Origin of the sequence: Streptomyces sp. NPDC059398 (assembly GCF_042751845.1) — a bacterium.
Lineage (GTDB): Bacteria > Actinomycetota > Actinomycetes > Streptomycetales > Streptomycetaceae > Streptomyces.
Genome location: NZ_JBHYWP010000039.1, coordinates 1 through 54,669 on the forward strand (window position 1 = coordinate 1; position 54,669 = coordinate 54,669).

The following is a 54,669-nucleotide window of genomic DNA, read 5'->3' on the forward strand; positions in this document are numbered from 1 at the left end:
GTTGCGGGTGGACGCGTCCGTCGTGAACGCCAGGATCGGCTGCGTCGCGCGGTAGCGGGACAGCCCTCACGTCGCGTGCTGGACGGTGGCTACGCGTCGCCGCCCGCAGCGCCCGGGTCGGCCGACGCCACATCGAGCAGCTGGTAGCGGTCGATGGCCTGCTTCAGGGCCGAGCGGTCCACCTTGCCCTGCTTGGCCAGCTCGGTCAGGACCGTGACCACGATCGACTGGGCGTCGATGTGGAAGAAGCGGCGCGCCGCACCCCGGGTGTCCGCGAAGCCGAAGCCGTCGGCGCCCAGTGACTGGTACGGGCCCGGGACCCAGCGCGCGATCTGGTCCGGCACCGAACGCATCCAGTCCGACACGGCCACGAACGGGCCGTCCGAGCCGGCGAGCTTCCGCGTGACGTAGGGGACGAGCTGCTCCTCCTCGGGGTGGAGCAGATTGTGCCGCTCCACCTCCACGGCCTCGCGGCGCAGTTCGTTCCAGGAGGTCGCGGACCAGACGTCCGCCTTCACGTCCCACTCGTCGGCGAGGATCTGCTGGGCCTCGACCGCCCACGGGACGGCCACACCGGACGCCATGATCTGGGCCGGGATGCTGCCCCGCTCGGCGGGCCTGACGCGGTGGATGCCCTGGAGGATGCCCTCGACGTCGACACCGTCGGGCTCCGCCGGGTGCTGGATCGGCTCGTTGTAGACGGTGAGGTAGTAGAAGACGTCCTCGCCGGCCCTGCCGTCGGCCGTCTCGCCGTACATCCGGCGCAGACCGTCCTGGACGATGTACGCGATCTCGTAGCCGTACGCCGGGTCGTAGGCCACACACGCCGGGTTGGTCGAGGCGAGCAGCTGCGAGTGGCCGTCGGCGTGCTGGAGCCCCTCACCCGTCAGCGTGGTCCGCCCGGCGGTCGCGCCGAGCACGAAGCCGCGCGCCAGCTGGTCGCCCATCTGCCAGAACTGGTCACCGGTGCGCTGGAACCCGAACATCGAGTAGAAGACATAGACCGGGATCAGCGGCTCGCCGTGCGTGGCGTAGGCCGAACCGGCCGCGATCAGCGACGCCGTACAGCCGGCCTCGGAGATCCCGTCGTGCAGCATCTGCCCGGTCGGTGACTCCTTGTACGCGAGCAGCAGTTCGCGGTCGACCGACTCGTACTGCTGACCGAGCGGGTTGTAGATCTTCGCACTCGGGAAGAACGCGTCCATGCCGAAGGTGCGGTACTCGTCGGGGGCGATCAGCACGAAGCGCTTGCCGATCTCCTTGTCCCGCATGAGGTCCTTCAGGACCCGGACGAACGCCATGGTGGTGGCGATCGACTGGTGGCCCGAGCCCTTCTTCGCGACGGCGTACGCCTTGTCGTCCGGCAGCGGCAGCGGCTTGGCGCGCACCACCCTGGTCGGTACGTAACCGCCGCAGGACTTGCGGTGGTCGTGCATGTACTGGATCTCTTCGGAGTCCCGGCCCGGGTGGTAGTAGGGCGGGTTGCCGTCCTCCAGCTCCTTGTCCGCGATCGGCAGGTGCAGCCGGTCCCGGAAGCGCTTGAGGTCGTCGGCGGTGAGCTTCTTCATCTGGTGGGTCGCGTTGCGGCCCTCGAAGTTCGGGCCCAGCGTCCAGCCCTTGATGGTCTGGGCGAGGATCACCGTCGGCTGGCCCTTGTGCTCCTTGGCCGCCGTGTAGGCCGCGAAGACCTTCCGGTGGTCGTGGCCGCCGCGCCCGAGGTGCAGGATCTGCTCGTCGGACATGTCATCGACCATCTTGCGCAGCCGCTGGTCGCTGCCGAAGAAGTGCTCGCGGATATAGGCGCCGCTCTCGGTGGCGTACGTCTGGAACTGGCCGTCCGGCGTGGTGTTCATCTTGTTGACCAGGGTGCCGTCGCGGTCCTGGGCCAGCAGCGGGTCCCAGCTCCGGTCCCAGACCAGCTTGATGACGTTCCAGCCGGCGCCGCGGAACTGCGACTCCAGCTCCTGGATGATCTTGCCGTTGCCGCGTACCGGGCCGTCGAGGCGCTGGAGGTTGCAGTTGACGACGAAGGTCAGGTTGTCCAGGCCCTCACGGGCGGCGAGGGAGAGCTGGCCGAGCGACTCGGGCTCGTCCATCTCGCCGTCGCCGAGGTAGGCCCAGACGTGCGACTGGGAGGTGTCCGCGATCCCGCGCGCCTCCATGTAGCGGTTCATCCGCGCCTGGTAGATCGCGCCGAGCGGGCCGAGGCCCATCGACACGGTCGGAAACTCCCAGAAGTCCGGCATCAGCCGCGGGTGCGGGTAGCTGGGCAGCCCGTAGGGCGCCTTCGACTTCTCCTGGCGGAACCCGTCGAGCTGCTGCTCGGTGAGGCGGTCGAGCAGGAAGGCGCGGGCGTAGATACCGGGGGACGCGTGCCCCTGGAAGAACACCTGGTCGCCGCCGAGACCGTCGTCCTTGCCGCGGAAGAAGTGGTTGAAGCCCACGTCGTAGAGCGAGGCGGACGAGGCGAAAGTGGCGATGTGACCGCCCACCCCGATGCCCGGGCGCTGGGCCCGCGAGACCATGACGGCCGCGTTCCAGCGGGTGGCGTTCAGGACCTTGCGCTCGATCTCCTCGTTGCCGGGGAAGAACGGCTCGTCCTTGGTGGCGATCGTGTTCACGTAGTCCGTGCTGCGCATCTCGGGCACGGCCACGCGCTTCGCGCGGGCGCGCTCGATGAGGCGGAGCATCAGATAACGCGCACGCTCACGGCCGCGTTCGTCGACGGCGGCGTCGAGGGAGTCGAGCCATTCCTGGGTCTCTTCGGGATCGAAGTCCGGGACCTGGCTCGGCAGGCCGCCAATAATGATCGGGGTGCGATCGGATCCGGAAACCACGCTGTTCCTTCGCTGTTCGGTCCTGCCGTATCGGGACGTACGCCGCCACCATGGTGTACCGCCCGGACGCTGACGTCATCTCTACCGAGGGGTAACCGCAGGAGAGGCGGGCGGCGGACCGGAGGGCGACCGGGGTGACCGCCGCCCGGCGGGACGGCTCGTCCGGAGGCCGCTGCCGGCTCCGGCGAAATCGCAACCTTACGCCCGACCCGCTCAGACATTCCCAAAGGGATCCGGGGCACAATTGAAGTATCCGAAGCCGCGGAACCCCGCAAATACGGATGAACAGTGTGGGATGAATCACCAGAGCCCGTCAGAAGCTGTCTGAGGTTGGGATGAGGTGCCAGGAAACGTCACCGTTTCGGCTGTCTCGACCGCTGGGTACTTGCGCGATCCGTCCCGCCCGTGTGGACTACGGCCAACGCCCCGCGCACGCGCGTGGCTGGTGCATTTCCAAAAACGATCAGGAGGCAAACCGTGAGCGCGACCGCGGACCACGCGGAGGAGCGGACCAATCAGGCGGCACGCCTGGGGTTCGAGCCCGGACAAGTGGTCCAGGAGATCGGCTATGACGACGACGTCGAGCAGGAACTCCGTGAGGGTATTGAGAGTGTCATCGGCCAGGAACTCGTCGACGAGGACTACGACGACGTGGCTGACGCCGTCGTGTTGTGGTTCCGCGACGAGGACGGCGACCTTACGGACGCGCTGGTGGACGCCATCGGTCTGGTCGACGACGGCGGCGCGGTCTGGCTGCTGACCCCCAAGACCGGCCGTGACGGTTACGTCGAGCCGAGCGACATCAACGAGGCGTCCCAGACAGCCGGTCTGGCCCAGACCAAGAGCATCAACGCCGGCAAGGACTGGACGGGAAGCCGTCTGATCACCCCGAAGGTGGCAAGGTCCGGCAAGCGCTGAGTCGCCACAAGCCCCGAGAAGCCCCCGTCGGCCGTCCTGCCTGCGGGGGCTTCCCCCTGTCCGGGGAAGGAGCGGACCGAAGGGGGGCTTCTCTCCTCTCCCGGACACCGTTCGGTCCGCTCTCCCGGACACCGTTCCGTCCGCCCGGGACCGGCCGCCCCCGGGGGCCCGGGGCGCGAGGCCATAGGGTGGGTGTCAGTCGAATGGCCCCACCGAAGGGAAGCGTTTTCATGGCGATCGAGGTCGGCACCGAGGCCCCGGATTTCGAGCTGAAGGACAACCACGGCCGGACCGTCCGCCTCTCGGACTTCCGCGGCGAGAAGAACGTGGTGCTGCTCTTCTACCCCTTCGCCTTCACCGGCGTGTGCACCGGCGAGCTCTGCGCTCTCCGTGACGAGCTGCCGACGTTCGTCAACGACGACGTACAGCTGCTCGCCGTCTCCAACGACTCCATCCACACGCTGCGTGTCTTCGCCGAGCAGGAGGGCCTTGAGTACCCGCTGCTCTCGGACTTCTGGCCGCACGGCGCGGCCTCGCGGGCGTACGGCGTCTTCGACGAGGAGAAGGGGTGCGCGGTGCGCGGGACCTTCATCATCGACAAGGAGGGCGTCGTCCGCTGGACCGTCGTCAACGGTCTGCCCGACGCTCGTGACCTGAACGAGTACGCCAAGGCGCTCGACACCCTCTGACCCGGCCGGGCAAGAGCCTGCCGTGTCCGGGAACCCGTCACTAGGATCGGTTCGTTGATCCGGTGCCACGTAAAAACGGGGGCAAGGGCCCTCCTCGGCCCCTCGAAACCAATTGGGAGGACTCGTGGGAGTCAGCCTCAGCAAGGGCGGCAACGTCTCGCTGACCAAGGCCGCACCCAATCTGACGGCAGTCGTCGTCGGTCTCGGATGGGATGCACGCACCACCACAGGGGGTGACTTCGACCTCGACGCCAGCGCCCTGCTGACCAACGAAGAGGGCAAGGTCGCCACCGACTCGAACTTCGTCTTCTTCAACAACCTCAAGAGCCCCGACGGCTCGGTCGAGCACACCGGTGACAACCTCACCGGTGAGGGCGAGGGCGACGACGAGATCATCAAGGTCAACCTCTCCGGCGTCCCCGCCGACGTCGCGAAGATCGTGTTCCCGGTCTCGATCTACGAGGCCGAGAGCCGCCAGCAGAGCTTCGGCCAGGTCCGCAACGCGTACATCCGCGTGGTGAACGAGGCGGACAACTCCGAGCTGGCGCGGTACGACCTCAGTGAGGACGCGTCGACGGAGACCGCCATGGTCTTCGGCGAGCTCTACCGCAACGGCACGGAGTGGAAGTTCCGCGCCATCGGCCAGGGGTACGCCTCCGGGCTGCGTGGTATCGCGCAGGACTTCGGCGTCAACGTCTGAGCAGAAGCCACACCGTCCGGGGGGGGGCGCCCCCGGGGGCGCGCGGGGGGGCGGGGGCGGGCGCCCCCGGCGCGCGGCGCCCGGGGGCGGCGGCCCCCCCCCCCCCGCGCGCCCGCCCGCCCCCGCCGCGCCCCCCCCCGCCGGCCGCCCCCGGCGGCCCGTGCCGGGTCCTGCCCGGCCGGTCTCCGTGCACCGGGCTTCCCGGGCCCCCACGGACCGGGCCGTCCGCCCGGGTCCACGGCCTGGGGCCAAGAAGAGCCGCGAAGGGCCCACGGAGACCGACCGGACGGGACCGGGTCAACCGTTCACACCTCGGGGAGGATCAGCATCATGGGCGTCACGCTCGCCAAGGGAGGCAATGTCTCCCTCTCGAAGGCCGCACCCAACCTCACACAAGTGCTGGTCGGGCTCGGCTGGGACGCACGCTCCACCACCGGAGCGGACTTCGACCTCGACGCCAGCGCACTGCTGTGCCAGTCGGGGCGGGTGCTCGGCGACGAGTACTTCGTCTTCTACAACCAGCTCACCAGCCCGGACGGCTCCGTGGAGCACACCGGGGACAATCTGACCGGCGAGGGTGAGGGGGACGACGAGTCGATCATCGTCGACCTCACCAAGGTGCCCGCCCACTGCGACAAGATCGTCTTCCCGGTCTCGATCCACGAGGCGGACAGCCGCGGCCAGACCTTCGGACAGGTGGCCAACGCCTTCATCCGGGTGGTGAACCAGGCGGACGGCCAGGAGCTGGCGCGGTACGACCTGAGTGAGGACGCGTCGACGGAGACCGCGATGATCTTCGGCGAGCTCTACCGGTACGGCGGGGAATGGAAGTTCCGCGCCGTGGGGCAGGGGTACGCGTCGGGGCTGCGGGGCATCGCTCTAGACTTCGGGGTCAACGTTTCCTAAAGCATTCTTCCCGCATGGCTCAAGTCCGGTCGATCCACCGGGTTTCGTGTGGGGGTTCCAGGGTTCGGATTCCGGTCCGCACCCCGGGGAGCATGCAGGGCTGGGACAGGACCCGGGCCGCGCACGGCGCGGGGGAACCCGTACACACACGATGGGGTAGCCAGTGCTTCTGAAAACCTTCGGGTGGTCATTCGTGATCACCGTGGTCGGTCTCGCCGTGGCGGTGATCTACGACGGATGGACCGCCCTGGGCATTGTGGCGATCCTGGGCGTCCTGGAGATCTCGCTCTCCTTCGACAACGCGGTGATCAACGCCGGAATCCTGAAGAAGATGAATGCCTTCTGGCAGAAGATCTTCCTCACGGTCGGTGTGCTCATCGCCGTCTTCGGTATGCGGCTGGTCTTCCCCGTCGTGATCGTCGCCATCAGCGCCAAGATCAATCCGATCGAAGCGGTGAAGCTGGCCTTCAACGAGAAGGACCACTACCAGCAGCTGGTCACCGACGCGCATCCGTCGATCGCCGCCTTCGGCGGCATGTTCCTGATGATGATCTTCCTCGACTTCATCTTCGAGGACCGGGACATCCAGTGGCTGCGGTGGATCGAGCGCCCGCTGGCCAAGCTCGGCAAGGTCGACATGCTCTCGGTCTGCATCGCGCTCGCCGTGCTGCTGATCTCCTCCTTCACCTTCGCCACCCACGCCCACCAGCACGGGGGCGCACACGCGGACAAGGCGCAGACGGTCCTCATCTCCGGTATCGCCGGGCTCATCACCTACCTCGTGGTGGGCGGGCTCTCCGGGTACTTCGAGAACCGTCTGGAGGAGGACGAGGAGCGCGAGCAGGAGGCCGAGGAAGAGGCCCGGAAGTCCGGTTCGAGCGTCCCGGCCGTCATGATGGCCGGCAAGGCCGCGTTCTTCATGTTCCTCTACCTGGAAGTCCTCGACGCCTCCTTCTCCTTCGACGGGGTCATCGGCGCCTTCGCCATCACCAACGACATCGTGCTGATGGCGCTCGGCCTCGGCATCGGCGCCATGTACGTCAGGTCGCTCACCGTCTACCTGGTCCGCCAGGGCACCCTGGACGACTACGTCTACCTGGAGCACGGCGCGCACTACGCGATCGGCGCGCTCTCGGTGATCCTGCTGGTCACCATCCAGTACGAGATCAACGAGGTCATCACCGGTCTCGTCGGGGTCGTGCTGATCGCCTGGTCCTTCCTGTCGTCGGTCCGCAGGAACAAGCGGATCGCCGCGGAGGGCGGGGACAGCTCGGGCGACCGGACGGAAGTCCCGTCCGGGGTGTGACCCGTACCGGATTGCGGAACGCTCTGAACGGGGCGGTCAGGAAGCGGAAGCCTCCTGACCGCCCTGTGCGCGTGCGGGCAGGGCGCGCGGGGGAAGAAATCCGGGGAAGAAGTCCCGGGAAGAACCGGGGAAGAGTCGCCGAGCATGCTGGGGGTGGGACATGGCCTTCTGGGACAGTCTCCGACGGAACAATTCGCCGCACTTCGATTCGGGGAGCGCCGCTTCCAACGCGATCGAGCTGACCAAGCGCCACCCGATGGTCTCCCTGACCAAACAGGGCGCGACCACCGGTAACCTCCGGGTCAACCTGTCCTGGCGGATGCGGTCGTCGGACTTCGGCGGCAGCACCCGCCAGCGCGGCAGCCTGCTGCGCCATCCGTCCAAGATGTTCCAGCCGGACGTCGTCCAGGCCCACACCCAGGGCGTCGTCAACGTCGACCTCGACCTGGGCTGCCTCTATGAGCTGGAGGACGGCACCAAGGGCGTGGTGCAGCCCCTGGGCAACTTCCTCGGCAGTCTCAACGAGTCGCCGTACGTACAGCTCAGCGGTGACGACCGGTTCGGCTCGCCGTCCGGTGAGACGCTCTACGTCAACATGGACCACCGCGACGACATCAAACGGCTGCTGGTCTTCGTCTACATCTACGATCAGACCCCCGCCTTCGACCGTACCCACGCCGTGGTGACCCTCTACCCGAGCAACGGCCCGCGCATCGAGATCCAGCTCGACGAGCGCCATCCGCAGGCCCGGTCCTGCGCGGTCTTCGCCATCGACAAGGTCAAGGGCGACATGGTGGTGCGCCGCGAGGTGAAGTTCGTCTACGGCTTCCAGGCCGAGCTGGACCGGCTGTACGGCTGGGGGCTCCAGTGGGGCCGGGGTTACAAGACCAAGATCTGAGGCCGGCACGCGGCTGGGCGGCGCGGCCCCAGGTTCAGGAGCCCGCTGATCCGCCCCGGTCGTCCCCCGTCCGCCCGGGTGTCAGCGGGGCAGGAACTGCGGGCCCATCGGCGGCAGCCGGAAGTAGGGATCGGGCGCAGGCGCCGCGGCTGCGGCCGGCTGCGGATATCCGTAGCCGGGAGGGGACTGCTGTGCCGGGACCGCCTGTGGGTAGCCGTAGCCGGGCGGCGGGGACTGCGGGGGCGGCGGATAGCCGGCCGGGACCGTGGGGCCGGTCGCGCCCGGGGGGCTCTGCTGTGCGGGCAGCTCAGGTTCGGCCGGGGCCGCCGGGGGCTCGGCCGCTCCGTCCGGCTCGGCCGTCTCGTCGACCGAGATGCCGTACGCGGTGGCGAGCCCGACCAGACCGGTCGGATAGCCCTGCCCCACCGCCCGGAACTTCCAGCGATCCCCGCGGCGGTACAGCTCGCCGCAGATCATCGCCGTCTCCTCGCCGGTCTCCGGCTGTACGTCGAAGACGGCCAGGGCCGGTGCGCCCTCGCCGGCCGGGGCCGCCGCGTCGTACAGCAGGATCTGCAGATCCCGTACGGAGCGGAAGGACGCGCCGTCGGAGGACGCGGCCAGTACCACCTGTTCCACCGAGGGGTCCAGGGCCGTCAGGTCCGCCTCGACGGTGTCGGTGAGCGCCCCGCCGTCACGTTTCTTCGACAGCCGCCGCACCAGGCCCGACGGGTGGCGCGGCTGGTTGTAGAAGACGAAGTCCTCGTCGGAGCGCACCCGCCCGCCGTGGCCCAGTACCAGGGCCGACGCGTCGATGTCGGGGACGTCGGGGCCCGGGGTCCAGCGCAGGACGGCCCGTACCGCCCTGGCGTCCAGCGGGACGTTCGAACCCTTCATCATCGCGTGCGTCATGCCGGTCATCCTGCCTTCCCCGGACAGCCGCGGACAACGTGGGGGCGCTTTGTGGCGAGTCCGGTGCAACCCGGAGAAACGGACGGGGCGACCGGTGCGGGACGTCCCGGATTTCCTCCCCGTTGGAACTAGCGCCATGCGTCCATACGTACTATTACCGGCCACGCGTCATCGGGACGGCACGGCAACTACGCAGGGCACCTGCCCACGGCGCCTGCGCAGGGCAATCATGTACGGCAACTACGGGGGAACCTTATGCATCATTTCGGGCATATCTCGCCCCTTGTCCGGTCGGGGCTCTTCCATCAGCAGCCGGCCGAGTTCACCTCCGGGTCTCCGGCGCCCCTGCTCGCCGCCGCCCTCGGCGCCACGCTCTACAGCCCGGCCACCCGGCCCCGGCTCGCCGACGACGTCCTGAAGCAGGCGGCGCGCGGGGTGGTCTCCATGGTGCTGTGCCTGGAGGACTCGATCGACGACGCCGATGTCGCCGACGGCGAGGCCAATCTGGTCCGCCAGTTCGCCGAGCTGGACGCCGGGTGCGCCACACCTTCCGGGGAGCCCGACGGCGTACCGCTGCTCTTCATCCGGGTCCGTGAGCCGGACCAGATACCCGACCTGGTCCGCAGACTGGGCCCCACGGTACGTCTGCTGTCCGGATTCGTACTGCCGAAGTTCACCGAGGAGCGCGGCACGGCCTTCCTGGAGGCGCTCGCCAGGGGGGAGGCCCTGAGCGGCCGCCGGCTCTTCGCCATGCCGGTGCTCGAATCGCCCGAGCTGCTGCATCTGGAGACCCGTGCGGACAGCCTCGCCGGGATCGCCCGCACCGTCGACAAGTACCGCGACCGGGTCCTCGCGCTCCGGCTGGGTGTCACCGACTTCTGCTCGGCGTACGGACTGCGCAGGACACCCGACATGACCGCGTACGACGTCCAGATCGTCGCCGCCGTCATCGCCGACGTGGTGAACGTGCTGGGCCGCTCGGACGGCACGGGCTTCACGATCACCGGCCCGGTCTGGGAGTACTTCCGCGTCCAGGAACGGATGTTCAAGCCCCAGCTGCGCCGCAGCCCCTTCATGGAGGGCAGCGCCGACCAGCTCCGCACCACCCTGATCGAGCACGACCTGGACGGACTGCTGCGCGAGATCGGCCTCGACCGCGCCAACGGACTGCTCGGCAAGACCTGCATCCACCCCTCCCATGTGATGCCGGTGCACGCCCTCTCGGTCGTCAGCCACGAGGAGTTCAGCGACGCCCGCGACATCGTGCGGCCCGACCGGGACGGCGGCGGGGTGCTGCGCTCCGCGTACACGAACAAGATGAACGAGGTGAAACCGCACCGGGCCTGGGCCGAGCGGACCCTCCTGCGGGCCGAGGTCTTCGGTGTGGCCAGAGAAGACGTCGGCTTCGTCGAACTGCTCACGGCCGGGCTCTCCGGCTGATGCGAACGGGAAGAGAGACGGGCGACGTGGGCGAAGCGGTCCGGTCGGGAACAGCGGTCTGGTCGGGAACATGGGTCGCGGACCGGCTCGGTGTGCGGCTCTCCGGGGACGACGGACTCCGGGACATGCTGGGCCTCGCCCTGCGGCGCAATCCGAAACGGGCTCATCTGCTGGTGTCGAACGTGCTGGGCAAGCATGTCCCGCAGCGCCCTTCGACGGTGTACGGCCAGGGCCACGGGCTCGGCCTCGCGGTACGGCGCCTGCTCGGCGACGACGCGGCGAGCCGGGCGGTCGTACTCGGCTATGCGGAGACCGCGACGGGTCTGGGCCACTCGGTCGCGGACGGGCTGGTCCTCGCCCCGTATCTGCACTCCACCCGGCGCGAGGTCGCCGGGGTGGCGCGTGCGGGCGGCTTCGAGGAGTCGCACTCGCACGCCACCTCGCATCTGCTGCTGCCCGAGGACCCGGAGCTGCTGGCGGGTGACGGCCCGCTCGTCCTCGTCGACGACGAGTTCTCGACCGGTAACACGGTGCTCAACACCATCCGTGATCTGCACGAGCGGTATCCGCGCCAGTGGTACGTGGTCGTCGCGCTGGTCGACATGCGCTCGGCCGCCGACCGGGACCGGCTCACGGACTTCGCCCGGGAGATCGGCGCCCGGGTCGATCTGCTGACCGCGGTACGGGGTGAGGTGGAACTGCCCGACGGCGTACTGGAGAAGGGGCGCCGCCTGGTCGAGCGGTACGAGGACCACGGGGCGCGCGAGGGCCGGCGGGACGGCAGACCCAGTGGCGCGGTGTCCGCCGGAGATTCCGGAGAGAGCCTCCGCGGCCAGGTCGTCCGGGTGGACCTCGGATGGCCCGCCGGGCTGCCGGACGGTGGTCGGCACGGCTTCACGCCCGGCCACCGGACGGCCCTGGAGTCCGCGCTGCCGGGGATGGCGGCGCGGCTCGCGGAGGTCCTGCCGGAGCCGTACCTGGAGTCGAAGCCGGAGCCGGGCCCTGCGGTTCCGTCCGTCACGGGCGCCCCGCGGGTCCTGGTGCTCGGGTTCGAGGAGCTGATGTACGCCCCGCTCCGTCTCGGCCTCGCGCTGGAGCGGGCCGGGCACGACATACGGTCGTCGACCACCACCCGCTCACCCGTATTCGCCCTGGACGATCCCGGCTACGCGATACGGACCGGACTGGTCTTCCCCGCGCACGACAACCCCGGCGACGGACCGGGCAGCCGCTACGCGTACAACGTGGCGGGCGGCGGATTCGACGCGGTGGTCCTGGTGGTCGACTCGGCCGCCGACACCCCGGAACTGCACGCCCCCGGCGGGCTTCTGGCGCAACTCGCCACCCACGTACCGCAGGTGCTGCTCGCGGTCGTCCCGTCGTACGTCCCGTCGTACGTTCCCGAGAACCGTCGTAGCCTTCGCGACCCCCACGAACGTCTCGCCCCCCGTATCTCCCGCAACCCTCGCGCTCCACACGACTCCGGAAACCGTCCCGCCCCCGAACAGCAGGAAGCAGCCTCCGCCATGCCCGAGCCGTTGCGCGGCCCCGCCTTCTCCTCCTACGCCGCCGAAGACGTCGGCTGGCTGCTCCAGGACCTCTCCGGTGTGGAGCTGGAGGCGCCCACCGAGGAGCGCGAGGAAGCGATCCAGACCGGCGGCGCCCACTACGCCGAGTCGCTGCCGGTCGAGTACCAGCCGAGCGAGCAGTACCAGGAGCTGTTCAGGGCGGCGCTCGAAACCTCGGCCCCGCGTATCGCGCAGGCCGTCGGCACGGTCGCCGAGACCGTGCTCGCCGAGCGGTCGGCCCGGCCGGTCCTGGTCTCCCTCGCCCGCGCCGGCACGCCCGTCGGGGTGCTGATGCGCCGCTGGGCCCAGCACCGTCACGGCCTCGACCTGCCGCACTACGCGGTCTCCATCGTGCGCGGCCGGGGCATCGACGCCAACGCGCTGCGCTGGCTGGCCGCGCACCACGACCCGGCCGATGTCGTCTTCGTCGACGGGTGGACAGGCAAGGGGGCCATCACCCGCGAACTGGCCGATGCGCTGGCGGAGTTCCCCGGTTTCGACCCGGAGATCGCGGTCCTCGCCGACCCGGGCGGCTGTGTCCGCACGTACGGCACCCGGGAGGACTTCCTCATCCCGTCCGCCTGCCTCAACTCCACGGTGTCCGGCTTGATTTCCCGTACGGTCCTCCGCGCCGACCTGGTCGGGCCCGGGGACTTCCACGGCGGGAAGTTCTACCGCGAACTGGCGGGATCCGATGTGTCGTCCGACTTCGTCGACGCCGTCGCCGCCCGCTTCGACGAGGTGTCGGGCGCGGTCGACGCAGCCGTCAAGGAGCAGCTGGCGGCGGACCGTTCACCGACCTGGGAGGGGTGGGCCGCGGTCGAGCGGATCAGCGAGGAGTACGGCATCCACGACGTCAACCTCGTCAAGCCCGGCGTCGGCGAGACCACCCGTGTGCTGCTGCGCCGGGTCCCCTGGAAGATCCTGGCCAGGAGCGGTGCGGGCGCCGAGCTCGACCACGTACGGCTCCTGGCGGAGCAGCGCGGTGTCCCGGTCGAGGAGGTGGACGGCCTGCCGTACAGCTGTGTCGGACTGATCCACCCGCGCTTCACCCGTGGCGCGACCGGCGCCGACGGCACCGCGGCGGTGACCGGGTGAGCCAGGCAGCGCCCGTACTCGTCGCCAGCGATCTCGACCGCACCCTCATCTACTCGGCGCCCGCGCTCGACCTGACCATGCCGGACGCGGACGCGCCGCGGCTGCTCTGCGTCGAGGTCTACCGGGGAAGCCCGCTCTCGTACGTGACGGAGACCGCGGCGGGGCTGCTCGGCGCGCTCGCGGAGCGGAACCTCTTCGTACCGACGACGACCAGGACGCGCGAGCAGTACCACCGGATCCGGCTGCCCTGCCCGCCGCCGCGGTACGCGATCTGTGCCAACGGCGGCCATCTGCTGGTCGACGGGGTGTCCGACCCGGACTGGCGCTCCGGTGTGGACCGGCGGCTGGCGGCCGAGTGCGCCACGCTGTCCGAGGTGCGCGCCCATCTGGTGGGCGCCGCCGATCCGGCCTGGCTGCTCAAGGAACGGGTGGCCGAGGACCTCTTCGCCTATCTGGTCGTCGAGCGGGCCCTGCTGCCCGAGGGCTGGGTGGATGAGCTGTCCGCCTGGGCCGGCGCGCGCGGCTGGACGGTCTCGCTCCAGGGCCGCAAGCTGTACGCGGTGCCGGAGCCGCTCACCAAGAGCGCGGCGGTGCGCGAGGTGATCCGCCGCACCGGCGCCGAACTCACCCTGGCCGCAGGCGATTCCCTCCTGGACGCGGACCTGCTGCTCGCCGCCGACCGGGGCTGGCGCCCGGCCCACGGTGAACTGGCGGACGCGGGCTGGAGCGCCCCGCATGTCGCGGTGACGGCCGGGCGCGGGGTGGCGGCGGGCGAGGAGATCCTGCGGGAGTTCACCCGCGCCGCGCCGAGGTAGCGGCGGGGGGCGGCGCGGGCCTGCCGGGGTTGCTACCCGCAGCAGCCTCCGCCGCAGCAGCCGCCACCTCCGCCGCCTGCGCTGTTTCCGGCGGACGGCGCCCCGGTGGCGGAGCCTCCGACGGCCACCGTGGACAGCAGCTTGACGGTGTCCTCATGACCTTCGGGGCAGGTGGCGGGCGCCGATGACTCGGCCATCGGACGGCTGATCTCGAATGTGTCGCCACAGGAGCGGCAGCGGTACTCGTAACGGGGCATGCGCCCAAGATTAGAGGCGCGGGGTGCCCCGGCGCACCACCTCAGCGCACCACTGTGCCCGGCGCCGCTCCGAGCAGGCCCAGCTCGGCGCGGGTCGGAGCGCCTTCCCAGTCCCCGGACGCGGCCACCGCGAACGCCCCAGTAGTCACCGCCCGGTCGAGCCGCTCCGCCGTGTCCGAGCCGTCGAGCAGCGCAGAGAGATACCCGGCGACGAACGCGTCGCCCGCGCCGACCGGGTCCACGGCCGGCACCGTACGCGCGGGGGCGTGCAGCTCGCCCTGGAGGGTGTACGCCGTGGCGCCCGCCGCACCGAGCTTGACCACGACCTCACCCGCCCCGGCCTCAAGCAGCGCCTCGGCCCGCAGGGCGGGGTCGTCGGGAGAGCCCGCGGGCAGACAGAGCGGCAGCTCGTCGTCGGAGGCGATCAGTACGTCGGCGCGCGGCGCCCAGTCCCGCATCACCGCCGCCGCCTCCTCCGTACTCCACAGCCGGGCACGGAAGTTGACGTCGAGGCTGATCAGTACGTCGTTCTCGGCGGCCAGTTCCATGGCACGCTCCGCGGCGGACCTGGCGCTGGGGGAGAGGGCGGGGGTGATGCCCGTCAGATGCAGCACGCGAGGGGCGGTTCCGGTTCCGCCGCGGGTGGCATGGGCGGCGGATCCGGCCCCCACACGGGTGGCGGGGGTGGCGGTTCCGGCCTCCACAGGGGTGGCGGGGGCGGCGCTTCCGGCCTCCAGGAACGCCGTGAAGGCCCGCTCGACGTCGTCGGCCGCGATCCGTGAACCGGCCGACCCCGCCCGGTAGTAGTGCACCCGGGTCACGCCAGGCAGCCGCGGTTCGAAGAGGAGCAGCCCGGTCGGCGCGGTGCCGTCGCGCACGGCGCCCGTGACGTCGACGCCCTCGGCCCGCAGGGTCCGCAGCACCAACTCCCCGGCCTCGTCGGCGCCGACCGCGCCCGCCCAGTCCACCGGGTGTCCCAGCCGGGCCAGCCCGATGGCCACGTTCGACTCGGCCCCGGCGACCGAAACGGCCATCGTGCCGCCGAGCTTCAACTGCCCGTCTCCACGCAGCGCGACCATGGTCTCGCCGAAGGTGAACACACTCATGACCTACCGGCCGTGGCCGCCGTCGTGCCCGTGGCCGTGCCCGCCGCCCGGCCGGCCCCCGCCGTCTCCACGACTGCCAGGAACTCGGAGGCCCGCTTCCGCAGCGCGTCCTGGTCCCCGCCGTCCGCCGCGTCCCCGATCAGCGGCGACCCCACACCCACGGCGACCGCACCCAGTGCCAGGTACTCGGCGGCCGCCGCCGCGTCCACCCCGCCCACCGGTACGAACGGAACATCCGGGAAGGGAGCCCGCAGCGCCTTCAGATAGGAGGGGCCTCCCATCGAGGCCGGGAAGAGCTTCAGCGCGGTGGCGCCCGCCGCCACACCGGCGATGACCTCGGTCGGCGTGATGACTCCGGACAGGACGGGGAGCCCCAGGCGTACGGACTCGTCCACCCCTGCCCCGAGCCCCGGCGTCACGATGAGATCGGCTCCGGCGTCCGCGGCCCGCCGTGCGTCGTCGGCGGTGAGCACCGTACCCGCGCCCAGCCAGGCACCGTCGCCGAGTGCGGCCCGCGCCCGGCGGATGACGCCGAGCGCGTCCGCGCTGCTGAGCGACACCTCGACCAGGGGTATCCCGCTCTCGACGAGCGTCATGACCGATCTGAAGGACGCTTCGGGGTCAGAGCCGCGGACGATGGCGACCAGCCGCTCACTGCGGAGGCGTGCGGTGAAGTCCGTGCGGTCCATGCTGTTCTCTTCCTGTGCTCCGGTGATTTCTGAGCCTGCCGGGGGATCCGCCGGACACGTCCGCCGGGCAGGAGGCCGGGCCGGAGGATTCGGGCTGCCCCGAGAGGGTTCGGCTTCTGCGCAGCTCAGCGCTCAGCGTCCTGCCCCGCGCTCCTCGCGGATCTGCTCGACCACATGCGTCGCGGTCTTCCGTACCTCCTCGGTCTCGGTGAGGAAGTGCCAGTAGTCGGGGTGGCGCCCCTCCAGCCCCGACACCGCCCGGTCGAGCCGCTCCACCGCCTGGTCCAGGGGGCGGGCGTGCCGGGGGTCCGGTGTGTTGCGGCCGGCCATCGCCAGCCGCTGGGCGTCCCGGATCGCGAACCTGGTCCGCTCGATCTCCTGCTGCGGGTCCTTCGCCACGGCGTTGAGGCGTTCGAGCCGCGCACCGGCCGCCGAGACCGCCTCGTCGGTGTTGTCGAGCAGCGTCCTGACCGTGGTGAGGAGGGACGTCACATCGGGCCAGCGCTGCTCCTCACGCGCCTTGGCCGCCTCCTTGAGCTTCTCCTCCGCCTGCCGTACGGACACGGCGGCCTGCTCGGGCACCTGCTGGAGGTCCTGCCAGCACGGCGCGGTGAAGCGGCGGCGCAGCTCACTGAGGACCGGGGCGACCGTCCCGGCCCGGGTGGTGAGCGCCTGGGCGCGGGTACGCAGCGAGACCAGGCGCCGGTCGATCTCGGCGGCCCGCTCCGGCAGCCGCGCGGCCTCGGCCCCCACGGCCTCGGCGTCCCGCATCACCTTGTCCGCCCGGTCCAGCGTGCCCTGCACCCCGTGCTGGGCCGCGCCCTGGTTGAGCTTGGTCAGCTCGGGCCCGAGCTGCGCGAGACGGGTGGCGAGATCGTCGGCCTTCAGCCCGGAGTCCCGTACCGCGTCGAGCGCGTTGCTCGCGGAGAGCAGCGCCTGCCGGGCCCGCTCCACGGCGGGCGCGAGCCGGGCGAGCTGAGTCTCGGCCTTGCCGAGCAGCGGCCCGAGCCCCTGCCCGAACCGGTCGAGCTCGCCCTTCACCCGGACAAGATCGTCCTTGGCCCGCGTCAGCTCCGTACGCGCCTGGGCCAGCGCCGAGCCCTCCAGACCGTCCCGGTCCAGGTCATGGGCGTCGACCGCGGTGATGTACGAGGTGCTGACCTCGTCGATCCGCTGCCCCAGCGAGGCGAAGCCGGAGAGCGCCCTGCGGGCCTCGGGCGAATCGTCCACCGCGGAGATCGTCTCGATCGAGATCCGCAGATCACGCTGAGCGGTGTCCAGGTCGTAGAAGGCGGCGGCCGCCGCGTCCTTCGCGGCCTGCGCCTCGGCCCGCTGGCTCTCGCCGCGCCCGCCGAACCAGCGCCTGGTGCCGCCGCCCGCGAAAGTCCCGGCCAGACCGGCCAGCAACGGCACCGGGAGCGCCATGAGCGTCAGGACATCCCGGACGGCACTCGCTCGCGCATACGGCTGTCCGTGTCTTGCCGTCACATCCCTCTCCCGTGCTGGTCCGCCCTGCCCTGGCCATTCTCCCACCAGGCAGGGACGAACACACGGGCCGGTCAGTCCCCGCTGCGAACAGTGATCCTTCCGTTGTCACTGCGGGCGGTGACCGAGTGGTGACTGGCGTCGTCCGTGGGCACACCGACCTGGGTGCTCCCGTTGCGCGCCTGGGTCCTGACCTTGTACGCGAGCCCCGCCTTCCGGGGCAGCGTGATCTCGACCGACCCGTTGTTGCTGACACCCTCCACCCGGTCGGGAACCGAGGCGAGCGCCAGCCGGATCCCGCCGTTGCTGGAGTCCGCCGCGACCTGCCCGGACGAGATGCCGGTGGCGTTGATGCTCCCGTTGCTGCTGTTCAGGTCGAGGGCTCCGCTGGAGTCCCGGACGGTCACCTTGCCGTTGGACGAGCGGAGCTTCAGCGCGGTGTCGAACCCGGTGGCGGTCACGGACCCGTTGCTGTCGCTCAGCACCACGGAGACCCCGCGCGGCACCTCGATCCGGTGCCGTGACTCGCAGTTGCTGATGACGGCGCTGCACTTCACCTTCAGGGTGAGCGTGTCGTCCCGCATCGACCAGGAGGCGTGGGGTCCGCTCCCCATGAAGACCCATCCGCCGACGTGCCGTGTGACCTGCACGGACTTCACATCGGCCGGCACCAGCTCGATGGCCGAGTCGTCGGTCCGGACGGTCAGCGTCTTCCCGCTGAGCGCGAAGTCCTTGTGCTCGGCGGGGGCGTCCGAAGCATCCGAGCCGCACCCGGTGAGGGCGATGGAGACAAGAACGGCCCCGCCGGCCGCGACCAGCGTACGAGTACGGAGTGCCACGTAGATCATTCCCCCAGATCGAACCGAACCTGCCGAAGGCCCCCAACGGTACGGACGCCTCCCGTCCCGGCACGATCCAGCGGCCCACCGGACCGGGGGTGGGGTTATCCCCAGGGCGCGGGGCCGGGCGCGGGCCGGGCGCAGGCGTCGGTGGCGCGCGCGGGGGCGCGTGCCCCGGGGTGTTCCATGGCCCGTACAACAGGTTTGCGAGCGGGGGGTCAGGGCCATGTACCCTGTTGCTTCATCCACGGGTGCGTAGCTCAGGGGTAGAGCGCTGCTCTTACAAAGCAGATGTCGGCGGTTCGAAACCGTCCGCGCCCACCAGCCAGAACGCCCCCGCAGCGAGTCGCTGCGGGGGCGTTGACGGTAGTAGCTGACGGCGGTTCATTCCTGACGGCACACCCGGGGCTCGGGTCTGAGGACCAGTGGACGCCGAGAGATGTGGTATCGGTCCGGTGAACCTAGGTCAGAGGGATGCAGTTTCCCCTACTCTGAATGCGATATCTGCACGTCGCGGTGTTGATCGGTGGGGGAATATGAGCGATCAGAGAGACTGGTTCACCTGGACGCCGGCGGTCGCCACGGAAGCGGCATGCCGATTTTATTCACAGCATACGCGGGATGTGCAGTATGCCGCGTCTGCGAGCCTGATCCTTGAGCACTACGAGAAGCTTGTGCGTGGCATTGGATCTACCTTTTCGCATGTTGCCCCGGATGGGGACCCGGAGAAGATTTTTCCGGAATTCTATTCCAATGTGAGAGGCATGAAAAAGACCGTCGAAAAACTTGCTCCGGTTTCTGCTGAATTCGGAGTTACGCGGTCTGTGGAGAATTTTCTCGTATACGTTTCTGATGTGATTTCAGAGGTTCTCATAGTCTGTCCTAGCCTCCTGAAATCCCAGGAGCAGGTGACGTTGGAAGACGTACTCCAGCACGGAACAATCACTGAATTTGTGTCGTGGGCTGCCGAAAAGCGTGTTGCCCAACTATCCTTCCAGGGTCTGGATGATATTGCACAGTACGTCACCAAGCGCCTAGGGCTGAACTTGCATCAGGATGAGGATGACTGGGTCAGCCTGAAGAAGGGTATTCAGTTGCGTAATCTGATCGTTCATAGGCGGAGTCGTGTGGATGAGCGATTTATTCGATTGACCGGAGAGAAGGGGCTAGTTAGAGGTAGTTCCTATCCGACGACTATGCCTGACTATGTCCGCACTGCCCGAAGCGCAATGAAGATTGTCAGCGAATTCGATGCAAAAGTGGCTCAAAAATTCCCGGTCGAGCGGCGATCGACAGTGGATGAAGATTGGTATAGCGAAGGTCGCTGGGGGCCAGATGGTCGTAAAGCTAAGTCTGGGCCGAGTAGCTCTTCCGTGTAATCCATCCGCTGTGAACGAGGCATCGCCGCCTGTGTTTCGCGCTTGCAGGCGGCGATGCCTACATTCAGGAAGTTGGGTGCCGTCGCCGTAGGAGGCGATCCATGTGACCCATTGCTTCCCGCCGGTTGTCGTCGGACACGTGGGTGTAGATGTTCATCGTGACAGCAATTTGCGAGTGCCCGAGAATTTCCATCACGACCCGCGCTGGCACGCCAGCGGCGGACAGGAGCGTGGCGCACCCGGGCCGTGCGTCGTGCAGGCGAACGCGGCGCAGCCCGGCGTCCTCCGTAATGCGTTCGAATGACCGGCTGAGGTTTCTCGGCTCGATCGGTCGCCCGGTTTTGGTCGTGAACACGTAATCGCTGTTATGCCAGGCATGCCCTGCGGTGAGGCGCTGCTCGCTCTGACGAAGACGCTGCCAGCGCAGCGGCGCCACGCACATGAGCGGTACGGGGATGGCTCGCGTGCTGCGGTTCTTCGTGGAGTCTGCGTACAGCTCCTTCTGTACCCGCTGGATTTGGTTTCGCACAGTGAGCGTGCGGCGCTCCAAGTCGATGTCTGACCAGCGAAGCCCAAGGACTTCTCCTCGCCGCAGCCCCAGAGCCACGGCCAGCATGAACGCTGTATACAGCGGATCCTTCCTCGCGGCCTCCAGGAAGGCCGCCGTCTCCTCCAGGTCCCGTGGCTTCAGCTCCCGCGACGCCACACGTGGGGCAGGAACGAGCTTTGGAGCCGATTTGCGGGATCAGGTAGCGGCGTACGTGGGTCTCGTACTTGGCGTACGTCGTCTTCTTGTTGTCGTCCCTGACGAACTCCTCCAGCCAATAGGGCAGCCATTCGGAGAGCCTGGCCGAACGGGTGGGCGTCGGGACGCCTTGCCGGTCGCGCAGGACTAGGGCCTGTCCGGCGGATCATGTGACTGTCGGGCTGGCTCGTCGTTGTGCTCGGCATGGGGCGGGGTGATCTGACGAATGCGGAGTGGGTGCGGCTGGAGCCGCATCTGCCGTCCGCCGGGCGACGCGGCGGTCGTTGGAGCGATCACCGAAAGGTGGTCAACGGGATCCTCTTTCGCGTGCGGACCGGCATGCCGTGGCGGGATCTTCCCGAGCGTTTCGGCAGCTGGAAGACCGTTTACGAACGGCACCGCCGCTGGTCGGCAGACGGCACCTGGGACCGGATCCTGCGTGCCATCCAGGCTGACGCCGACCTGGCTGGCCGGCTCGACTGGACCATGGTCAGCGTCGACTCCACCTCCTGCCGAGCCCATCAGCACGCGGCCGGGGCCCGCAAGAAGGCACCACACGTCCCGAAAAAAGATCGATGCCCCGAAACCACCGACCCGACGAAAGGCTCGGACGGTCCCGGGGCGGCCTGACCTGCAAAATCCACCTCGCCGATGGGGGAGGTTGCCGCCCGCTGGCCTTCCTGGTGACACCGGGCCAGTGGGGTGACGCACCGCAGATGATCGAGGTCCTGAAACGGATCCGGGTCCACCGCCCTCAGGGCGGTCACCCGCGAACCCGGCCGGACCACGTCGGTGGCGACAAGGCATACAGCTCGCGGCGCAACCGCCGCTACCTGCGCAGACGCCAGATCAAGCACACGATTCCCGAGCCGAAGGACCAGCGAGCCAATCGCAAGCGCCGCGGCAGCAAGCGCGGTCGGCCCACCGGCTTCGACAGCGAGATCTACAAGCGCCGCAACGAAGTCGAACGGACGATCAACCGGCTCAAGAACCACCGGGCCGTCGCCACTCGTTACGACAAACGCGCCTACGTCTTCCACGGCACCGTCGCCACCGCGGCGATCCGGCTCTGGCTCAGGGGCTGAGTAGACCTGCTGTCTCAGTCCCCGAGGAACCACAGGTAGAGGTGGTGTCCGTCGAGAACCGTCTGGCCCAGGTCCAGAAGCTCACGCGCGAACTCCTCCGTGACCACGCCGGGAGGCAGACCCGGCACTTCGGCCAGCAGGGTGGCCACCTGGCGACTGTTGAAAACAGTGTCTGCATAGGGCAACAGGTGCCCCAGCATCGGAAACACCGACTCGTCGAGACCCGCCAGCTCCGGCCCCCAGACCACACCGTGCTTGGCGCGAGCCTCGATCGTGCCGACCTCGCTGCGGACCTGGAGATTAATCATGCTTCGAGCCTACGGCTCCAAGATCCGCCGGAGCACCTAACACCCCGCTACGTATCTCCCGATCCGGCGACCAGCGGGCGAACGGCCTCTTCGCTCGGTTGGACTCCAGTTCTACGAGCTTCCTCCGGATCGCATCTCCCGGCCGATTCCCCACCAAGTCCTCTTGCAGCACAGCTACCTACCCCCCCTCGGTTTGGGAGTCCACCGCACCACGCCCCCGCAGAGGTGCCAAGACACCGATTCCGGCTACCGAGAGCTGTTACAGGTTTCTCTACCTCATCAAGGCACCCGGCTGCGCTCCGCTCCGCCGGGCGCGCTTCCCGGCTCTGGCTGCGCCCGCGCTCCTACCTTCGGCCCGCTCGGCGCTGCCGCCGCCGACGCGCGCCCGCTGTGTAGGCCCGAGGGGCATGAGACGAGAACCAAGCCCGCGGCTTCAAGACGATGCCTCCGGCGGGGGCGCTCAGACTCTGGGATGGGGGGGGGGGGGCTCCGTTCGCGAGTGCCGGCCGGAGCGTGGCGAGCGTCGTGGGACGCCCACCCCGACCACCTTCGACCCAGGCATAGCCGAGCAGTCGAGTCCCAGGGCGTCAAGGTCGTTCGTACGGTGGTGCGCTCCACCTTGACGCCCTGAACCACGCCCGCTCCACGGTGTGTGGGTCGAAGGCGGACGGGATGGGGGCCGGAGTGAGTGGTACGTTCACGGGAGGGACTCCGCAGCCTATTCGGCATATAGGATCCATCTATAGCTTCCAAACCCGGTCCAGCGCGTCGGTCGCCAGAAAACGCGATCTTTCCTCGATCTGGGCATCAGACGGGAAGGCGTCGGAGTTCGCTTCCCACGCTTCGAGCTCCGTATCGAAAAATGCCCTTCCCTTCCTAAGCGCCTCAGCCTTAGAAGACAATGGTGCATCCCCAAGGGCACTGTTTAGACGGTTGGTGAGTAGCGTCAGATTACCAATCGAGTAGACCGGGTCGAGATGGTTCTTGGAGGCCACAGACTGAGGCTTGATGTGCTCAATTGACCAAGTCGCGAGATTCTGGCCCGCGGGCAATAGCCCTTCCAGTTTCGCAAAAGACATCAGCACATAAGCGATGAAGATTTTACGAGATCGGAGCTTCTGCGCCTGATTCAACTGAAGCGACGGGGCGTAGAACAGCGAACAAAATGCTTGAACAGATCTTGTGCGGTCGGGCAGGCTTGTGCGAAGTTTTTCTTTCAAGTCCTCGATAGCCACCGCCACATCGGTGGAGGAGGTAGCGCTCTCCAAGCGAACAGCAAAGCGGTTATATCGGCTTCGAGTTCCGCCAGTAGATCCGCTATTCGTGAGCGCTGTGTACTGAAAATGGAAGGCTTCAACTAGCCTAAGAACTTCGATGACCTGCGCTACCTTGAGCAACCTTGTTTCGCGGAACTTGCGAGCCACTGCAAGTACCGTGGAGTTCGCTACAGAGACATTGAAAAGTGCAAGCGCGCGAACACTGTCAACGAATTCTGGAACGGCGAACGCATTTCGTAGGCCACGAGATTTCGGCTGCACCTGCACATTTTCAGCCTCAAGCCATTGATAAGTTTCCGCATCGCGTTCGAGTTCCCGCAGATATGAAAGATGTGCGTCTGGACCTGCACTCACGATACGGCTAATCGCTTTGAATAGTTCGGGCTCCTTTACCGCCTCGCGACGAGAGTTCCAGGACTGCCAAATAAATCTGTCGACGACATCCGCGCTAACGCGCCCTAGCTGAACACTGTCTACTACTCGTTCCCAGCGACTTGCAACCGCTCTCCTGTCGTCGGCATCTGTAGAGCTTCCGCGAATCAGGAGATTCTTGACCAGGTCTGACAGTCGCAAGTCAGATCCACGCGTATTCAATGTCTCGAAGACCAAGAAGCCGTCTTCCTCGGATGCCAGCTCAACCTGAATCACCCGCGCTTTCAAAGCGTTTGAGCGAATCAATTTTAGATGCTCAACTTGCCCATCTGGCGTCAATCCCTTGAGGGCGGAAAGGATTTTTTCCTCGAAGAAGGAGCGCGCCTCCCCAATTCGCTCGGCGCTTTTATTCCACTTTGCCCCCGATGGTATGGCATTTGGATTCTGGATCTCTTCGTAAAACATGCTCTCGGGTCGGCGCAAAACTGGATGGCTCTTACCGTCGTCATCCTTGACGACCAAATACTTCTGGGTGCTTAGGGCCTGACTGCTGGCTACGCCGGCATCAAAGCTGGCAACGTTGGCGTGCTTATTAGCTACTTCATCAAGTGCATCACGCACAACGGACAGAAGGATTGCGCTCGTGGTTAGTCGTTGTTGACCGTCAATAATGGAATAAGTGTCGCTAAATAGGTCTCTTTTCTTGCTGACCCACGTTACCGTGGATCCGAAGAAAAAGTCGCCTTTCGCTAGGATTACGTCGTCCCAAAAATCGACGAGCTGATCTCGTGACCAGCTGTATGGGCGCTGGAAATTGGGGACTTCGTAAAGGCATTGCTGAAAGCAGGTCTGTATGGTCTTCGTCTTGCTCTCAATTGGAATAAGGTCGCTGCTCGGATTCGCCTCGGACATTCCTAGCCTCCATGCCATCCACTGACTCTGCTGCGAACGGTATCGCAAGACCAAGCTACTGGGCATACGTTTTGGATGAAGAGTCAACGGCTTGTGCTGCCTGTCCTGCAGCCTTGCCTCCTGGCCCGGCGCTGAAGTCGCTATCGATGGCGTGAGTCACCGCCCTGTGTCGAAGGGCGAGAGTGTAGCCCGGGCTCGGTCCTACGATCCTTCTATGCGAAGAGGAGCGATCACGCGAGAGTCCGTGCTTAAGGTCTTGGCGGAACATGACGAGTTGGGGCGTGACGTCTTCCTGGCGAAGTACGGCTTCGGGGAGGCGCGGTCCTACGCCTTGGTCCACCAAGGTCGGGAGTACGACTCCAAGGCCGTTGCGGGGGTGGCTCACAAGTGGGATCAGGGGCGGGCCCTCAGGCCGGACGAGTTCAGCGGCGGCAAGGATCACGCCGCGGCGTGGCTCAAGCGGGTGGGCTTTCAGGTCAAGGCGATCAAGAATCCGGACTGGGCTCGCGACGAGATCATCCTTGCCTGTCAGCTCGTGATGGGGAACGGTTGGAAGGGGCTGGATGCCGGCGATGGCCGGGTGGTGGAGCTGTCCGCCCTGCTCCAGTTGCTTCCCATCCACGCTGAGGCGGACCGAAACGAGAAGTTCCGCAACCCCAACGGCGTCGCTCGTAAGACGTTCGATATTGCTACTCGGCACCCGGAGTACCAGGGGAAGCCCACCAACGGCGGTGCACTGGATGCCGCCGTCCTGCGCGAGTTCCTTGCTCGGCCGCAGGCGATGACCGAGGCCGCGAGGCTGATTCGGCAGGGCATTGCGACCGGCGACTTGCAGTCCTTCGTGCCGACCGAGGAAGAGGAGTTCGGCGACGACTTCAGCGCGCCTGAGGGGCGGTTGCTCATGCGCTGGCACAGGGCGCGCGAACGGGACAGGGGCCTGCGCAAGAAGAAGATCGCTTCTGTTCTTCAACTTGGCGGACAGCTCGCTTGCGAGGCTTGCGGCTTCGACTTTGAGAAGTTCTACGGGGACCGCGGAGCCGGGTACATCGAGTGCCATCACGTCCTGCCCCTGCACGTAGCTGGGGAAAGCCGCACCAAGCTCAGCGACCTGGCCCTCATCTGCGCCAACTGTCACCGCATGATCCACAGGCAGGCGCCGTGGCCGACTCCTGAGGAACTGCGTGCCTCGATTGAGCAGAAGCATGCAAACGACAGACGTGCTGCCGCGGCTTTGTCGCGACCGCGCAGGCCGGTTGACGAGCAGGTGCCGAACCCATGAGCTGACATCCACTCCTGACATCAACGTCGTTGCACAACGACAGACCTGGAGAGCCCTGGACGGCAACCACGGACGAGCCTGCCAGGTCGCGTAGGCGGCTCCGGTCGAACCTACAAAGCAGATGTCGGCGGTTCGAAACCGTCCGCGCCCACCAGTGCGAAGGCCCCCAGCCGATCATGGCTGGGGGCCTTTGGCATCCACTTCTGACATCACCGGGCGTGGTCACCACGGTTGGGACGCTGCCGCTTCAGCATGCGGTCGAGGTGACTCACCGCCTCGCGCCGCGTGTCCTGGACGACGCGTAAGGGGAGTCGGTATTGGCCCCTCCGAGATTGGCCCCCGAGTGCCTGTCTGTGGGCAGGCGCCCTTGGTTCGGTTCAGATCGATAGGGCCTGTCCTTCGTAGGACAGCCTCAGCAGGTCTTGTCGCCGCTGGCCGAGGTACCAACTGGCGGACTGATCCAGGTCGATGGTGGTTCTGATGACGGCGGTGCTGCCGGAGGTCACCTCTGCGAGGACCTCTCCTCGCGGGGAGATGATCATGCTGGGGCAGTGCTGGTGAGGGTCCGCGACGTTCGCCGCCAGGACGAACCGCTGGTTCTCTGCTGCGCGACTGATGAGGTGGCTTCTCCAGACTCCGGCCGGCTCGGCTGTATTGACTGCGTGGGTGAGGTAGATGAATGCCTGAGCTCCGCTGTCGGCAAGGTGCTGCCACTGCTCGGGGAAGCGGATCTCCCGGCAAATCTGGACACCGAGCCTGACTGGCCCGCCAGCCATGGGGATGGAAAGCGTGGAGAGGTCCGTCCCGGCTTCCAGTCGGCCGCGTTCGTGCATCGCCAGGTTGATCTTCCGGTAGATCCACCTGGCGCCGTTGGGTGAAAAGTAGACGGCGGCGTTGCTCCAGACTCCCCGGTCGAACAACAACGTGCCGCAGAACAGATGGATGGCGTTTTGTTGTGCCAGGTCAGCAACTCGGTCTGTGGCGTGTGCCAGGGCCGGAGTGTCGAGGTTGGCCAGGGCTGAGAGGTCGGATCCGTAGCCGGACAGTGCGCCCTCGGGCAGGACGACGATGTCGTCGGGTCGGGTCTCGGCCAGGACCTCGGAGATCAATTCCAGATTCCGCTCAACGTCCCACGTGATAGGGAACTGCGCGACCGTTAGGGATAACTTCACGAATCCTTCTTCCGACGGCTGAACTCGGTAGCGTAGGCGGACCAGTCCTCACTCGGTACCTGCCCCCACTGGGCGGCCACTCTGATGTGGAATCCGAGCATCCGGGCGAGGATCGCAAGAGCTCGGACGGCCTGCGGAGCCGTGACCGCGACTGTGCGTGAGTGGAGTGACGAGGAGGGGTGGGGTGTCCTCGACTCGCCCCAGACCCCCGGCGGATGTTTCGGCCACTATGCCGACATCCAGGCGCTTGGATGTCGCACGCTGCCAGCAGGTCAACAGGTCGATCTGGTCTGGGAGGCACCGGGCTTCAGACAGGACGGGTACGACTACCGCGCCGTGAGCATCGTTCCCAGGTCTGTCTGACATCGACGAGGTTGGAAGGCGGCGTGCGGCAAGCCCCCCCCCGAGCGGCCGTCGGATCCGCCGACGAGCACGTCAGGGGTGTGCCGGCCGGCCATGGCCCTTGCCGAGGGCCCCACGCGGCCAGACCAGGGGCCCGTGGCCGATCGGTTCGTCCGCCAGGCGGCAGGTCGTTTCCGCCACCGGTCGGCGACGGCTTCAGCGTCCCGCCTCGTACAGCAATTGCGTCCGCCGACCCTGGACATCGTGCCGGGCTGAGCGTCAAGTCCGGTATGTGCATGCCATGTTAATCTGACGCGCCAACACATAGTCGACCGCCTGACCAGCCAGGAGTTGGCTCTGACCGGCTGATCCCGACGGCTGGTTGAGTGCTGAGGGGAACGTATGAACAACGGTAAGAAGAAGCTGACCGCTGCTGCCGTTTCGGCGGTGCTTTCGTTGTCGGTGATCGGTCTGACCTGGCACGTGACGGCTGAATCCCATAGGGGCACGAGCAGGACCGTGGCCGGTCAGTGGCCCGATGCGCAGGATTCCTCGGTGACTTACGGGGCGGCCGACGTGACCCCGGCTACTCAGTGGCCCGGGGCTCAGGGCTCTTCCGTCGAGGTCTAGGGCATTTCCTTCGGATCACCGCGCTGACCAGATGAAGATGGCGGCGAGGTGGAGTCCTGAGGGGTGGATGGTGGCGGCCTTGTCGTAGCGGGTGGACGGGCCGTGTCACTGCTTGAGTTTGTTGATGCAGCCCTCGGCCGTGGTGCGTTGCTTGCAGGCGGCGCGGTCGAAAGCCGGTGGTCTGCCGGCTGGGCTGCCGAGGCGTTTACGGGTGGCGGCCCGGTCGGTGGGCTGCGGGATCACGGCCTGGATCCCGCGAGGCATACCCAAGGGGCTCAGGGCATGCCGACAGGGCCCGCAACCGCTGGCAGCGCCTGCCCCCCCCACGCCCGTGCCGCGCCACGGCAGCGCCGAGGCGACGGTCGGGGACACCGTCTGCACTCCCGGCGGCGGCGCAGCCGGTGGGCACCGTCGCCGGGAATGACGCTTGCGGGCCGCCCCGGCTGAGGGCTCCGGCACCGCGCCGCTGTGGGCGAGGACGGCCGCCCCGGACCCCTGGGCGCCAGGACCCCAGGACCCCAGGAAGGCTGCGGGGAGGCCCCTCGGTCAGTCAGGAGTGCTGCGGATCGTCGGCGCTGCGGCCGTAGCGGGCGAGCATCGTCGTGACCGCCTCGTCGACGGCGTGGCCGATGTCGGCAGGTGCGGGGCTCCAGTCGGCGAGCAGCATCCGCGGCCACAGGACGTAGTTGGCGATCATGCCGAGGAACTGGTTGGTGGCGCTCTCCGCGTCAGGCACCACCGCGGTGCCCGTGGCGTGCTGGGCCTCCAAGTAGTGCTGGACGGAGATGAAGTAGGGCAGCTTGCCCAGCTCGAACTGAGCCCGTCCCAGTTCCGGGAAGCGCGGCAGTTCGGCGATGACGATACGGAAGAGGGCCGCCATCGCGGGCCGGCCGATCAGGTCGGCGTACTGGCGGCCGATCGCGCTCAGGCCGGCGCGCAGGTCACCGGGGTGCGTCGCGGGCGCCACCGGGTCCGGACCGCCCTTCCAGTACTCGGTGACGATGGCTTCGAAGAGCGCCGCCTTGGTGGGGAACTGCTTGAACAGCGTGGACTTCGAGACGGCTGCTTCCTGCGCGATCTTTGCCAGCGAGGTCCCGTCGTAGCCCCGTTCCAGGAACAGCTTCGTGGCCGCTGCGGTGATCGCCTCGCGCTTGCGCCGAGCGAGGTCTTGATGGTGCGCGGAGAGTCCTGCGGTCATGGGCCCAGTATGACCCATCACGAGGCGAGTCACTTGACTCGCCACTGTGCAGATGTTTACGTGGAAGGGAGGCGAGTCGTGCGACTCGCATTCGTGCGACGGGAGCATTTCCCGTCGGCGTCCTTCCGTTCCCGCCGTTCCCGCAGGGAGAGCATTCATGGAGTCAGGCAAGATCGCATTGGTGACCGGCGGCAATCGTGGGCTGGGCCGGGTCACGGCCCAGTCGCTGGCCCGGCACGGGCTACGCGTCATCGTCACCTACCGCGGCGACGCGGGGGAGGCCGAGGAGACGGTCAGGAGCGTTCAGGAAGCCGGCGCCACGGCCGCCGCACTGCGGCTGGACATCAGCGACGTGGCCTCCTTTCCTGCCTTCGTCTCCCACTTGGCCGCGCAGCTGGAGCGCTGGGACGCGACCCGGCTGGACGTCCTGGTCAACAATGCCGGGATCGGGCTGTTCGGACCGCTGGAAGCGGTCACGGCCGACGACTACGACGCGGTGATGGACACCAATGTGCGCGGCACGTTCTTCCTCATCCAGGCGCTTGCGCCCGTGCTGGCCGACGGGGGGCGGATCATCAACGTCTCTTCCTCCCTCAGCCGCCACACCAGTGCCGGTACCTCGGTCTACTCGGCCTCCAAGGCGGCGGTCGAGGTCCTCAGCCGGACGTTGGCCGTGGAGCTGGGGGCGCGCAAGATCCGCGTCAACGCCATCGCGCCGGGGCCGACCGCCACCGACTTCAACGGCGGCGCCATGCGGGACGACGCGCAGATGCGCGAGGGCCTGAGCGCGCAGACCGCGCTCGGCCGCGTCGGCGAACCGCAGGAGATCGGCGACGCCATCGCCGCGCTCGCCTCCGATGACCTGCGATGGGTCACCGCCCAGCGCCTCGAAGTATCCGGCGGCGCCCTGCTGTAGGCAATGTTGTCGCAATAGCAGGCCCGGGGCGGTACGGGCAGCTCAGGGGGTGGAGCGAGCAGGCGGCTCCGCGGGAGCCGGGGAGCCCGGGGCGGTCTCCTCCTGCCGTGCCGTGTTCCAGGTTCTGCCGACCGCGACGTCGTCCCGGTACCGCAGGAGCAGCATGGCCGCGTCGTCCTGGAGCGGTCCTGCCGTGTGCTGCACCAGGTCCTTGCGCAGGCTCTCCAGCGCGCGCTCGGGATCGTCGTCCCGCAGCAGCCGGTGACGCTCGCCCAGCGGGTAGAAGGTCCCGTCCTGGTCCCTGGCCTCGGTCACCCCGTCGGTGTAGAGAAGCAGCTGGTCACCGGGGCCGAAGGGAACACGGAAGGGCTCGGGCCCGTCGGTTCCGTGGACGCCGAGGCCCAGCGGCAGCGCGTAATCGGCCGGTTCGGGGAAGTGCGCGGAGCCGTCCGCCCGTACGAGGAGGGGCGGCGGGTGACCGTAGTTGAGGAAGAGCGCGCCGCTCTCCGGACTGATCTCGGCGATCAGGGCCGTCACGAACTTCTCGCCCTGGAGCGCCCGGTCCACGGAGCGTTCGACCCGGGCTCCGACCCCCGCCAGATCCGGCTCGTCGTGCGCGGCCTCCCGGAAGGCCCCGAGGACCACGGCGGCGGTCTCGACGGCCTCCAGCCCCTTGCCCTGGACGTCCCCGACGACCACGCGCACGCCGTCCGGGGCGGCCACCACCTCGTACAGGTCACCGCCGATGTGCGCCTCCGCCACCGCCGAGGTGTACGAGACGGCCGCGCGCAGATGACCCGCGGTGTGCGGCACCGGGCGGAGCAGCACCCGTTGGGCCACCTCGGCGATGGAGCGGACGCTGGCCAGCTCCGCCTCGCGGCGCTGGCGCATGACGGCGGCGGCGATCCCGGCGACGGTCACGCCGAGCACCGAGGACATCGCGGTGTAGCCGCGTCTGGCGTGGAAAGCCCCGTCGTGCCAGGCCAGCGAGTAGCAGAGCACGAGCGCGAGCAGCCCGACGACAGCCGTGCGCCGCCAGCCGCCGATCAGCCCGGAGAACGCCGGTCCGAGCGAGATCAGCGGCAGGAACCCGACGGTCGAACCCGCTGAGATGTCCACCCCGGCGACCACGCCCATCACCGCGAACGGCAGGATCGACAGCAGCGACAGCGAGGCAGACGCGGGGCTCTTCTCCTCTGGCACAGCGGCTCTCCGATGGTGTGGCGGGTGATTCGCGGGCGGTCTCGTGTCTCCTCGGTTCTCCAGAGCTGTCAGACGGTCATCCGTGCGGTTCCGTTGCACGTGGGCGCGGGTATGCGCGCCCCCGGGTACGGGCCGGGACACGGCCCCGGCCCCGCCCACCTTAGATGTTTAGACTATGCAACTGTTTCCCTTGCGAAGCATTGGGAGTGGCTGCGCCGTTATGGAATCGAGGCCGGCTGTACGGGCCGTCCGAACACGGGCAAACACGGGCCGTCCGAACACGGGCCGTCCGAACACAGGGCGAGCGGGCCGGACCCGCGTATGAAACCGAACACCCCCATGAGGCAGTCTCTGTTGACGTGTACTCACTCCCGCACCAGAGCCAGCAGAGCACCGCCGAAGGGCACATGATCGTCTGCGGTGACGACGGTCTGGCCCACCGGCTCGCCGTCGAACTGCGTGGTGTGTACCGGGAGACGGTGACCCTCGTCGTCCCGCCTGCCGGGGTCCCGGGCGCCCCGGCGGACACCCAGCTTTCCCCGGTCGGGCGGGCCTCCGCGCTCTTCGGGCGGATGTCGCGCGTCGTCGCCGGACCGTCGTCCGGCGGCTCCGACGCGGTGGCCGACCGGCTGCTCGAAGCCGCCGCCCTGGACGACGACGTACTGGTGCGGGCCGGGGTGGAGGAGGCGTCCGCACTGGCGCTCGTCCACCAGGACGACGAGGCGAACATCCGGGCCGCGCTCGCCGCCCGTCGGCTCAACCCCCGGCTGCGGCTGGTGATCCGGCTCTACAACCGCAAGCTCGGGCAGCATCTGGAGGAACTGCTCGACCAGGCGGCCGCCGTCAGCGCACCGGACATGGGCCGGGGTGAGGTCGACGCCTCCACGACCGTACTCTCCGACGCCGACACCGCGGCCCCCGCGCTCGCCGCGACGGTGGTCGCCGGTACGAGCAAGGTCGTCCAGGCCGACGGGCTGCTGCTGCGCGCGGTGGAGCGGCCGCCCGGCATCCGGTCGGGTCCCGTGGGGGACTCCGGCCTCTGCACCCTGGCGTTGCTCTCGTCGACCACGGGCGACCCGGGCGGCGCCGACGGTTCGGACAGCAGTGGTGAGGACGGCCCCCAGCTCCTGCCCGACGAGGAGTCCGTACGGGCGGCGGCCGGGCGGGGCACCGTCGTTCTGGAGACGGTCTCCTACCGGGGCCCCGATCTGTCCCCGAGCAGGCTGGCCGGGCGCGGAGCGCCCCTCGCGCAGGTGTTCTCGCGACGGCTGCGCTGGTCCCTCCTCGGGATCTTCGTCTCGGTGCTCGGCCTGGCCGTCGCGTCCTGGCTGACCACCGGCGATCCGCCGGTCCACGCCGCGTATCTGACCATCCTCGACATCTTCGCGATCGGCGATCCCGCCATCGGCGAGCCCACCGGCCGCCAGGTGATCCAGATGCTGTCCGGGCTGACCGGGCTCCTGCTGCTGCCGGTGCTGGTCGCCGCCGTACTGGAAGGGCTCGGTACGTTCCGTACCGCCGCCGCGCTGCGCAGGCCGCCGCGCGGGCTCTCCGGCCATGTCGTCCTGCTCGGGCTCGGCAAGATCGGCTCGCGGGTGCTGGCGCGGCTGCGGGAGCTGGACATCCCCGTGGTGTGTGTGGAGGCCGATCCGGACGCGCGCGGGATCGCCCTGGCCCGGCGGCTGCGGGTGCCCATCGTGATCGGCGACGTGACCACGGAGGGCGTGCTCGAAGCCGCCAAGATCCAGCGCGCCCGCGCACTGCTCGCGCTCACCAGCGCCGACATCACCAATCTGGAGGCCGCCCTCTACGCCCGTACGGTGAAGCCCAACCTCCGGGTGTCGATGCGGCTCTTCGACGACGCGTTCGCCTCCGCCGTCTTCCGTACGCTGCGGACGGCCCATCCGCGGGCGGTCACCCGCAGCCGGAGCGTCTCGACGCTGGCAGCACCCGCCTTCGCCGCGGCGATGATGGGCCGGCAGATCCTCGGCGCCATGCCGGTCGAACGCCGGGTGCTGCTGTTCGCCGCCGTGGAGGTCGCGGGCCATCCCCTGCTGGAGGGCCGCACGCTCGGTGAGGTCTTCAGGGAGGGCGCCTGGCGGATCCTCGCGCTCGATCTCGCGGACCCGGACGAGCGCCGCGCCGATCTGTCCGCGCCCCGCTCCTCGTACGGCGGCGACGACCGCAAGGCCGAACTGGTCTGGAACCTGCCGCAGAGCTACGTACTGCGCCCCGAGGACCGGGTCGTCATCGCGGGGACCCGGCAGGGCCTGGCCGATCTGCTGGGCAGGAGGCGGCAGTCCCGCGTCACGTCGGAGCCGTAGGGGGCTGGGCGGGTGCGCGCGGTCGCGCTTCCGGATCGCTCTGTTCCGGAAGCGAAACCGCGACCGAAACCGAAACCGAAACCGAAACCGCGACCGCGACCGCGGCCGGTCCCGGTTTCACCCGGAGGGACACATTCACCCGGATGGACGCGCTCCGGTGGCTGAGCGGGGGGTGCTCACGGAGGGTCGGAGCTGTCACCGGGAGGGCAGTGGCACCGGGCCCACCGCCGGGTCCACCAGGGCCGGAACACCTCACCGGACTGTGGCGGACGTGCGCATCACGGGATTCCCGCCGCAGCCCCCGCGCTCCCGCGCGCCTGTGCGCGGCCGAGAGGAGTCCGCAGTGACCGACGAAGCCGACCGCTCCGCCCCCACCGGCCCGACCAGCCCCACCGGCCCCTCCACTCCCGCCGGCCCCTCCGCCCCCGCCGGCCCCTCCGCCCCCGCCGGCCCCTCCGCTCCCGCCGGCCCCTCGGACCGTTCTGATGCTGCCGGTCGGGCCGCCCCCTCCGTGCCTCCTGTGCCCTCCGACCTCACGGAGCTGGCAGCCGAGGCGTACGTCTACGGGTATCCGCTGGTCTTCGACCTGTCGATGGTGCAGGCCGCGCTCCACGAGGGGTTCGGTTCGCTGCCCTCGGCCTCCTTCAACGAGTTCGCGCACTCCTCGCGGCTCGCCACCCCCGACGCGCGCTTCGTCTCCGTCAACAACGACACGGTGTACTCGATCGCGCAGCTCGACCTCTCCGGAGGCCCGCTGGCGCTGCACGTACCGGACACCCTCGGTGCGTACTACGTGCTGCAGTTCATCGACGCGTGGAGCAACAACTTCGCGTACGTCGGCCGCCGCGCGACCGGTACCGGCGAGACCAAGTGGCTGATCGTGCCGCCCGGTTGGGCCGGTGAGACCCCCGAGGGGATGACCGGGGTGATCGACGCGCCGACCACCGTCGTCTCCCTCACCGGACGCTTCGCCTGCGAGGGCCCCGCCGACCTGCCGCGGGTGCACGGGCTCCAGCGGCGGCTCACGCTCAAGGTCCTCGAAGCCGTCATGCACCACAACTGGCTGCCCGCCCCTGACCCCGATGTGCCGGAGCCGCTGCACTTCTTCGAGAAGCTGCGGGTCTGGATGGCGGCCTTCCCGCCGTCGGCCGACGACCGCGCCTACCAGGACCGTTTCCAGCCGCTGCAACTCCTGGAGGAGGGCCCTTCGCCGTACCGCCACGCGGCCCCGGAACTCGTACACGCGCTCACCGAAGGGCTGCGGCGCGGGGCCTCGCGGGTCGAGAAGGCGAGTCACACCGGAGTGGACGGAGCCCGTCCCCCCGGCGCCTGGGAGATGAATCCGCACCTCTTCGACTACAACCTCGACTGGTTCGGGGTGGGGACCCATGACTCACCGGAGTGGCGCATCGCCGACCGGACGTCGTCGTATCTGACCAGAGCGGTGGCCGCACGGACCGGGCTCTGGGGCAACCACGGTTACGAAGCGGTGTACGCGCACACCTTTGAAGACGCGGACGGCCACTGGCTCAACGGCTCCCGGAAGTACACCCTGCGCTTCGACAGCCCGCCGCCCGTGCTGTCCTTCTGGTCCGTGACCATGTACGACTCACCGGACTACTACCTCGTCGCGAACCCCGCCGACCGCTACTCCATCGGCGACCGCACCCCGGGTCTGGTCTACGGCGACGACGGCTCGCTGACCCTGCACATCCAGAAGGACCGCCCCACCGACCCGGCGGAGGCGGCCAACTGGCTGCCCGCGCCAAGCGGCGACTTCCGGCCGATGCTCCGTCTCTACACGCCGGAGCAGTCCGTCCTGGACGGGAGTTACGAGATCCCGCGCATCACCCCGAAACATGAGCCCGGGGCCGCCTGACACCGTGGGCCGGACGGCGCAGGACCGCGTCACACTGGAGGTATGTGCCGCAGTATCAAGACTCTCCGTCCGCCCGTGCTCGCCGGGGAAGCGACCGACGAGGACATCAGGGCCGCAGCGCTTCAGTACGTACGCAAGGTCTCCGGCTTCCGGGCCCCCGCCGCGCACAACCGTGCCGTGTTCGACCGGGCCGTCGACGAGATCGCCCGCGCGACCGGGACACTCCTCGCCGACCTGGAGGTACGGGGGAGCGGAAACGGGAACAGCCGGGGGACGACGGAGGGGGCCGCGCAGCCGGGCGGCTGAGGCCGCGCGGGCGGGTGCCGGGTCCGGTGCCGGGTCACGGGGCCGGTGCGGGCACCCGGGGTCACGAGGCCGGTGCGGGCACCGGCGCGGGACGCCGTATCAGCAGCGCGGCCACCGTGCCCGCGCCGAACAGGGCGAGGACCGAGACCGCCGTCCCCAGCCAGCTCGCGCCCAGCCACTGGCCGCCGAAGTATCCGAGCCCCACGCTGTACCCCGCCCACGCCACACCCGCCAGCGCCGACCAGGGCACGAACTCCTTCGCCCTGCGGTGAGCGGCGCCCGCGCCCAGCGAGACCACGGAGCGGCCGGCGGGTGCGAAGCGCGCTATCACGACGAGCAGACCGCCGCCCCGGGCCAGCGCCGTGCCGAGGCGTTCCTGGGCGCTGCTGAGACGCCGGGAACGGGCGATGGCCCTGTCCAGGCGTTCGCCCCCACGCCAGGCCAACCGGTACGCGACCAGGTCGCCCACGACCGACGCGGCCGCGGCGCACGCGGTGAGGATCAGCAAGTCCGGTACGTTGCGCGGGACTTGGCCGGCCACCGTGGTCGAGCCTGCGGCGGCGCCGGTGGCCGCCGTGATCACCAGGACCCCGCTGGGGAGCAGCGGTACGAAGACGTCGAGGACGACGGAGAGCGCTACCACGGCATAGATCCATGGACTGTCGGTCAGCGACCGCACGCTCTCGAACACCGGACTCCCCGTTCGTGAAGGCGCCGCGGCGTCGCAGGGGAGCGGCAGATGCGGCTGTACAGCCATACAGCGTACGCGGAGAGGTTCCGCTCCGATCCGCCGGGGGTTCGCCGGGGCCCGCCCCAGGCGGGATGTTCGAAAGGTCCCGTTCACCCGGATGACGGCTTCCGTGCGGAGATTCGGCCGCGCTGCGCCCAGGCTGGGGCCGTACGTCCGCCGAGCGGTGACGGACGAGCGGGCCGAGCGGACCGGGCGGACCGGGCGGACCGGGCGGGTCGAGCGGACCGAGCGGGTCGAGTAGAACGAGCAGAAGGAGCGGACGATGGCGGTGGCAGGGGTACTGGCCGGAGCGGCGGCGCTGGCGATGCTGACGGGCGGCGGGGTGGCGCCCGCCGGGGGTGCCGCGGCGGGGAGCCCGGTGGAGCGCGGTGTGCCGGTGCGGAGTGCGCCGGAGGCGCCCGCCGGGGCCGCCGGCGGCCCCGCGGGGGTGTACTGGCAGCGTGTCCACGCCCGGTTCGCTCCGCCCACCGCGTTCGTCCCGTCGTCGGCGGTGACGTACGACATGAGGCTGGTGCCCGCGGCCTCCCGGATCGAGGTCGAGCAGTACACGGATCCCTCGGGCACCCGGGTGACGGCGCGGCTGGCGGGGCTGACGCCCGGTCATCGCTTCGGTATGCGGGTGCACACCAGGCCCTGCGGCGGCACCCCGGCCGCGGCGGGCCCGCGCTATCTGCACGGCGCGGCCGGCCGGAAGCCGGGCCCGGCCGACGAGGTGCGGCTGGATTTCACCACCGACGCGCAGGGTGCGGCCACGGTGACGGCGCGGCGCGGCTGGGGATTCCGGCCCGGCGGCGCCGGATCGGTGGTGATCGACGGGGTGCGCGGCGGCTCGGCGGACCCCGTCGGGTGTTTCACGGTGCCGTTCGGGCCGTCGGCCGGCCCCGCCGCATAAGGCTCCGGCGGGGCGGCGCACGGGGTCCGGCCGCGGGCCGGACTGTGGGTCAGGCCGCCACCGGGGCCGGCTCGGTGACGCGCCTGCGGGTGACGAGCACGGAGTCGAGGGCCAGGGCGCCCGGACCGGTGAACACGAGCAGCAGGAAGGCCCAGCAGAACATCACCGAGGGCTCACCGCCGTTCTGGAGCGGCCAGAGGGAGTGCGGCTGGTGCACATGGAAGTACGCGAAGGCCATCGAACCCGAGGCGATGAACGCCGCAGGGCGCGTCAGCAGTCCGGTCAGCACCAGTACGCCGCCGACGAGTTCGATGACGGCCGCGTATCCGTCGGGCCAGGTGCCCGCCGACACCGTGCCGCCACCCACCGCGCCGCCGAGCACGCCGAAGAGGGAAGCAGCGCCGTGGCAGGCGAAGAGCAGGCCGACCACGGCGCGGAAGAGTGCCAGGACGTAGGGGCGTGCCTGGTCGGTCCGCCGACCGAGCGAGGACACTGCCGTGGATATCGAAGAAGACATGACGGTGGAACTCCTTCGGTGGGGGACGGAGCAGCCTTAGATTAGGTATGCCTGACTAGAACTTGCAAGTTCAACATTTAGTCAGCTTTTCCGCTCCCCGCCCGGCTTCTCTCCCCTCTGCCCGGGGCGGGCCGCCACCGCGCGGCGCCCCCGGATCCGTGCCGACTCCTTGTCAGTCCCGCGTCAACTCACGGTCCAGTACGGTCTCCAGCCGGCCGCCCTCCCCGTCGCGCCGCGTCTGCACCATGCGCAGCCTGGAGTACCGGCCGCGCAGATCGAGGGTCATCAGCTGGTTCCCGAACCAGGGGCCGCCGCCGTCCTTCCGCCAGCCGACCGGCGGATCCGCCAGCCGCCCGTGGCTGCGCAGGGCCCGGCCGAGCGCCCTTCCCGTACGGCTCCAGCCGAACCGGAAGCCGAAACGGACGTACGCGGGAACGCTGTTGTGCACGGGGGAGCAGGTCAGCTGCAGCACCAGGGAGTCCGGTGCCGGTCCCGGCCGCGGCCCGGACGGCCGCTGTCCCGGCGGTGTCCCCGGCTGCTCCGTTCCGTCGGGCCAGCGCGGCTCGGCGACGTACGCGTGATGGACGTCGCCGGACAGTACGCAGATCGTCGCGGGCGCCCCTTCGCCCGTGCCCGCGTCGGCGATCAGCCGGGTCAACTCGCCGAAGGAGTCCGGGAAGGCGGCCCAGTGCTCCAGGTCCGCCGTCCTGCGCAGCTTCTCGCCGAACCGCGCCCAGCGAGGTCCGCGCACCCCGGCGCAGAGCGCCGCGTCCCAGCTCTCCGCGTCATGTATCAGCGGGGGCAGCAGCCAGGGGAGCGACGTCCCGATCAGGAGGTGGTCGTAGGAGCCGGGGGTGTCCCGCAGCTGGTCGTGCAGCCACTGGGACTCCGCGGGGTCGAGCATGGCGCGGTGCTGTTCGTCCAGGACGCGCGCGGCGCGTGAGTCGACCATCAGCAGCCGGGTGCGGCCGAAGTCGCGGCGGTAGCTCCAGCGGGTGAAGGCGTGGTCGGCGTCGGCCGCGGCGGCGAACCTCCGCAGCGTCTCGGTCCCGTCCCGCGCCGAGCGCACCTCCGCGTACAGCTCGTCGGCCGCCAGCTCGGCGGGGGAGAGATTGCCGAGGTGCTGGTGGACCCAGTACGACATCAGCCCGCTGAGGATCCGCTCCTCCCACCAGTCCGTGGCGCGGATCTCCTGCTGCCAGGCCGCGCTGGTGTTCCAGTCGTCGATGACATCGTGATCGTCGAAGATCATGCAGCTGGGCACGGTGGAGAGCAGCCAGCGCACCTCGGGATCGAGCCAGGACTCGTAGTAGAGGCGGGTGTACTCCTCGTAGTCCGCGACCTCGGCGCCCGGCGCCCGGCGCAGATCGCGGCGGGTGGCCAGCCAGTCGCGGGTGTCGTCCGACACCTCGTCCGCGTACACCTGGTCGCCGAGGAGCAGCAGGACGTCGGGCCGGTCGTCCAAGGGCCCGGCGGCCAGCGAGGCCGCGAGGGTGTCCAGCGCGTCGGGCCCCACCGGATCGGGCTCGCCGTGGGCGGGGGCCGCCCAGCGGCAGGACCCGAAGGTGACCCGCACGCCCGCGGGGCCGTCCGGGCCGTCCGGCTCCGCCGCGGGGTCGGGGGTACGGATGGTGCTCGGCGGGAAACGTGAGTCCGGCGGCGGCCACACCTGCTCGCCGTCCAGCCGTATCGCGTACGGGGTCTCCGTCCCCGGCGTGAGTCCGGTCACCGGTATGAGTGCGTAGTGGTGCCCGGCGATCAGGAACGTACGGGACTCGCCGCTCGCGCCGTCCGGACACCGGACCTCGGCCGTACAGGGCCGGTCGGTCTCGACCCAGACGGTCGCCGCGTCCCCGCGGTCCCAGTCGACATACCTCAGCAGTGGTCCCAGGCGCAGCCCGGCCATGAATGCCCTCCTTCGTCGCCCCGTACGGTACGGAACGACGAAGGATCATGGCCGGGTTCCCGGTCCGGCCCGTGGCCGGGGGTGGGGCCCGGCCAGTGGCCGGACTGCGTGGGCTGGTCTCCGTGCGGCCGCTCAGCAGCCGTTCAGGACGCCCTGGAGTGCTGTCTTCTCCGCCGAGTCCACCGTGAGCTTGTAGTAGTGCTTCACCTCCACCCAGGCCCGTACGTAGGTGCACTTGTAGGCGGCGCGCGGAGGCAGCCACTCGGCCGGGTCCTTGTCGCCCTTGGACTGGTTGACGTTGTCCGTGACCGCGATGAGCTGAGGCCGGGTCAGGTCGTTGGCGTACGCCTGCCGCTGTGCGGTGGTCCAGCCGCTGGCTCCCGAACGCCACGCCTCGGCGAGCGGGACCATGTGGTCGATGTCCACGTCGGACGACGCGGTCCAGGTCGCGCCGTCGTACTCGGAGTACCAACTGCCGCTGGTGGCGGCGCAGGTGGAGCTCTGGACGACATTCGTGCCGTCGCGCTTGAGCACGACTTCGCGGGTGTCGCAGGCGCCGGACTGGGTGATCCAGTGCGGGAACTTGTCCCGGCTGTAGCCGCTGGACGAGCCTTCGGCCGCGACGGTGAGGGAGCTGAGATAGGTCCGCGCGGTGGCCGCGCTCACCGGAGTGGGCAGGGCGGCCTGGGCGGAGGGGGCGGTGACGAGACCGGCGAGGGTGATTCCCGCGGTCGCGGTGAGTACCGCTATTCGACGCGCGTAGACACCTGAGGAACCTGAGACACCTGACATACGAACTCCCGTGGGGTGGAGGGGCTTTGCCGATCCGGCTCAGCCATCGTGGTGGCGCCGGATTGCCGTGGGGTGGGCGCCGGGTAACAGCCTGGCGACATGGGCACGTCACATCAAGAGGGCTGTCGATGTTTGACGCGCCGACAGATTTTCCGTACGGGTGTGCGGTTGGTCTCCTCCGTCGCCGCCCGGTCCGCCTCCCGGCTCGTCCCGGGGCGTGCTTCCGCTGGTCGCGGGCCCCGGCGGACGGCCCCGGCGGATGGGGTCGCGGTGGCGGGGTCCGCGCTGCTGGGCCGCGCGTGAGGGTTCCGGTGGCGGTTGTCGCACTTTTGGCCGTGGTGTCGCCCGAACGTGGCTTTTGTCCGGGATGTGTGGCTACTGGTGCGGGCGGGGCGGGGGAGTGGAGGCCCATGGCTGGGCGGAGCGGAATCCCGGAAGCCGGGGCCCGGGGCGGGGGAGGCGGTGCCCCATGGTGTGGGGAGTGCGCCGGGCGCTCGGGTGTTCCGGCCGCCGGCCTGTGCCGTAACCTTGGGGGCGCAGAAGGGGAGTAGCTCTTCGCCGGAACGTCGACATACTGCCGGACCTCGGTCCGGCCGGCGCCCGGAGGCGGATCTTCCAGGAGTCTTCTCGAAGACTTCTCGGGGACCCGCCAGCGAGACCTTCGGCAGCAGTGTCCTGATAGACGCTGCCGTGCCGAAGAGACCCCTTTTCTCCTTGAGTCAGGTCCTCCCGGTGCGGTCAGCCCGAACCGATGAAGGAATCAACCCGTGATCAGCTTCACGATCCTGGCGATCACCTTCGGCGTGGTCTTTCTCGCCGAACTCCCCGACAAGACCGCTCTCGCCGGTCTGATGCTGGGTACCCGCTACCGGGCCTCGTACGTCTTCGTGGGGGTCGCGGCGGCCTTCGCCGTCCATGTCGTACTCGCCATCGCCGCGGGCAGCGTGCTGACCCTGATTCCGCACCGGCTGCTCCAGGCGATCGTCGGCGCGCTCTTCCTGGCGGGCGCGGCGATGCTGCTCTTCAAGAAGGACGAGGAGGAGGAAGAGGTGAAGGCCCCCGCCGACCAGAGCTTCTGGAAGGTGGCGGGAGCCGGTTTCATGCTGATTCTCGTCGCCGAGTTCGGTGATCTGACCCAGATCATGACGGCCAACCTGGCGGCGCGCTACGACAGCCCGGTCTCGGTGGGCATCGGCGCGGTGCTTGCGCTCTGGGCCGTGGGCGGCCTGGGGATCCTCGGCGGCCGCAAGCTGATGAACCATGTGCCGCTGCGGCTGATCACGAAGATCGCGGCCGCGCTGATGGTGGTGCTCGCGGGGTTCAGCCTGTACGAGGCGGCCGCGGGCTGAGCCCGGAGCCGTACGCGGCTGTCGCGGGCCGGACCCGGGGCATGCGGCCGCCGCGGGCCGGATCCGGAGCGTAACGGCTTCGCCCGCGCGGGGCCCGGAGTGTGCGGAGGCCGTGCGGCCCGGGGTGCGCGGCCCGGACTGTGCGACCCAGGCTGTGCGGCCCGGAGTGTGCGGCCCGTGCTGTGCCGCCCGGAGGCCCGGACTGTGCGGCCCCACCCGGGGAGGCTCAGGCCGTGGTGTGGACCAGCAGGGTGCCGTCGTCCGCCGTCTCCACCCGGATCCACGTCAGGTCGGGCACCTGGACGGTCGGCCGGTGGGCGGCGGCGCGCGGGCCCACCCCCACCACCCGCATCCCCGCGGCCTGTCCTGCGGCGATACCCGCCCCCGAGTCCTCGAAGACGATGCACTCGTCGGGGCCGAAGCCCAGTCCTGCGGCGCCCTTGAGGAAGCCCTCCGGGTCCGGCTTGCTGGCGCCGACGTTCTCCGCGGTGATCCGGGTCTCCGGCATCGGCAGACCCGCCGCCGTCATCCGGGCCCGTGCGAGCGCCGCGTCGGCCGATGTGACCAGGGCGTGCGGCAGGCCGGCCAGGGAGGCCAGGAAGGCCGGTGCGCCGGGGACCGGGACGACGCCCTCGGTGTCGGCGGTCTCCAGGGCGAGCATCGCGCGGTTGTCGGCGTAGTTCTCCTCGACGGGGCGCTCCGGGAGCAGGATGGCCATCGTCGCGTACCCCTGGCGGCCGTGCACCACCTTGAGCGCCTCATGCGGGTCCAGGCCGTGATCGACGGCCCAGCGGTGCCAGATGCGCTCGACCACGGCGTCCGAGTTCACCAGCGTCCCGTCCATGTCGAGGAGCAGGGCGCGTGCGGGCAGGGTGGTCATCAGGACTCCAGAGGTGCGGGAGCAGGAACAAGGCGGTCCCGCCCGCCGGTCAGGGAGTACGGGCGGAACCACTTTGTTTCGTCAGGGTACAAAACAATGCGGGCTCCGCGCCACCCGTCCTGGTCACACCCCGGCGACCCGGCAACCGTCCGGGTCCCTTCGGACACACGCCACGGCCCCGCTTCACCACGGCCGCCCCCTTGAACTCGCGGCGACCATGGCACAGCACCAGGATGGGAGGCATGGCTCAGGAAACCCCGGCACCCCCGGCGGCGCCGGTGGCGGCCGGCGGGCAACCCCAGCGGTCCGTCCTCGTGGCGATCGGCGCCCTGCTGCTCGGAATGCTCCTCGCCGCCCTCGACCAGACGATCGTCTCCACCGCGCTCCCCACGATCGTCAGCGACCTCGGCGGTATGGAGCATCTGTCCTGGGTGGTCACGGCGTACCTGCTGGCATCGACCGCCGCCACGCCGCTCTGGGGAAAGCTCGGCGACCAGTACGGCCGCAAGAAGCTCTTCCAGACGGCCATCGTCATCTTCCTGGTCGGCTCGGTCCTCTGCGGGGTCGCCCAGAGCATGCCGCAGCTCATCGGCTTCCGCGCCCTCCAGGGGCTCGGCGGCGGCGGTCTGATGGTGCTCTCGATGGCGATCGTCGGCGATATCGTCCCGCCCCGCGAACGCGGCAAGTACCAGGGTCTTTTCGGTGCCGTCTTCGGTGCGACGAGCGTCCTGGGACCGCTGCTCGGCGGGGTCTTCACCGAACACCTCAGCTGGCGCTGGGTGTTCTACGTCAACCTCCCCATCGGCGTGATCGCGCTCGGTGTCATCGCCGCCGTGCTGCACATCCCGGTCCGCTCGGCGAAACACACCATCGACTACCTCGGTACGTTCCTCATCGCGTCCGTCGCCACCTGTCTGGTGCTCGTGGCCTCGCTCGGCGGCTCCACCTGGGCCTGGGCCTCGGCGCCGGTCATCGGCCTTGCGGTGCTCGCCGTCGTCCTGCTCGCCGCGTTCGTGTACGTCGAACGGCGGGCCGCCGAACCCGTACTGCCGCTGAAGCTCTTCCGGATCAGGACCTTCGTCCTCTGCTCGCTCATCAGCTTCATCGTCGGCTTCTCGATGTTCGGCGCGATGACCTATCTGCCGACCTTCCTCCAGGTCGTCCAGGGCGTCTCACCGACCCTGTCCGGTGTGCATATGCTGCCGATGGTCCTCGGACTGCTGCTCGCGTCGACCGCGTCCGGCCAGATCGTCAGCCGCACCGGCCGCTGGAAGGTCTTCCCGATCGCCGGGACCGGCATCACCGCCATCGGTCTCGCGCTGCTGCACCGGCTGACCGAGCACAGCTCCACCTGGTCGATGAGCGCCGCGTTCTTCGTGTTCGGCGTGGGGCTCGGGCTGGTCATGCAGGTCCTCGTCCTCGCCGTACAGAACGCGGTGAGCTACCAGGACCTGGGCGTCGCCACCTCGGGCGCGACCTTCTTCCGCTCCATCGGCGCCTCCTTCGGCGTGGCCATCTTCGGCACCATCTTCACCACCCGGCTGCGCGGAAAACTCAGCGACGCCCTGGCCGGACTCCCGCTGCCGCCCGGGGTGAGCGCGGGCCGCCTCCAGGCCGACCCGCGCGCCATCGCCTCGCTCCCGCCGGGGCTGCGCCCGAGGGTGCTGCACGCGTACGCCTCGTCCATCACCGACGTCTTCCTGTACGCGGTCCCGGTGGTGCTCCTGGCGTTCGTCGTCGCCTGGTTCCTCAGGGAGGACAAGCTGCGCGGCTCGGTCACCACCCCGGAAGTGTCCGAGACGCTCGCCTCCAACCCGGTCCAGCGGTCCTCGTACGACGAGGTGATGCGGGCGCTCTCGGTGCTCGGCAGCCGGGAGGGACGCCGCGAGATCTACGAGACGATCACCGCGAAGGCCGGCTACGACCTGCTCCCGGCCACCAGCTGGCTGCTGCTGCGCATCAAACGCCACGGTCTGGTCGAACCGGCCCAGCTGGCCGAGATGACGCCGGTCCCGCTGCGTGCCGTCACCGAGGCGGCCCGGCAGGCCGAGGAGCGCGGTCTCGCCGTACGCGAAGGGGTGGAGCTCGCGCTGACCGAGCCGGGCGTGAACGCCGCCGCCCGGCTCGCCAAGGCCCGCGAGGACTCCCTGGCCGAACTGCTCGGTGACTGGTGGGGGCCCGAACGCCCCACCGATCTGGTCGTCCTGGTCGAGGAGCTGAACGGTGAGCTGTGCGGCTCGGACGCCGAATGGCCGCGCGAGCACGAGCACGAGCACCGGGCGGTGTGACACCACCGGCTCCGCGGGAAACCTCCGGTCCCCGCCGGCCGTCACAGATCCTTGCCGTACCAGATTTCCATGTAGGGGCCGGTTGTGTACGCCGGTATCTCCCGGTAGCCCTGGCGCACATAGAGCCCGCGCGCCTCGACGAGGTCCAGGCGGGTGTTCAGCACCATCTTCGCCGCCCCGAGCCGCCGGGCCGCGTCCTCCAGGGCGGTGATCAGGATCTTGCCGCCGCCGGTGCCGCGCTGCCCGGGGCGGGTGTACACCCGGGTGAGCTCGGCGGTCGCCGGCCCGAGCAGCAGCACCCCGCCGCAGGAAGCGGGCCTGCCCTCGTGCCGCCCGACCAGGAACTCCCCGGTGGGAAAAGCCAGTTGTTCCACACCGTCGTCCGCGAGGCCGTCGTCGATCTCCTGCCCGGTGGCGGGCCGCTGCCAGTAACGGCTGGCCACCTCGTCGTAGTAGGAGCGGCGCAGCGCGTATGCGTCAGGTGTGTCGAAGGGCTCGGGGGCCACGGTCCAGGTCACCGGAGCAAGTGTGGCTGTGGCGCCCTCGTTTGGCACCCGGATTCCGGGACACTCGAACGGCGTACGAAATAGGCACCCCGTCCGCGAGGAGGAAGGTACTCATGCCCACAGTCCTGATCGTCGCAGTGATCGTGGTGTTCGTCGCCGTTGTCGCCGCGTTTCTGTACTTCGCACCCGGCAGGGGGCCCCGCCGCGGCAGTCTGCGGCAGCGCTTCGGTCCCGAGTACGACCGGGTACTGGCCCGCCACGGCGGGGACACCAAGGCCACCCATGCGGAACTCGGCGAGCGGATGAAGCGGTACGGCTCGCTGGAGACGCGCCCGCTGACACCCGAGACGCGTGAACGGTATGTGTCCCGGTGGACCGGGCTCCAGGAGCAGTTCGTGGACGCACCGCAGCAGGCGGTCGCCGGAGCCGTGCAACTGGTCGGCGCGCTGGCCCAGGAGCGGGGCTTCCCGGCTCCGGAGGACCACGAGAACCATGTCGACGCGCTGTCGGTGCACCATCCGCACCATGTCAACGGATACCGCATGCTGCACAGTTCGGCGCAGGCGGAGAGCGGCGCGGGCACCGAGGACCTCAGGGCCGCACTTCTGGAGGCGCGCGGACTCTTCGGTGAGCTGGTGGCCGTACGGGACCACGACCCGGACCGCAGGCCCGAACCGGCCAATGCCCGCCGGAAGGTGCTGCCGACGCGGCACCAGGCGAAGGGAGAGGGCGCGTAATGGCGTACGAACAGGAGCGGAAGGTGCCGGATCCGACGGCAGGCGTCCAGGACCCTGTGGTCGGGAACACCCCTGAAGGGGCCGGCAACACGCCTGGCCACGGGGCGGGTTCGGACCCGCGCGTGACCGGCGCGCGGGTCCCGGACGCGCGCGGTGACGGGTTCGAAGCAGGCACGGCGGGCGCGCACGGGGCCGCGCCGGTGCGGGACTCCGTCGCGGAGGCCGGCCCCGGTCCCGCCGCCGATGTACGGGGCAGCGGCTTCGAGGCCGAGGAGGCGAGCCGGCACACCTCTGGCCCCGACCGGACGTCCGCAGCCCCTGCCGCACCCGGTTCCGCCGCACCCGGCCCGGTGGGTGCCGGCCCGGCCGACACGGGCGCGGTGGACGACGCACTGCTGTCCGCCGGTGAACGCGAAAGGCTGGAGCGGCGTCTCCAGGGAGCGGTCAGCGGTTTCGTCGATGAGCCGAGGGCGGCGGTCGAAGAGGCCGACCGCGTCCTCGGCGAGACGGTCGCCCCGGTGACCGCCCTCCTCACCGAGCGGTCCAACAGCCTGCGGCTGTCCTGGCACGGTGAGGGCGGGCAGGCCGGTACGGAGGAGCTGCGGCAGGCGCTCCGTACCTACCGCGAGGTCACGGAGCGCCTGCTGGAGCTCTGACCAGTGGCTCTGGCCGGCAGCCTTGGCCAGTGGCTCCGGCGAGTAGCCCTGTCCAGCGGCTCTGTTCAGCAGCTACGACCGGCAGCCCCGTTCGGCAGCGGTCGCTCAGCCGTTCTTCGGGGCGGCCTGCTGGACGACCTCGAAGGACCACAGCGAAGAGCCGGAGGCGGCGGGCCTGGGACGCTCGCCGCCTTCTCCGCCGCCCGCATGGGCGCCGCGCATGGACGTCGCCATCCACTTCTCGAAGTCGGCCTCGGTCGCCCAGCGGGTGTAGACGAGGTACTGGTCGGTCCCCTCGACCGGGCGCAGCAGCTCGAACCACTCGAAGCCGTCGGAGTTCTCCACGGAGCCCGCGCGCGACGCGAACCGCTTCTCCAGAACCTCGCGCTGCTCGTCGGGCACGGTCAGGACATTGATCTTCACGATGCTCATATCGCCCATCCTGCCGTACCGGCCGCCCGTCGGTGGCGGCCGGGTCAGTCGAGTACCCGGGCCAGGACGAAGCCGTCGTACCCCTTGCTGCCGACCGTCTGGAGCGCGGTCGCGCTGAGCTTCGGGTGCTCGGCGATCATCTCGATCATGGCCCGGGTGCCCTGGACGCGCGGGTCGGTGCTGGCCGGGTCGACGACCGCGCCGTCGCGCACCACGTTGTCCCCGATGATCAGGCTGCCCGGCCGGGTCAGCTTCAGGGCCCACTCCAGATAGTGCGGGTTGTTCGGCTTGTCGGCGTCGATGAAGACCAGGTCGAAGGGGCCTGCGCCCTCGGCTGCCAGCTTCGGGAGGGTGTCGAGGGCCGCGCCTGTCCTGACCTCGGCGACGGAGGCGAGCCCGGCGCGCGCCAGATTGGCACGGGCCACATCGGCCGCTGCCGGGTCCGCCTCAAGCGAGATGAGGCGGCCGTCCGACGGCAGCGCCCTGGCCAGCCAGATGGTGCTGTAGCCGCCGAGCGTGCCCAGTTCGAGTACGGTACGCGCGCCCTGGACGCGGGCCAGCAGATGCAGCAGCTTGCCCTGGTTCGGGGCGACGTTCATCGGGATGAGACCGGCGGCGTCGCTCGCGGCCAGAGCGGCCTCCAGGGCGTCGTCGGCAGGGACCAGATGGTCGGTGAAGTACTGGTCGACCTCGGTCCACCGGTCCTGCGCCTGGTGCTGGCTCTCGGGCATGGATTTTCCTCCCACGGGTCCGCGGAAACCTGAGTTCCCTCTGGGAACTGACGTCAATCTACCCCGGGGCCTCGCGTCCGCCTCCGGCGGGTCGCCCGCACGTCCGGGAGGTCCCGTACGTCCGGGCGGATCAGCGGAGCGGCGGATCAGCGGAGGCGGATCAGCGGAGCGGCGGCGGCACGTGCACCGGTCGCGGGGGCACCAGCGGGCGCCGGCGCCGGACCAGCACCACGAGGAGCAGCGCCGCTACGAGCGCCACCAGCACCCCGCCCACGGTCAGCAGCCTCTCCTCGTGGACCACCCGCTGGTAGGGCCGGTCGGAGGCGGCGCGCCGCAGCTCATGGTCCCCGTCGATACGTGAGGGGACGGGGAAGCTCTGCTCCAGCGCGGTCAGATACCGTTCCCCGGCCGCGAAGCGGCCCAGCGCGCCGGTGGAAGGGACTTCTCCGGCGTACGTCACATCGGGCGTCAGCCCGCCGATGGTCCCCCGTGGCTCCATCCGGTGCGCGGCCAGTATGTACAGACCCAGCGTCTGGGGGTTCTTCGCACGCCGGGAGAGCCGCATCGGATAGACCAGCCGGTCGCTGGCGAAGCTCAGCCGCAGTGGATCGAGGACGCCCGCGAGCGTGCCGCCCTTGCGGCCGGGGGCCAGCCGCACCGCCACGTACTCCCACTTCCGGTCGGTGTACGGCTTGAGGTCGTCCGCCATCCCGCCGGGCAGCCGGAAGCCGTTGCGCCGGAGCCAGCGGTCCAGCGCCCCGGGGTCGTTGGCCGTCAGCCGGGCGACATCGAAGGGCCCCAGCCGCTCCCGGCCGACGACACCGACAGCGGGGGCGCCCGGGTTCGGGGCGGCGGACGTGCCGGCGTCGTCCGACGGCGAGCCGAACGGCCAGTCGCCGCCGCGCGGCCAGAAGTGGTCGCGGGTCCTGTGCACCGGTGCGGTGACCGAATCCAGCGCGTCGAAGAGCGCGTTGTCGCCGAGCGTCACCGTCGACCGGTGCGGTACCGGCATGATCCAGGCGGCCCGCGCCGTGTTCCCGGTGACGGTCAGGCTCATCACGATCTGCTCGCTGTGGCCGTCCCAGCGGACCGCCGACGTCTCCCGGTCCACCGCCAGCCGGGTCGCCGGGTCGTGCACCAGCGCACCGCATCCGCAGGCGTACGCCGGTGCCATCAGCGAACCCAACTGCACCGCCAGCAGCGCGAGCACGACGACCAGGGCCCTGCTCCGCCCCCGTGCTCCCGGCACCGGTATCCCGCCCAGCCGTGTCCCGTACAGCCGTAGCCCCCGCACCCGTAGCCCCCGCATTCCCCGTGGCCTCTCCCCGTCGTCCCGCTGCCGCCCGCTGCCGGACCGCTGCCGCGCGCTGCCGGACCGCGCGCTCCCGCACCGTCCGGCACGAGCACAGACGGCCTGCGGATGAGGTCGGTTCCGGTCAACCCCGTATGCGGGTCCGTTACCCCCTGCCGGGCCCGTGGGCGCGGGGTCCACGGACCGGAGCGGCCTGCGGGCGGGCGCGGGCAGTGCTTGAATGGCCCGGACGGACAGGCCCCGGGGACCGGGCACCGGCCGCCCGGGGGAGCGCCCCCGGTGGCGGTGTCTCCGTACCCGCCCAACGGTCGTCCTCACCGCGACCCTTGGCCGGAACCGTATGGGCCTGGTCAGGTGAACAGGGGGTTGCCTGCGTCCCTACCCCGGAGCAGTGCGAGTCTCTATCAGACAGAGGGACCGGGTATTTCCGGCGACGAGGACGGGTGGAGGGCCGGCGCGGCGTGGCGAATGACGGGCACAGCGGGGCGCGGACTGCGGTGGGCGCAGGCGTGGGAATCGAGCGGGCACGGGCGGTGCTTTGGCTGGTCGTCGCGGCACTGGCGGTCCGGCAGGTGGCGGCCATACTGCGGTTGCCGCCCAGCAGACGCCTCACCGACCTGGAGACCTGGACGGGCGCCGACGGTGTGCTGCACATCGGGGGCCCGCTCTACGCGACCGGCAAGTTCACCGGTACGCCCTTCGCCGGCCTCGTACTGAAACCGCTGACCCGCTCCGCCGAGCAGAGCCTCGGTGTCGCCTGGACCTTCGGCTCGCTGCTGCTCGTCGTCATCCTCGGCATGGTCGCGGCACGCGCGCTGCCGGGTGAGGTCTCCCGGCGTACGTCGCTGGTCGCCGCCCCGCTCGCGATCAGCCTGCTGATGCTCTCGCTGCCGGTGCGCAACGCCTTCCACCTCGGCCAGACCAGCATCATCCCGGTGCTGCTCGTTCTGCTGGGGTGCTTCGCCGTACGGGACGAACGCGGCTCGGGCGTGCTCATCGGGCTCGGGGCCGCGCTCCAGCCCACCGTGCTGCTCTTCGTGCCGCTGCTCTGGCTGACCGGCCGCCGCCGCGCCGCGCTCTCCGCCACCGCCGCCTTCGCCGTCTGCACCGCACTCGCCTGGGCCCTGATGGCGCGTGACTCCTGGACGTACTGGATCCACCATGTGGCGGGGGCCGGACTCGGCTCGCACCCGGACGGGCTCGCCAACCAGTCCATGCACGGCGCACTGCTGCGCCTCGGGCTGCACGGCCCGCTGGAGATCGTGGTCTTCCTGGTGCTCGCCGTGGCCGTCTCGGTGCTCGCGCTGCGCCGCGCCGTGGGGTACGCGAAGGACGGACAGCTGCTGCTCGCCGTCGCGGTGACCGGCTGCGCCGCGGTCGCGGTCTCGCCGACCGCCTGGCAGCACCAGCTGCTGTGGGTGCTGCTCGCGGTCGTCGGCCGGGTCGGCCGGCGCGTCGCGGACCGGATGGTCTGGCCCGCCGTGGTCGTGCTGGTGAGCACGCTGCCCGGCACGATGCTGCTGCCCAACATGGCGGCGCTCTACCCGGTACGGGACAACGCGGTGCTGCTGACCGCGCTGGCTGCCGCCTGTGCCGTGCCGTTCCTCGGCCGTACCGCGCCCGGCTGGGAGGCGCCCGAGCCCACCGTGTACGCCACGCCCGTCCCGGCGCGCTGGAGCCGGGTACCGCTGCTGCCGTTCTGGCGGCGGGTGCTGACCCGCCCCAATCTGCTGCTCGAACTCCTGGCGATCCGGGTCGGCTACTCGGTGTACTCGCACATCCGGGCCGCCGCGACCGGCGGCCGGTCCACCGCTGAGGCGCACGGCCGTACGGTCGTCTCGATCGAGAAGGCCCTGCACGTCAACATCGAGCACTGGGCCAACCACGCGGTGGTGAAGGTCCACTGGCTCGAATCGTTCTTCAACTTCTACTACGAGTCGTTCCACTTCGTGGTGCCGCTGGCGATCCTCGCCGTGCTGTACGTCCGGCGGCCCAGCGACTACCGCTGGGCGCGTACGTCGCTCTCGTTCGCGACCCTGCTCGGCCTGGTGGGCTTCTACTTCTTCCCGCTGGCACCGCCCCGGCTGATGCCGGGCCTCGGCTTCATCGACTCGGTCCACGGGGCGCAGGACCTGGCGCACCCGGACTACGGGGCGATGACCGCGATGACCAACCAGTACGCGGCGATGCCCTCGCTGCACTTCGGCTGGGCGCTGTGGTGCGGTGTCACGGTGGCCGTGCTGGTCCCGAAGCGCTGGATGAAGGCGCTCGCGCTGCTGCACCCGGCCTTCACGGTCAGCGCGATCATCGCCACCGCCAACCACTGGGTGCTCGACGCGATCGGCGGCGCCACGGTGGTGGCACTCGGCTTCGGGCTCACCTATCTGCTGGCCGGGCCGCGCACCCTGCTGGCGCCCGATGCCCTGGCGGCGGACGCCCTGGCGGCGGACGCCCTGGCGCCCGGTGCTCCGGCGGGGGACGGGACGGCGGGCGACGCCGCAACGGCGAAGGGCACCGCGACGGACGCGAACGGGCCCGACGCCGCCCGACCCGCCGCCCGGCCGGAGCCGGAGGCCGAGCAGCAGCCGAAGCCCGAACCGGACCGGAAGCCGGGGCAGCAGCCGAAGCCCGGGCCCCCCTCCTCGGACCCCGAACCGGAGCCCGAGGCCGCGGGCGCCGGCTGACGGGGACGGGGCTCGTACACCGCCTGCCCCGTCCCCGCCGGGGCGGTCCCCGCCCACCGGCCGGGCCGGTCAGCCCAGTTCGGTGTCTCCCAGCGAGACGAGCAGCTTGCGCAGCCCGGTGCCGAGGGCGGTCCGCTCGGCCGCGGTGAGGCCGGACAGCATCCGGGCCTCGTTCTCGACATGCGCCACGACCGCGGCGTCCACCAGGCCGAGCCCCTCGGCGGTGAGCCGTACGTTGACCGCACGCCGGTCGGTGGGGTGGGCGCCCCGGGTGATCAGCCCCTTCTTCTCCAGGCGGTCGAGCCGGTTGGTGATCGCCCCTGAGGTGACCATCGCGGAGCGCAGCAGCCCCCCGGCCGTCAGCTCATAGGGTGCACCTGCCCGACGCAGCGTGGCCAGGACATCGAACTCGCCGAACTCCAAGCCGAATTGAGTGAAGACCGGCTTCATCCTCTTCTGCAGAAGGCCGCTCGCGCGAGTGATGCGGCCAACCAGGGCCATCGCGTCGAGGTGGCCGAGGTCGGCCCGCTCGCGGTGCCACTGGGCCGCGATCATGTCGACGGCGTCGGTGGGGTGCTCCTCGCTGTTCCCCGGTGCTGCCATCACGCGCACGCTCCTGTGTCTCTCGTGTCTCCTGCACCTCACGCGGCCTTGTGGGGCCTCGGGAGCCTTGGCGCTTCGGTACTCGGGGCCTCTGGTGTCCTTGCGCCCCCCCAGTATCTCTCAACGTTGAAGTACTTGACGCCCGTAGACTGCTCAGCCATATTTACCTCAACGTTGAGATTATCAACCTTGAGGTAAATGCCCTGAGGTGGTGGTCAACGCCAAGGGGGATTCATGTCTTTCACCGCACCGGCCACGGTGCCCGCTCCCGGGGCCGCTCCAGGGGCGTCGGCGCCCCGCCGCACCCGCGGCGGAGCCGCTCTGACCGCGGCGCTCGCCGCCCTGGGTCCGCTCACCTGGGGCACCACCTATGTCACGACCACCGAACTGCTGCCTCCCGACCGGCCGTTGCTACTGGCGGCCCTGCGGGCGCTGCCTGCCGGGCTGGTCCTGCTGGCCGTCACCCGGCGGTTGCCCAGCGGGGTGTGGTGGTGGAGGTCCGCCGTTCTGGGCCTGCTCAACTTCGGCGCCTTCTTCCCGCTGCTCTTCCTCGGTGCCTACCGGTTGCCGGGCGGTGTGGCCAGCACGGTCAGCGCGGTACTGCCGCTGCTCGTGGCCGTCCTGGGCTTCTTCGTGCTGCGCGTCCGGCCCATCGGTGGGACCCTGCTTGCGGGCGTGGTGGGGGTGGTCGGAGTGGCCCTGCTCGTCCTGCGCGGCTCGGCCCGCGTGGATCCGCTCGGCATCGGCGCGATGCTGGCCGCCACCGCTCTCATGGCGCTGGCCGTGCTGCTCGCGAAGCTCTGGGGGCGGCCCGAAGGGATTTCGTTGCTGGCCCTGACCGGATGGCAACTCACCGCGGGCGGCCTGGTGCTGGCCCCTCTGGCCCTGGCCTTTGAAGGTGTGCCGCCCGCGCTGACCGGCAGAAACATCGCAGGGTTCGCCTATCTCGGCCTGATCGGCACGGCCCTCGCGTACGCCCTGTGGTTCCGGGGCATCGAGCGGCTGCCCGCCTCGTCGGTCGCCTTCCTGGGGCTGACCAATCCGGTCGTCGCGACCTTCGCCGGACTGCTGCTGCTCGATCAGACGATGACGGCCTGGCAGGCCGGCGGCCTGGTCCTGGTGGTGGTGAGCGTGGCGCTCGGCCGACGTGGGGCCGGCAGCCGGGACACCGTGACCTCTCGCCGGAACGCCGTGGCCACCATCCCGACCCCCGACCCGACGGCCGAACGACCCGGCCGGAGTGGAGAAGAATGATGCGTATCACCGTGTTCGGAGCAGCCGGGAATGTGGGCGGCAGAGTGGTGGCCGAAGCCTTGTCCCGGGGCCATGAAGTGACCGCCGCCGTCAGGGATCCGGCCCGCGCGACCGCCCTTCCCGCCGCCGTCCGCGTACGGACCGGGGATGCCGGGGACCCCGACGACGTGGCCACCCTGAGCGCGGGCCAGGACCTGGTGATCAGCGCCGTACGCCCGCCCGTCGGCCGTGAACGCGAGCTGGTCACCGCGACGGCCGCGGTGCTGGCGGGAGCGGCGCGGGCCGGGGTGCGGGTGCTCGTCGTCGGTGGCGCGGGCAGCCTGACCGTGCCCGGTACGGGTGGGGCGACCGTGATCGACGGGCCGGACTTCCCGCCGGACTGGCGGCCCATTGCTCTGGCCTGCGACGAACAACTGGCCGTGTGCCGTGCCGACACCGCAGCCGACTGGGCCTGCCTGAGCCCGGCTGCGCTGCTGGAGCCGGGCATCCGTACCGGCCGTTACCGGCTGGGGGGCGGCCAACAGGGGGGGGGCGCCCCCCGCCCCCCCAACGTAAACCAGGTGGGGGTTGGGGGGGGGGTGCGAGGAGAAGC

50 protein-coding genes, 1 tRNA gene and 1 pseudogene are annotated in these 54,669 nt (G+C 69.8%); 28 read left to right on the forward strand and 24 right to left on the reverse strand.

All coding sequences use genetic code 11. The features are described from left to right. Window positions 1-89: 89 nt before the first annotated feature. Window positions 90-2,837, reverse strand: coding sequence for a pyruvate dehydrogenase (acetyl-transferring), homodimeric type (gene aceE / locus ACFXBC_RS16270; RefSeq protein ID WP_385024026.1), 2,748 nt, complete (start codon window positions 2,835-2,837; stop codon window positions 90-92). Window positions 2,838-3,314: 477 nt separating this feature from the next. Here aceE and ACFXBC_RS16275 point away from each other — a divergent pair, with 477 nt between their 5' ends. From ACFXBC_RS16275 to ACFXBC_RS16300, 6 genes are all read left to right on the forward strand, one after another. Continuing rightward, window positions 3,315-3,755 carry a DUF3052 domain-containing protein gene (locus tag ACFXBC_RS16275; RefSeq protein ID WP_385024028.1) on the forward strand — a complete coding sequence of 147 codons (441 nt, stop codon included), beginning with the start codon at window positions 3,315-3,317 and terminating at the stop codon, window positions 3,753-3,755. Between the two features lie 230 nt (window positions 3,756-3,985). Next, a complete protein-coding gene (locus ACFXBC_RS16280) occupies window positions 3,986-4,444 on the forward strand; it encodes a peroxiredoxin (protein ID WP_385024030.1) in 459 nt (152 codons plus the stop codon). A 124-nt stretch (window positions 4,445-4,568) separates the two neighbouring features. Continuing rightward, complete coding sequence (locus tag ACFXBC_RS16285) at window positions 4,569-5,144, forward strand: TerD family protein (protein WP_385024032.1); 576 nt, start codon at window positions 4,569-4,571, stop codon at window positions 5,142-5,144. 330 nt (window positions 5,145-5,474) lie between these two features. After that, complete coding sequence (locus ACFXBC_RS16290) at window positions 5,475-6,050, forward strand: TerD family protein (protein WP_385024034.1); 576 nt, start codon at window positions 5,475-5,477, stop codon at window positions 6,048-6,050. A 163-nt stretch (window positions 6,051-6,213) separates the two neighbouring features. Beyond that, on the forward strand, window positions 6,214-7,356 hold the full coding sequence (locus ACFXBC_RS16295) for a DUF475 domain-containing protein (RefSeq protein WP_385024036.1): 1,143 nt from the start codon (window positions 6,214-6,216) through the stop codon (window positions 7,354-7,356). A gap of 160 nt (window positions 7,357-7,516) precedes the next feature. Beyond that, window positions 7,517-8,254 carry a Tellurium resistance gene (locus ACFXBC_RS16300; protein ID WP_385024038.1) on the forward strand — a complete coding sequence of 246 codons (738 nt, stop codon included), beginning with the start codon at window positions 7,517-7,519 and terminating at the stop codon, window positions 8,252-8,254. 81 nt (window positions 8,255-8,335) lie between these two features. Here the strand turns inward: ACFXBC_RS16300 and ACFXBC_RS16305 are convergent, their stop codons facing one another. Beyond that, the gene (locus tag ACFXBC_RS16305) at window positions 8,336-9,163 is read right to left on the reverse strand and encodes a TerD family protein (protein WP_385024040.1); all 828 of its coding nucleotides are present in this window, start codon (window positions 9,161-9,163) and stop codon (window positions 8,336-8,338) included. Between the two features lie 255 nt (window positions 9,164-9,418). Here ACFXBC_RS16305 and ACFXBC_RS16310 point away from each other — a divergent pair, with 255 nt between their 5' ends. Genes ACFXBC_RS16310 through ACFXBC_RS16320 form a run of 3 tightly spaced genes read left to right on the forward strand, consistent with a single transcriptional unit; the run spans window position 9,419 to window position 14,084 of the window. Further along, window positions 9,419-10,603, forward strand: coding sequence for an HpcH/HpaI aldolase/citrate lyase family protein (locus ACFXBC_RS16310; protein ID WP_385024042.1), 1,185 nt, complete (start codon window positions 9,419-9,421; stop codon window positions 10,601-10,603). After that, window positions 10,603-13,269 carry a phosphoribosyltransferase gene (locus tag ACFXBC_RS16315; protein WP_385024044.1) on the forward strand — a complete coding sequence of 889 codons (2,667 nt, stop codon included), beginning with the start codon at window positions 10,603-10,605 and terminating at the stop codon, window positions 13,267-13,269. The genes ACFXBC_RS16310 and ACFXBC_RS16315 overlap by 1 nt, the downstream gene beginning before the upstream one ends. After that, window positions 13,266-14,084, forward strand: coding sequence for an HAD family hydrolase (locus tag ACFXBC_RS16320; protein WP_385024046.1), 819 nt, complete (start codon window positions 13,266-13,268; stop codon window positions 14,082-14,084). The genes ACFXBC_RS16315 and ACFXBC_RS16320 overlap by 4 nt, the downstream gene beginning before the upstream one ends. Before the next feature lie 32 nt (window positions 14,085-14,116). Here ACFXBC_RS16320 and ACFXBC_RS16325 read toward each other — a convergent pair whose 3' ends face one another. The 5 genes from ACFXBC_RS16325 to ACFXBC_RS16345 all read right to left on the reverse strand — a co-directional run bounded on the left by ACFXBC_RS16325 (window position 14,117) and on the right by ACFXBC_RS16345 (window position 18,469). Next, window positions 14,117-14,341 carry a zinc ribbon domain-containing protein gene (locus ACFXBC_RS16325; RefSeq protein WP_385024047.1) on the reverse strand — a complete coding sequence of 75 codons (225 nt, stop codon included), beginning with the start codon at window positions 14,339-14,341 and terminating at the stop codon, window positions 14,117-14,119. A gap of 41 nt (window positions 14,342-14,382) precedes the next feature. Next, the gene (locus tag ACFXBC_RS16330) at window positions 14,383-15,447 is read right to left on the reverse strand and encodes a sugar kinase (protein ID WP_385024049.1); all 1,065 of its coding nucleotides are present in this window, start codon (window positions 15,445-15,447) and stop codon (window positions 14,383-14,385) included. After that, on the reverse strand, window positions 15,444-16,136 hold the full coding sequence (locus ACFXBC_RS16335) for a bifunctional 4-hydroxy-2-oxoglutarate aldolase/2-dehydro-3-deoxy-phosphogluconate aldolase (RefSeq protein WP_385024051.1): 693 nt from the start codon (window positions 16,134-16,136) through the stop codon (window positions 15,444-15,446). Before ACFXBC_RS16335 ends, ACFXBC_RS16330 begins: the two co-directional genes overlap by 4 nt. A 132-nt stretch (window positions 16,137-16,268) precedes the next feature. Then, window positions 16,269-17,624: a hypothetical protein gene (locus ACFXBC_RS16340; RefSeq protein ID WP_385024053.1), complete on the reverse strand. Its 1,356-nt coding sequence runs from the start codon at window positions 17,622-17,624 to the stop codon at window positions 16,269-16,271. A 71-nt stretch (window positions 17,625-17,695) separates the two neighbouring features. Continuing rightward, the gene (locus tag ACFXBC_RS16345) at window positions 17,696-18,469 is read right to left on the reverse strand and encodes a DUF4097 family beta strand repeat-containing protein (protein ID WP_385024055.1); all 774 of its coding nucleotides are present in this window, start codon (window positions 18,467-18,469) and stop codon (window positions 17,696-17,698) included. 240 nt (window positions 18,470-18,709) lie between these two features. Between ACFXBC_RS16345 and ACFXBC_RS16350 the strand changes: the two genes are divergently transcribed. Beyond that, window positions 18,710-18,784: transfer RNA gene (locus ACFXBC_RS16350), tRNA-Val, on the forward strand. Window positions 18,785-18,996: 212 nt separating this feature from the next. Next, window positions 18,997-19,839: a hypothetical protein gene (locus ACFXBC_RS16355; protein ID WP_385024057.1), complete on the forward strand. Its 843-nt coding sequence runs from the start codon at window positions 18,997-18,999 to the stop codon at window positions 19,837-19,839. 64 nt (window positions 19,840-19,903) lie between these two features. Here the strand turns inward: ACFXBC_RS16355 and ACFXBC_RS16360 are convergent. Then, a pseudogene (locus ACFXBC_RS16360) lies at window positions 19,904-20,735 on the reverse strand (tyrosine-type recombinase/integrase); the annotation flags it as partial. A 53-nt stretch (window positions 20,736-20,788) separates the two neighbouring features. Between ACFXBC_RS16360 and ACFXBC_RS16365 the strand changes: the two are divergent. Beyond that, window positions 20,789-21,669 (forward strand): IS5 family transposase gene (locus ACFXBC_RS16365; protein ID WP_385024129.1). Its coding sequence is split into 2 segments (ribosomal slippage): window positions 20,789-21,149 and window positions 21,149-21,669, totalling 882 coding nucleotides; the frame shifts between segments, so codons are not numbered across the junction. Window positions 21,670-21,683: 14 nt separating this feature from the next. On the opposite strand, the gene ACFXBC_RS16370 is transcribed toward ACFXBC_RS16365, so the two are convergent. Both ACFXBC_RS16370 and ACFXBC_RS16375 read right to left on the reverse strand, forming a co-directional pair. Further along, a complete protein-coding gene (locus ACFXBC_RS16370; RefSeq protein WP_385024059.1) occupies window positions 21,684-21,977 on the reverse strand; it encodes a hypothetical protein in 294 nt (97 codons plus the stop codon). Between the two features lie 740 nt (window positions 21,978-22,717). Continuing rightward, window positions 22,718-24,538 carry a DUF262 domain-containing protein gene (locus ACFXBC_RS16375; RefSeq protein ID WP_385024061.1) on the reverse strand — a complete coding sequence of 607 codons (1,821 nt, stop codon included), beginning with the start codon at window positions 24,536-24,538 and terminating at the stop codon, window positions 22,718-22,720. A 214-nt stretch (window positions 24,539-24,752) separates the two neighbouring features. Here ACFXBC_RS16375 and ACFXBC_RS16380 point away from each other — a divergent pair, with 214 nt between their 5' ends. After that, window positions 24,753-25,817, forward strand: a complete 1,065-nt coding sequence (locus tag ACFXBC_RS16380; RefSeq protein WP_385024063.1) for an HNH endonuclease — start codon at window positions 24,753-24,755, stop codon at window positions 25,815-25,817. A gap of 377 nt (window positions 25,818-26,194) precedes the next feature. Here ACFXBC_RS16380 and ACFXBC_RS16385 read toward each other — a convergent pair whose 3' ends face one another. Then, window positions 26,195-26,989: a carbon-nitrogen hydrolase family protein gene (locus ACFXBC_RS16385; RefSeq protein ID WP_385024065.1), complete on the reverse strand. Its 795-nt coding sequence runs from the start codon at window positions 26,987-26,989 to the stop codon at window positions 26,195-26,197. A gap of 84 nt (window positions 26,990-27,073) precedes the next feature. Between ACFXBC_RS16385 and ACFXBC_RS16390 the strand changes: the two genes are divergently transcribed. After that, on the forward strand, window positions 27,074-27,352 hold the full coding sequence (locus tag ACFXBC_RS16390; protein ID WP_385024067.1) for a cold shock domain-containing protein: 279 nt from the start codon (window positions 27,074-27,076) through the stop codon (window positions 27,350-27,352). Between the two features lie 381 nt (window positions 27,353-27,733). Then, window positions 27,734-27,961, forward strand: coding sequence for a hypothetical protein (locus tag ACFXBC_RS16395; RefSeq protein WP_385024069.1), 228 nt, complete (start codon window positions 27,734-27,736; stop codon window positions 27,959-27,961). Window positions 27,962-28,066: 105 nt separating this feature from the next. Here the strand turns inward: ACFXBC_RS16395 and ACFXBC_RS16400 are convergent, their stop codons facing one another. Next, window positions 28,067-28,225 (reverse strand): hypothetical protein, encoded by a 159-nt coding sequence (locus tag ACFXBC_RS16400; protein ID WP_385024071.1) that lies wholly within the window; start codon window positions 28,223-28,225, stop codon window positions 28,067-28,069. Between the two features lie 286 nt (window positions 28,226-28,511). Further along, window positions 28,512-29,159: a TetR/AcrR family transcriptional regulator gene (locus ACFXBC_RS16405; protein ID WP_385024073.1), complete on the reverse strand. Its 648-nt coding sequence runs from the start codon at window positions 29,157-29,159 to the stop codon at window positions 28,512-28,514. Window positions 29,160-29,316: 157 nt separating this feature from the next. Here ACFXBC_RS16405 and ACFXBC_RS16410 point away from each other — a divergent pair, with 157 nt between their 5' ends. Next, window positions 29,317-30,075, forward strand: coding sequence for an SDR family NAD(P)-dependent oxidoreductase (locus ACFXBC_RS16410; RefSeq protein ID WP_385024075.1), 759 nt, complete (start codon window positions 29,317-29,319; stop codon window positions 30,073-30,075). A gap of 42 nt (window positions 30,076-30,117) precedes the next feature. On the opposite strand, the gene ACFXBC_RS16415 is transcribed toward ACFXBC_RS16410, so the two are convergent. Next, a complete protein-coding gene (locus ACFXBC_RS16415) occupies window positions 30,118-31,278 on the reverse strand; it encodes a SpoIIE family protein phosphatase (protein WP_385024077.1) in 1,161 nt (386 codons plus the stop codon). Between the two features lie 407 nt (window positions 31,279-31,685). On the opposite strand from ACFXBC_RS16415, the gene ACFXBC_RS16420 reads away from it, so the two are divergent. The 3 genes from ACFXBC_RS16420 (at window position 31,686) to ACFXBC_RS16430 (ending at window position 35,787) form a co-directional block, all read left to right on the forward strand. Next, a complete protein-coding gene (locus ACFXBC_RS16420) occupies window positions 31,686-33,602 on the forward strand; it encodes an NAD-binding protein (RefSeq protein WP_385024131.1) in 1,917 nt (638 codons plus the stop codon). A 520-nt stretch (window positions 33,603-34,122) separates the two neighbouring features. After that, complete coding sequence (locus tag ACFXBC_RS16425) at window positions 34,123-35,481, forward strand: DUF1254 domain-containing protein (RefSeq protein ID WP_385024079.1); 1,359 nt, start codon at window positions 34,123-34,125, stop codon at window positions 35,479-35,481. Between the two features lie 42 nt (window positions 35,482-35,523). Further along, window positions 35,524-35,787, forward strand: a complete 264-nt coding sequence (locus ACFXBC_RS16430) for a DUF2277 domain-containing protein (RefSeq protein WP_385024081.1) — start codon at window positions 35,524-35,526, stop codon at window positions 35,785-35,787. Between the two features lie 61 nt (window positions 35,788-35,848). On the opposite strand, the gene ACFXBC_RS16435 is transcribed toward ACFXBC_RS16430, so the two are convergent. Next, the gene (locus ACFXBC_RS16435; RefSeq protein WP_385024083.1) at window positions 35,849-36,478 is read right to left on the reverse strand and encodes a DedA family protein; all 630 of its coding nucleotides are present in this window, start codon (window positions 36,476-36,478) and stop codon (window positions 35,849-35,851) included. Between the two features lie 157 nt (window positions 36,479-36,635). Here ACFXBC_RS16435 and ACFXBC_RS16440 point away from each other — a divergent pair, with 157 nt between their 5' ends. After that, the gene (locus tag ACFXBC_RS16440; protein ID WP_385024085.1) at window positions 36,636-36,779 is read left to right on the forward strand and encodes a hypothetical protein; all 144 of its coding nucleotides are present in this window, start codon (window positions 36,636-36,638) and stop codon (window positions 36,777-36,779) included. A 21-nt stretch (window positions 36,780-36,800) separates the two neighbouring features. Continuing rightward, window positions 36,801-37,430 carry a superoxide dismutase family protein gene (locus ACFXBC_RS16445; protein WP_385024087.1) on the forward strand — a complete coding sequence of 210 codons (630 nt, stop codon included), beginning with the start codon at window positions 36,801-36,803 and terminating at the stop codon, window positions 37,428-37,430. A gap of 49 nt (window positions 37,431-37,479) precedes the next feature. Here ACFXBC_RS16445 and ACFXBC_RS16450 read toward each other — a convergent pair whose 3' ends face one another. The 3 genes from ACFXBC_RS16450 to ACFXBC_RS16460 all read right to left on the reverse strand — a co-directional run bounded on the left by ACFXBC_RS16450 (window position 37,480) and on the right by ACFXBC_RS16460 (window position 40,645). Next, a complete protein-coding gene (locus tag ACFXBC_RS16450) occupies window positions 37,480-37,947 on the reverse strand; it encodes a DoxX family protein (RefSeq protein WP_385024089.1) in 468 nt (155 codons plus the stop codon). 172 nt (window positions 37,948-38,119) lie between these two features. Beyond that, the gene (locus tag ACFXBC_RS16455) at window positions 38,120-39,853 is read right to left on the reverse strand and encodes an alkaline phosphatase D family protein (protein WP_385024091.1); all 1,734 of its coding nucleotides are present in this window, start codon (window positions 39,851-39,853) and stop codon (window positions 38,120-38,122) included. Window positions 39,854-39,985: 132 nt separating this feature from the next. Next, complete coding sequence (locus ACFXBC_RS16460) at window positions 39,986-40,645, reverse strand: HNH endonuclease family protein (protein WP_385024093.1); 660 nt, start codon at window positions 40,643-40,645, stop codon at window positions 39,986-39,988. Window positions 40,646-41,412: 767 nt separating this feature from the next. Here ACFXBC_RS16460 and ACFXBC_RS16465 point away from each other — a divergent pair. Beyond that, window positions 41,413-41,994 (forward strand): TMEM165/GDT1 family protein, encoded by a 582-nt coding sequence (locus ACFXBC_RS16465; protein ID WP_385024095.1) that lies wholly within the window; start codon window positions 41,413-41,415, stop codon window positions 41,992-41,994. A 226-nt stretch (window positions 41,995-42,220) separates the two neighbouring features. Here the strand turns inward: ACFXBC_RS16465 and ACFXBC_RS16470 are convergent, their stop codons facing one another. Further along, complete coding sequence (locus ACFXBC_RS16470; RefSeq protein ID WP_385024097.1) at window positions 42,221-42,874, reverse strand: HAD-IA family hydrolase; 654 nt, start codon at window positions 42,872-42,874, stop codon at window positions 42,221-42,223. A gap of 242 nt (window positions 42,875-43,116) precedes the next feature. Between ACFXBC_RS16470 and ACFXBC_RS16475 the strand changes: the two genes are divergently transcribed. Then, entirely contained in the window at window positions 43,117-45,162 is a 2,046-nt protein-coding gene (locus tag ACFXBC_RS16475; RefSeq protein ID WP_385024099.1) for a DHA2 family efflux MFS transporter permease subunit, read from the forward strand. Between the two features lie 41 nt (window positions 45,163-45,203). Here ACFXBC_RS16475 and ACFXBC_RS16480 read toward each other — a convergent pair whose 3' ends face one another. Beyond that, window positions 45,204-45,680 carry a GNAT family N-acetyltransferase gene (locus ACFXBC_RS16480; protein WP_385024101.1) on the reverse strand — a complete coding sequence of 159 codons (477 nt, stop codon included), beginning with the start codon at window positions 45,678-45,680 and terminating at the stop codon, window positions 45,204-45,206. Window positions 45,681-45,781: 101 nt separating this feature from the next. On the opposite strand from ACFXBC_RS16480, the gene ACFXBC_RS16485 reads away from it, so the two are divergent. Further along, entirely contained in the window at window positions 45,782-46,405 is a 624-nt protein-coding gene (locus ACFXBC_RS16485) for a hypothetical protein (protein ID WP_385024103.1), read from the forward strand. Continuing rightward, window positions 46,405-47,061, forward strand: a complete 657-nt coding sequence (locus ACFXBC_RS16490; RefSeq protein ID WP_385024105.1) for a hypothetical protein — start codon at window positions 46,405-46,407, stop codon at window positions 47,059-47,061. The genes ACFXBC_RS16485 and ACFXBC_RS16490 overlap by 1 nt, the downstream gene beginning before the upstream one ends. A 105-nt stretch (window positions 47,062-47,166) precedes the next feature. Here the strand turns inward: ACFXBC_RS16490 and ACFXBC_RS16495 are convergent, their stop codons facing one another. The 3 genes from ACFXBC_RS16495 to ACFXBC_RS16505 all read right to left on the reverse strand — a co-directional run bounded on the left by ACFXBC_RS16495 (window position 47,167) and on the right by ACFXBC_RS16505 (window position 49,398). Continuing rightward, complete coding sequence (locus ACFXBC_RS16495; protein WP_385024107.1) at window positions 47,167-47,493, reverse strand: antibiotic biosynthesis monooxygenase family protein; 327 nt, start codon at window positions 47,491-47,493, stop codon at window positions 47,167-47,169. Window positions 47,494-47,537: 44 nt separating this feature from the next. Further along, window positions 47,538-48,224 (reverse strand): O-methyltransferase, encoded by a 687-nt coding sequence (locus ACFXBC_RS16500; RefSeq protein WP_385024109.1) that lies wholly within the window; start codon window positions 48,222-48,224, stop codon window positions 47,538-47,540. 160 nt (window positions 48,225-48,384) lie between these two features. Next, the gene (locus ACFXBC_RS16505; RefSeq protein ID WP_385024133.1) at window positions 48,385-49,398 is read right to left on the reverse strand and encodes a DUF2330 domain-containing protein; all 1,014 of its coding nucleotides are present in this window, start codon (window positions 49,396-49,398) and stop codon (window positions 48,385-48,387) included. Between the two features lie 671 nt (window positions 49,399-50,069). Between ACFXBC_RS16505 and ACFXBC_RS16510 the strand changes: the two genes are divergently transcribed. After that, window positions 50,070-52,220 carry a phosphatase PAP2 family protein gene (locus ACFXBC_RS16510; protein ID WP_385024135.1) on the forward strand — a complete coding sequence of 717 codons (2,151 nt, stop codon included), beginning with the start codon at window positions 50,070-50,072 and terminating at the stop codon, window positions 52,218-52,220. A 69-nt stretch (window positions 52,221-52,289) separates the two neighbouring features. Here ACFXBC_RS16510 and ACFXBC_RS16515 read toward each other — a convergent pair whose 3' ends face one another. Continuing rightward, window positions 52,290-52,823 carry a MarR family winged helix-turn-helix transcriptional regulator gene (locus tag ACFXBC_RS16515; protein WP_385024111.1) on the reverse strand — a complete coding sequence of 178 codons (534 nt, stop codon included), beginning with the start codon at window positions 52,821-52,823 and terminating at the stop codon, window positions 52,290-52,292. 234 nt (window positions 52,824-53,057) lie between these two features. On the opposite strand from ACFXBC_RS16515, the gene ACFXBC_RS16520 reads away from it, so the two are divergent. Continuing rightward, window positions 53,058-54,077, forward strand: coding sequence for an EamA family transporter (locus ACFXBC_RS16520; RefSeq protein ID WP_385024113.1), 1,020 nt, complete (start codon window positions 53,058-53,060; stop codon window positions 54,075-54,077). Next, a partial coding sequence (locus tag ACFXBC_RS16525; RefSeq protein WP_385024115.1) for an NAD(P)-dependent oxidoreductase occupies window positions 54,077-54,669 on the forward strand: 593 nt, incomplete at its 3' end. The genes ACFXBC_RS16520 and ACFXBC_RS16525, both read left to right, overlap by 1 nt.

Coding starts and splice junctions, on each gene's coding strand:
- ACFXBC_RS16475 (WP_385024099.1), top strand. CDS start 43,117: ATGGCTCAGGAAACCCCGGCACCCCCGGCGGCGCCGGTGGCGGCCGGC.
- ACFXBC_RS16410 (WP_385024075.1), top strand. CDS start 29,317: ATGGAGTCAGGCAAGATCGCATTGGTGACCGGCGGCAATCGTGGGCTG.
- ACFXBC_RS16440 (WP_385024085.1), top strand. CDS start 36,636: ATGACGGCTTCCGTGCGGAGATTCGGCCGCGCTGCGCCCAGGCTGGGG.
- ACFXBC_RS16390 (WP_385024067.1), top strand. CDS start 27,074: ATGTGGAATCCGAGCATCCGGGCGAGGATCGCAAGAGCTCGGACGGCC.
- ACFXBC_RS16370 (WP_385024059.1), bottom strand. CDS start 21,977: ATGATTAATCTCCAGGTCCGCAGCGAGGTCGGCACGATCGAGGCTCGC.
- ACFXBC_RS16500 (WP_385024109.1), bottom strand. CDS start 48,224: ATGCCCGAGAGCCAGCACCAGGCGCAGGACCGGTGGACCGAGGTCGAC.
- ACFXBC_RS16400 (WP_385024071.1), bottom strand. CDS start 28,225: ATGCCTCGCGGGATCCAGGCCGTGATCCCGCAGCCCACCGACCGGGCC.
- ACFXBC_RS16470 (WP_385024097.1), bottom strand. CDS start 42,874: ATGACCACCCTGCCCGCACGCGCCCTGCTCCTCGACATGGACGGGACG.
- ACFXBC_RS16290 (WP_385024034.1), top strand. CDS start 5,475: ATGGGCGTCACGCTCGCCAAGGGAGGCAATGTCTCCCTCTCGAAGGCC.
- ACFXBC_RS16300 (WP_385024038.1), top strand. CDS start 7,517: ATGGCCTTCTGGGACAGTCTCCGACGGAACAATTCGCCGCACTTCGAT.
- ACFXBC_RS16315 (WP_385024044.1), top strand. CDS start 10,603: ATGCGAACGGGAAGAGAGACGGGCGACGTGGGCGAAGCGGTCCGGTCG.
- ACFXBC_RS16355 (WP_385024057.1), top strand. CDS start 18,997: ATGAGCGATCAGAGAGACTGGTTCACCTGGACGCCGGCGGTCGCCACG.
- ACFXBC_RS16520 (WP_385024113.1), top strand. CDS start 53,058: ATGTCTTTCACCGCACCGGCCACGGTGCCCGCTCCCGGGGCCGCTCCA.
- ACFXBC_RS16505 (WP_385024133.1), bottom strand. CDS start 49,398: ATGGCACCGGCGTACGCCTGCGGATGCGGTGCGCTGGTGCACGACCCG.
- ACFXBC_RS16490 (WP_385024105.1), top strand. CDS start 46,405: ATGGCGTACGAACAGGAGCGGAAGGTGCCGGATCCGACGGCAGGCGTC.
- ACFXBC_RS16380 (WP_385024063.1), top strand. CDS start 24,753: ATGCGAAGAGGAGCGATCACGCGAGAGTCCGTGCTTAAGGTCTTGGCG.
- ACFXBC_RS16405 (WP_385024073.1), bottom strand. CDS start 29,159: ATGACCGCAGGACTCTCCGCGCACCATCAAGACCTCGCTCGGCGCAAG.
- ACFXBC_RS16335 (WP_385024051.1), bottom strand. CDS start 16,136: ATGGACCGCACGGACTTCACCGCACGCCTCCGCAGTGAGCGGCTGGTC.
- ACFXBC_RS16280 (WP_385024030.1), top strand. CDS start 3,986: ATGGCGATCGAGGTCGGCACCGAGGCCCCGGATTTCGAGCTGAAGGAC.
- ACFXBC_RS16395 (WP_385024069.1), top strand. CDS start 27,734: ATGAACAACGGTAAGAAGAAGCTGACCGCTGCTGCCGTTTCGGCGGTG.
- ACFXBC_RS16460 (WP_385024093.1), bottom strand. CDS start 40,645: ATGTCAGGTGTCTCAGGTTCCTCAGGTGTCTACGCGCGTCGAATAGCG.
- ACFXBC_RS16450 (WP_385024089.1), bottom strand. CDS start 37,947: ATGTCTTCTTCGATATCCACGGCAGTGTCCTCGCTCGGTCGGCGGACC.
- ACFXBC_RS16375 (WP_385024061.1), bottom strand. CDS start 24,538: ATGTCCGAGGCGAATCCGAGCAGCGACCTTATTCCAATTGAGAGCAAG.
- ACFXBC_RS16445 (WP_385024087.1), top strand. CDS start 36,801: ATGGCGGTGGCAGGGGTACTGGCCGGAGCGGCGGCGCTGGCGATGCTG.
- ACFXBC_RS16330 (WP_385024049.1), bottom strand. CDS start 15,447: ATGAGTGTGTTCACCTTCGGCGAGACCATGGTCGCGCTGCGTGGAGAC.
- ACFXBC_RS16430 (WP_385024081.1), top strand. CDS start 35,524: ATGTGCCGCAGTATCAAGACTCTCCGTCCGCCCGTGCTCGCCGGGGAA.
- ACFXBC_RS16345 (WP_385024055.1), bottom strand. CDS start 18,469: ATGATCTACGTGGCACTCCGTACTCGTACGCTGGTCGCGGCCGGCGGG.
- ACFXBC_RS16325 (WP_385024047.1), bottom strand. CDS start 14,341: ATGCCCCGTTACGAGTACCGCTGCCGCTCCTGTGGCGACACATTCGAG.
- ACFXBC_RS16310 (WP_385024042.1), top strand. CDS start 9,419: ATGCATCATTTCGGGCATATCTCGCCCCTTGTCCGGTCGGGGCTCTTC.
- ACFXBC_RS16455 (WP_385024091.1), bottom strand. CDS start 39,853: ATGGCCGGGCTGCGCCTGGGACCACTGCTGAGGTATGTCGACTGGGAC.
- ACFXBC_RS16495 (WP_385024107.1), bottom strand. CDS start 47,493: ATGAGCATCGTGAAGATCAATGTCCTGACCGTGCCCGACGAGCAGCGC.
- ACFXBC_RS16305 (WP_385024040.1), bottom strand. CDS start 9,163: ATGACGCACGCGATGATGAAGGGTTCGAACGTCCCGCTGGACGCCAGG.
- ACFXBC_RS16420 (WP_385024131.1), top strand. CDS start 31,686: ATGATCGTCTGCGGTGACGACGGTCTGGCCCACCGGCTCGCCGTCGAA.
- ACFXBC_RS16515 (WP_385024111.1), bottom strand. CDS start 52,823: ATGGCAGCACCGGGGAACAGCGAGGAGCACCCCACCGACGCCGTCGAC.
- ACFXBC_RS16485 (WP_385024103.1), top strand. CDS start 45,782: ATGCCCACAGTCCTGATCGTCGCAGTGATCGTGGTGTTCGTCGCCGTT.